Below are 57,671 nucleotides of genomic sequence, written 5' to 3' on the forward strand. Positions count from 1 at the left end.
CAGTTGTCGGTTGCGCTTAGACAATCAAGGTTGGCGAAGCCGGGACAATGGCGGTGGCCATGGCAACAGCCGAGAGAGCAATTGCGAAAGCGGCGGCGAAGAGGCGGTCAATGTTCAGGGTCATGGTGTATTCCTTTCAGTGTGTTCGTTTGCGGGACGATCCCGCTTCGTGCCCAACCTCTGCAGGAGGTGTGCCAGTTTTGAGAAATGGCTGAATTCAGGGGTTTTTGGGATTCGCCCGACCGAGACCCACCTGCGCTAATCCGAAAGGTTGGGGAATTTTCCCGATAGGTGGGATTGACGTTACAGCTTCCAGTTCATCCGCTCCTCGCTGGAAACTTATCAAAGCAGGCGGACCACTCACAGATTGGCTGGTAAAGGCAATCTACTTCCGTAACTGGGGTGGGAAGCGGACAGTCTTGCGATCCCAAAAGAACCGCATACCGGTATAGCCACCTTCGCATTGACCGTTGCCGCGTTCGTCGCATAGAAAAGGCGCGGGGCCTGGGGGATCTAACATGACAATTGAGACGACGTCAGGCGCGCGAACGGCAATCGAGAATACACGTTTCTTCGTAAAAATGGCCGCGATCATGACTGCGGTCGTCGTATTGGGTTTCGTCATCAACTTGTTGATGGGCCGATCTAGCTTTGATGCTCCATGGCAATACCATTTACACGGTGTGCTTTTTATGAGCTGGCTGGGGTTCTATCTTGTGCAACACATCACTGCTGCACGCGGCAATTTCGTTTTACACGCCCAGCTTGGCAAGGCGGCTTATCTCTTCATTCCGGCTATGGTCGGTGCTGGCCTGCTGATAATGGTCACGGTTGCGCGAAGAAATGGAGGTCCGTTTTTCTTCAATGTCAGCGAATTCCTGATAAGCAATTCGGCATTGCTACTGTGCTTTGGGGTGCTGTCCATATGGGCGTTGCGTGTCCAACGAAATATCGGGTGGCACAGAAGGTTGATGCTCTGCGCGATGGCCATCCTGACCGGTCCGGGTCTTGGTCGCCTGATACCTGCACCGATTCTGATCCCTTATGCCTGGTTCATCATAACCGCGGTGACCTGGGTATTTCCCTTGATCGGAATGGTCGTCGACAAGAGGGCGCGCGGGAAGGTCCATCCCGCCTACTACTGGGGATTGGGCCTGTATGTCGGGGCCTTCGCGGTCTCATTAGCAATCGCCTACTCGCCGATTGGCATGGGAATCACCGAGTGGGTTATAGAAGGCAGCAATGGCGCCAATCGCCCTATCGAAGCCTTCTTGCCACCGGGCTTTTCAATGTGATTGTTTTTGAGACAGCAGCCTCTGGGATGCGAAGATCCAAAGTCTTTTTGTCTGTAGTTGGGTCGTTGCCCGTCAGGCCGCTCTTAGCGCTAAGCTACACCTAACAGCCAGTCAGCTGCCAGAACGCGCTACATGGCCTCACAGTGGCTGCTCATGGGGGTGGAAGCGGATGCTTCCATTGAGCGCGTGCTGGCCGCAAACTGAAGCGGCACCCGCACGGCCAAGGGCCATTCAGCCGCGATCAGATGGGCATCGGTCGCGTCTCTTACACAGGTGTTACGACATATCCGTGGTCTAACGCGCCCCATTCACACTCGACTGTCTCAAGCGATCGCCAGAAGCCAAGGGGCAGGAAAAAATCCCTAGGGTCAGTTGCTATCCCATCGACCGTATTCGGCCGGATATCAGGTGGCCCAAACAAACTTTGCAGTAAATCATCCGGTGGTAGATCCGCGGGCGCAAGCCAAGTTGGCTTTCCGTTGTGAAACCAAATGCGCACGTCGTCAGCCTTCTTGTTGACCAGAAGATACCAAAGAGGGGCATTGCCGGGCCCGTCTGACCAGCCCGCGGCTCCTGCAAGCACCTCTATCTCTTTCCATGCTTTCTTGACGTCGGAAGGCGGAGTGGTAGGATTAGGGCTTGAACCGATGGCCAACCCGTTATTGAGCCGGTAGATCTGGTACTTTAGCGGCACAAAGACTTTGAAAAGTCCGACCCGGCATCCGTGAGCAAGAACCTGCGTCAGCAATTCACCCCATTCAGAAGAGTCATTAAGCTTGTTTAACTCTGCTGCACCTGCAGAAAGGCGCTGCTCTGAAGTTAAGAACTTTGTCCTTGCGGCGCTTAGGGTTCGTTCCAGAATTTCGCATCTGTCGTTTATATTTTGTGCGAGTTCTGATTCTGCTGCATCAAACGGTTTCACGCCTGTCCAATTCTCGTCTCCCAATTCTCCGTCGATGGAGAGCTTTACAGTCGATGTGATCAAGTCCAGCCCGCTTTCGACAGAAGCTTTCGTAATTTCGGAAATTGACTCTCCAACTCCGGCAAAGGCAATCGACAGTCCAGCGCTTAAAAAATCAAAGAGAAAATCAAGAAAACCAAACGTTTGTTTCGGCGGGTCTTCTCCCTCAAGCACAACGTTCTTAACTTCAATCAAACTGGCAGTATTATAAGAATGTGCTCCCTTCACTGCACCCTTGGCCATGCCGATAACGCTATGAACGGTATGAACTGAGGCCAATTCCGTTCTTAGCGTGCTGACAACAGCTTTGATGTCTTTCAAGGAAAATTGTGAAGTAAGCTCTTGCCAAGTTGCGCTCGTGGATTGCGTGTTAGCGTTAAGATGACCCGACGCAGAATCGCCAGTTTTACCTTTGATGGTGTAGTACTTGCGAAAATCATAATCCGGAGCATCATAACACTTGCCAACAGCTTTGTTGAGTATGTCGTAGATTTCTTTTTGTGGGCCCACAAAGGGGGTGAACCCTTCTTGTGGGTTTGATACGATCTTCAACCAAATTGAATCGTCTGCTGCCAAAGCCGAAACGCTTCCGGCTGAAGACCGCTCAAGATCAGTTGCGAAGTAACTGGTGCGTCCTTGATAATCCAGCCCGACAATCCCGGTACCAACCAAGGGTGCAGTGTCTATGATCGCTCCAGGCCACGTTTCAGTATTGGGGAGGATCTGCCAGAATTGATTGTCCGATAGATTTACCAACACCTCGCCAGAAGCTGATGTGCCGAATTGCACATTGTCCTTTCCCGTGATGGAGATTTGCTGAAGGTTCCCGTATATCCTTTCCCACTGCGCCTCAGGCTTGGATCGAAACTGGTACATGTTGCCGGATATGTCAGCGCCCATGAGCAAGCTACCGTCCTGATTGCAGCCTATGGTTATGACTGGACCGCCAAGCAAATCGCTCCATTGCTTGCCGTCCCATTTGCGTAAGGTGTTGTTGTTATCAATCGCATAGGCTCCAAAGACACCGCCAAGCAGAAAGGGAGCCAGAGATTTTGCTTCCCCGGGTATAAGAGAATACGTTCCGTTTGCGATGTGGATCTGGTAAATGGCGGATTGATGTATGCCCCAAATTCTCCCGCTGGTTGAATTATAGTATATTTGATCAAGCTTCAGATCGCACAGCTCTGTCCAATCGGCTCCGGTTGATTGTGAGTGATAATAGACCCCGCCATTTTGGTCTGCGCCGTAGACCCAACTACCTACCGCGTCGGCGGTGGTGATCGACACAAATTTCCGTTTTGTATTGATAGGACCAAAACGCTCCCATTGCCCTGGAAGTACAGTGGTTGGGCTTATACTCATGTTCCTGCTCCATTCTGGCCGGCCAAATTTGTCCGGATTTTGCATCAACCTCTCGGCAATCTCACTCTCATTTGTCGGGTCAATATTGTACAATCTGGACAAGTTGACATCGAAATACTCTTTTCCGCACATCGCCTGATGGAAAATCTCGTTCATCGCTTGAGAAAATCAGACATGCCATGATGGTGTATGTCTGCTATCTCCCTTCCTTGAAGACGCTCCGTGTTTGCTGTTCGAATGAGGAGCCGGCATTTTTCATCGTATTGAACTGTTCCTGTTGATGCTTCTCAGCCTGTGTTTGCGGCCGGCATCAAACAATACTGCATCGGAAGGATACGTGATTCTGGCGAACGACACCGCAGTAGGAAAACCCTAACCATAATGGCGGCGTAGTGTAATCGATTGTGAAACGCATTAATTCCAAGTGCAGGATAGCAAGAAGTAGTGGGCATCGCTGCCCGAGTTTTCCGTCCGCAATTGGGTCGTTAGCAGACTGTCTGCAATTGGTAGCGCATCGCTGAAAGCAGACTTTCTGCCAACGACCCAATTACGGACATTCAGTTATTGTCTGGACTTAGTGTGGGTTTGGCCGTGTTCTCCGAGGCCAAAGCAATCAACGCTTAAGACGGTAGATTGCTCATCTATCTCGGGAAATAGATGAGCACTTGAGACCAAAAAAGGCCGTACCTCACAAATGAGGTACGGCCAAGGTTACACCACGGTACTGGGCCGCATTGGTGCGTTCATTTGAGTGCGAGCCAATCGGGCATGTCGCAGGGATCAAGGACAACAGCCTGCACGCCGACAGGCGTTAGACCAACAGTCCGGCCAGCAGACCAAAGATTGACGCTATAATCATGGCGCTCAGAGACATCCATTTGTCCGCTTTTGCGGCATCACGAATGACTAGGAAATAGGCGGCGAGCCACGGCACCAGCGCAGCTGTGACTGCGATTCCAGCGATTTGCCCAACTTGGAAACCCTCATCAAATGGAGAGGCAATCGGCGAGATGTCAATCGAAGCAGCTTGAACAAATGCAACCAGCGCAGCGATCACGCTGCCAGCAGTTGTCATCGCTGCGACCTTTCCGTGTTCCACATGCTCACTAGACTTTGGCACTGTTGGTTCCTCTTATGTGTCAGGATGTTTGAGTTGGACACGGTCTGATCGCCTTGCCTTTCCAGACAATCAGACCGTGCGTAGAGAGTTTCTTGGTCAGAACCCGAATGAGATCGACGCGCGGATACCGGTGCTGCGGAAGTTGTCAGCGCCGATCCCATCGTGGAACGCGCCCAAGCTAGCTCTGAAGCCGCGTCCAGATAGCGCGTCGAGGCCGCCTTCGATTCGAGCTCTTAGCCCGTCATCAAGCACATTGTTGATGTTTGTACCGAAGGTGTAGATGCCTTCGACCTCACCAAAGGGCCGAAGTGTCCATCCACTATCGAGTTCAATAATGTGATGCACACGCGGACGGAAGCTGATGTCGCCTTGGCCCACCGATTGTTCGGGAATGAGGACATTCAGACTATCGGTATAAGCCAGTTGCTTCTCGTCGAGATACCGGATCGTGACCTCTGGCCGGATCTGCGTGTCCCTGCCTAACTCGAACTGCCCAACAAGTGACCCACTATAATAACTGCGGCTTGTATCGAATTCATCGATATAGGTCCCCAATGGCGATACACGGTTGTTGGATTTGCCCCAACCGGCACGCACTTCCGCGAACAACTCGGGTGCTAGACGGACCATGGCATAGGGCCCGACCAGCCAGCCACTACCTTCCGCTTCACCAGCCTCCAGATCATCACGATCATTGAAGTCGTCAAACTCTGCCAGGGCGCCGAGCAAGAGATTGTTGCCAATCCGGTAGTCGGCACCAACGTGGAATATCCGGAAATTGGCGCGCTGATTGCCAAGCCTTGCCTTTGTAAAGAAGGCCTCGCCCCAGATATCGAACGGAGCGCCTGCTCGATCCTGTGCGCCTGTTGCTGCCCTTGCCTGCGATAGGCTGGTCGAGGCACTGGCCTGTCCGCTACTAAGCGACATCGCAAATGGCAAAGCGCCCGAACCGGGGATTGGAACACCATAGGCGGTGGCCGTCCCCGGTTGCGCCTTGGCTCCGTCGAGCCGGTCCAGCCTGCGTTGCAGATCAGGCTGGTGCGACATGATTAGCGCATTACGCCCGGTCAGGAAGTCGGCAATTGCCGTGCTTGCCGCTTCGCGCGAATTGACCGATGTGAACGTGCACACCAAATCTTCGCTGGGCGACAGTTCAAGGGCAATTGACCGCGCAGACAGGTTTGCGACAGAATCGGCATCGTTGCACGAAATGTCAGTCACCGCATAACCTGATGCGGCTAGGTCGTTTACCGAGACCGTATAGGAGCCGGCCGTCACGCTGCTTGCGCTGATTTGGCCTGCGCCATTCGCAGTATTCACAACGCCGTTCAACGCCGGGATTGATGATGTGAATGTGACCGGTGTGTCGCCGCCGATAACGCGCTGTACAATCGTTACCGTCCCCACAGCGCGAACGCTGATGGTAACGGTATCGGCCACCGAGTCTGCCTGACCGTCGCTCACGATGAGGCTAAAGACCAAATCCTCATTGCCATTGACCAGGGGGGCAACAAATGTTGGGGAGGCGCCGCTCCCACCGGTCAATGACACTGGCGTACCTGATATCTGGGTCCAAGTGTAAGTAAGAGTATCGTTTTCAGGATCGCTCGAAGCAGAACCATCCAACGTAACCGTCTGTCCGCTATCAATCGGGCCTTGATCAACGCCAGCATCCGCAATTGGAGGCGAGTTGGCAAGAATGGTGATCTGGACGTCGTCTTGCTGCGGACTGGGCGGCGCAAGTCGACTGCCTGGAGCACCCGATGCATTGTCGTCGACTGTTAGACGGAATGTCAGTATCTGATCGCTCGTGCTTCCGGCGGGCACCAGGAAAGTCGGATTTACGATATTCGAGTTGCTGAGAGTGACCGCAGGCCCGCCCGTCTGCACCCAACTATAGTTGATCGGATCGCCATCGGGATCGCTGGACCCGCTGCCATCAAGGGTAACGGTGGAATTGCCCGTCAATGTCTGATCTGGCCCGGCATCGGCCAGCGGCAGGTTGTTCGGCGGTATCGTGATTTGCACGGTCGCAAAGTCAGATTCGTCGAACACGTCAGTCACGCGAACCTCAAATTCGAGCACCTGCGAACTCGTGCTGCGCGGTGGCGCGGTAAATGTCGGGTTGGTTGTGTTGGCACCTGTCAGCACAACGCTTGGCCCGGAAAGTTGCGTCCAGCCATAGATCAACGCATCGCCTTCAGGATCGCTGGAGCCAGTGGCGTCAAGCGTTACCGTCGAACCGCCAGCAACAGTCTGTGGCTGGCCTGCATCGGCGTTGGGGTCTTGATTGCGGTCAACTTCAATATTGACCGTATCTACAACAGTGACCGTGCCATCATTCACCTGCAGCTCGAAAGTGAGGTTTTGAAGACTGTTTGTCCGTGGTGGAGCCGTAAAGGTCGGAGTGAGAGTCGTATCATTGTTGATCGTGACGCTTGGACCAGCGGTCTGCACCCACTGGAATGTCAACGGATCATTGTCAGCATCGGTTGCTGTGCCGGTAAGCGAGACTGCAGATCCACCTGACACCGTTTGAGCCGGACCAGCATCGACAACAGGCACTGCGTTGGGGGGCGTCAGAGTGATGCGGACCGTATCACTGGCGGTTTCTAGCGCAGCATCAGTCACGTCCACCCGAAATTCGAAAGTGGTCGGACTAGTCAAAGCGGGAAATGCGATCGACGCATTCGCCTGATTGGCACTATTGATCGTAGCTTGAGGGCCAGCGATCTGAGTCCAAGCAAATGTTAGTGCATCGTTGTCTGCATCGCTTGAGCCGCTGGCATCTACTGGCAGAACGATCCCCGTCGAAGTAACCGGGTTGAGCGTCTGATCGGGACCTGCATTTGCAACAGGGGCCGTGTTTTGCGCAATGTCACGACAAGTCCCTCCTGCTGCGATCAGATCTGAACGTGAGATCTGTTCCGAAGCCAGCACCGCGCCAAGGTTGGAAGTGCTAGATAGCTGTGTCGTCTCCCATACTGATGCAAAGTAGTTGTCCCTGCCATTCGATGCAGGAATCCCGAAAGTAAATTGCTGGGTCGTGGCTGTCGCTCCAACCGCTATAGTGTCTGTCGCTAGACTTCCTTGGATTGGTGCGTTGCTGTCGCGCAGTCCAACTACGTAGGCATCAACATTTGAGGCGTCGTTGATCGTACCTGTGACATTTGCGCGAACCCTTACGGCGCAAAGTCCAGTTACGGAGAAAACCGAGTCAATGGTGATCGAACTAGCCGTGGCCGCTTGAGCAGGCGCGCCGGCGATAGACGCTCCAACGACTGCACAGATGGCCATTGCTGATGTACGCAACAGCGGTGTTTTGAACGAATGACGCATTTCGAGACTCCCCGTGTGTGAAACTTCGGGAATCCGATTGCGCGGATTGGGCGGTTCAATCTAACCACAATGCTGGGTTAGTCGTCGCAGATTGCACCACATGTCTGGTGCAACGCCGCAATTGGTTCATCGGGGCGAAAGCTAGAGCTTCAATTGGCCCGTTTTCAGCGCCTCATAAACGGCCTCGCTGCGCGAATGGACCGCCAGCTTGCCGTAGATCGATTTAACGTAATTGTTGATCGTCAACGGGGCGATGCCCATCGCGCTGGCCGCTTCTTTATAAGTTAACCCGCGCGCGAACAGGTTGAGCAGCTCAACCTCGCGCTCCTTTAGCTCTGCATCTTCACCAGTTTCAGCAGCATCAACCAGCACGTCCTCGTTGCGTAGGCGCTCCAAGAGATAGACTGCAGCAGTCGCGCTGACTGGTGAACCACCGGCCAATGTAACGTCCATACCATCAGTAATTTCATCGACGCTGCTGTCTTTCAGCAAATACCCGTCAGCGCCTGCACGGATAGCGTTTACAACAGTTTGCCTGTCGCCGAAGGATGTGATGATCAGCACTTTGGAATCCAGCGCTTCCTTAATTTCGGGCACTAGATCGAGCCCGCTACCGTCCGGCAACCCGATATCGACCAAGAACAGATCAGGCTTGAGTTTGAGCAAGTTGCGCGCGTCAGCCACAGAGGATGCAACTCCAGCAAGATCCAAGTTCACGACATTGGTTACGATCGTGATGAAGTGATCCAGCAGGTTGGGATCATCTTCAACAATCGCTACGCGCCTTGTCGGCTCGACACTATCAGTCATTCTGGTTCATCCAACAGCAATATTCCGAACGTGTCAGACCATCCAGTGCTGTCACGCTAGCCAGAAATGTGGGTCCGAGGTGTAGGGATAGTCTCATTATTGCTCGACCAACGTCAGCACGACGGCGATGCCTGGCCTAGCCGGTTCGATATCAATTTCAGCACCGATTGCAGCCGCGCGAACGCGCATATTTTTCAAACCTCTCCCGGCGCTCTGCGCTTCGCCAGAGTCCATTTCGATGCCCTTACCGTTGTCGGCCACGACAATCCGTGTTGATGCCGGATCTGAAGGTTCCGACTCGATAGTCACAGAGATAGCATCCCCGCCCGAATGTTTGAGCGCATTGGTGAGCGCCTCTTGCAAAATACGGAAAACCTGCAGAACCTCTCGCGGACTATAGTCCGGCAAATGCACCGTCGGTTCCTTGGTCCAGGAAACGCTGAATCCAGCCTCCTGTGCACGAGGAACAATACGCTTCTTGTAGATCGCCAATGCTGAACGAAGCGATTCTCCGACCGAATCCATAGAATCGATCATGAGACGCATTTCATCAATTACTGACTGCAAACCATCAGCGTAGTCTGAATGCTTACCATTGCCGCGCTTGGCCATCATCATCATAGACATCAGGTGGCTACCAAGCCCATCATGCATATCGCGCATGATCCGTTGTCGTTCTTCATCCAATGCTTGCTGGCGAACCAACCGCTTCTCCCTGCCATGCGCGACTGCCAATTCGCCGGTCCGCTCGTCCAGCTGAGATTGCAGCAGCGAATTTATCTGAGAAGAGGATCGGAAGAGGGTTACCCGACGGGCAAAGAAAGCGATTGCTATGCCGATGATCAAGAACGGTGTTGTGCGATTAGTATACCCCATGTTGAGCGCCTGCGTCATTTCGGTAATCGCTTGAAGCGCCAAGAGTGAGACCAGCAGCAATGCAATTGCTGCTTCCCAATAGCGGTCTTCCTTTAAATCCCGAAAGCTCCATACAAGGCGAATGGCCGTGGCGATGGCGAAGGCGATCCCGCAATAAAAAACGATCTCTCCAGCTTGGTCATAACCCGCACCATATGGAAGAAAATACAAGCAATAGAGTGTGCCCGCCAACGCAATGGTGCCAGCTATAGCTGCAGCAGGCAGAGACCATCGATAGTAATCACGCGACCAAGAATCTGCCCATCCGAACCAGGCGAACTGGCTGAACAAACTTATACTGAAGAAATAGGCGATCCTAGCCTGCCCGTCGAAAGGAGGATCGGACCAGATGTAGTAATGTGACGTCGCAACGAAGGAAGTGGCCAAAACAAATAGCCATAGTGCGCCGCCTTCCCGGCCCGAGATCAGAAAGAATATGAGCGAGAATAGGGCCACCATCGCAATCGCAGCGATGAGCAAATAGGAATAACCATTGGAAAGAAACTCAGTCCGCTCCATGTTGCTCTTGATATGGAAATACTCGCCCAAGATCGGTTTGAAATAGTCGAAATAGGGTATCCCATCACGGACCATGATAAAGGTAACCTGATTGCGTCCCCGACTGACAACATCGCTTGGGATATGATATGTCTTGCGAAATAGGCTGTCATAAGTGTGATCAGGCGATTCCATTCGCCCTGAACCGGCAACAAATGTCCCATTTACGTAAATCTGTAAGTTGTCGGCACGGACATGCCCATCAATACCGAGACCGCTTTCTGGCACCGTATCGAGGTCAAACTGGTAGCGAAACGCCCGATATCCACGCTCACAACAATGCCACGCGGGCATTTCCTCAATCGATTCAAATTTGGCTTGCTCAACAGACGCATAGGTTGGCGCTTCGAGACCAGTTTCTTCGTATGAATATCCGTCAATTGTCTCGAATTCAGGGTTTGGCGTGCCGATCACCGCAGGCTTAACCAAAATCCAAAACACCAATTGTACGAGCAAAACAGCAAGCGAGAGCCGCGCAAGATGCGGGATCCTGTACCAGCCACTGAAGAACTTGATCTTGCTCATCGCCCCTCGAACTGCCCGAATCATAAAGCGCCCTTAGCACCGGAATTATGTAGACCACACTTATGGTCCCAACTTGCGCCCGTAACACCACATTTATGGTGCTACCGAGGGAAATCCCGAGGTGTGCGATCAGCCATCACGAACCCATCCGCCCATACTTATGGGATTACCCTGATCGGCATCCCGCGCAAAGAGAGGCTGCGAGAAAAACCTCGCCAGAATTTTTGAGGGAACATTAAAGCAATGCAAAAAATAGCAATTCCATTGGCCGCCTTGATCGGCTTGAGCGCATGCAGCGGAGCACCAGCTGACGATGAAATTCTGCCAGGCAATTGGAAAATGTCAGCCGGCATGACCAATTTTGAGATACCTGGCGCCACCGAAGAGCAAGCTGCAATGTTCAAAGACATGGCCGGCGATATGATGTCACAAGAGCAATGCGTGTCGGCTAACGAGCGCAAATTCGATCCGGCGCAACTGGCTGATGCGTTCAAACAAGGCGGAGATTGCACTATCGGCGAATTCGATCTCGCTGACGGACAAATTCTTGGCAATATGAGTTGCAAAACACCGGATGGTACAAGTTCTGATGTCGCTATCACCGGCACTCTTCAACCTGACAATTTCTCCATGAGCGTAACGACGGAGATGGAGCAGGCTGCACTTCCGGGTGGTAAAGCGAATGTCACTATTGAAGTGAAAGGCGAGCGCCTCGGCGATTGCTAATTCACACTAACACTCATTGCAGGCGGGCAAGACGCGACGCGAACGGTCATTGGCCGGGACGATGCAATTTGCTCGCCTGTTATGCGTTGGCATTACAAGGCTGTGCCGCCCCGGTCCTTGATCGGGTGCCTGTCCGGGTGGGCGGGGAAAAAATTATGACGCCTGCGCCGGCGTCGGCCGGATCACTTCTCTCCTGAATTCTGAGGCCAAGCGCAAAGTCTATGCCAAGCCAAAGCTAAGTGCGGCTATCACTGGTTATGTAGCTCCAGGCGATTTTGTATGGATGTGCGAAATGGCAGGCGATCGTGCATGGGTTGGCATTCTGTATTCGCAACGCATGGATGGCCGCATTCGTTGCGAAGTTTCAAGCCCTATTGCGCTAGCCCAGAATTACAACGGACCCTGCTTCCAAGGGTGGGTGCCTGCGGAGACTGTTGTCCTCTTCGCAGGGTAAAGGAGCGACCCGAAAGGGCTATTTCGGAATATTCTCGCATGCCATGCGCTTCGCCGCGTGAGAGGAGCGCCGCACACTTCCACCATCCTTGATCATCGTGAAATCGTAGAGATAGCACTTCCCAGATGTAGGATCTTCAACAGCGATCGCCGCGTCGCGAACTTGCCCGATCACACGGCCAAACTCGTTGCGTTTAGGTGCCCACCCACTGCGGATATGGATTTTGCGAATGGTGTAGGGGATACCGCTCGTCCCCCACGCACTACGAAACATATCCTCGATCTGACGGCTCTTCTGGATAGCCGCAGGCATTCTAACAGATCGCGCTTTTGCTAACTCCTCGGTATCTTTACGTTTCGTGGCGTTTGCCCGTGATCCACCATATTTGGCCATCACAGCATCAACTTTGGCTTTGGCTGCCGCGTATTGCTGATTCTCAGGAAACAGATTGACCGCGCCATAGAGCATGACTTCGAGAACCAGCAGATCGTTATAGGTACGGTCTCCCGCACCATTTCCGCGATTGCCCTCCGCAAATGTTATTTGACGGTCAATCCAACGTTCTGTTGTCCGATTATCGTAGTGCAGCTTCATAACGTTTTGAAAGCTATCAAGCCGATCTTGTCGCAACGGGTTAAAGCGCCCGTCGATTGCCGCATCAACATAGCTACGGTATTCGGCAGCCGCTTCATCGACTTGCGGATTGTCTGCAGGCGAAGTCCAGTTGAAACTGAAATCATTGAGCAGGACATTCTGCGTCGCATACAATTCTCGTTCTAGCTCCGCATTTGCTTCTCGTTCTTGCCTTGTTTCAGGCACTGTTGAACCAATGGGTGTCGTTCTTTCAGCGGACGGCAGGCGAACTTTAGGCTTCTTGATTTTCGGGAGCTTCGGGAATCCTTGAAGAGCTACAGATCCTACTTTTATGTCAGTGGCGCCAACTTCAGAACTGATTGCGCCAATTGGCAGCACTGCTCCCGATAACGTGGCGAGTGCGATGGCTTTCATTCGCATGGTGAGACTCCTCAAGCGTCAATTGCCAGAGCAGACTAGGTACCGCTCGCCTCATCGCGACCCAGAGATATGGTGCGCTATCGCCAGATCATTGCCGTATTGGCTCCTCTTGTTTGCCTCTTGATAGCCAGCACCCCTAGAAACTTGAATCGGCGCCCGAGAGTTCAAGCCCTCCACACAATCGTGAACGTCTGCTTTCCACCCCAATTGCGGACATTCATTGAACGACGAGACGCAAATAGGGGCCTCCCACTTGCAGATTTGGGGAAAGTCCCACACCGTATGACAGCAAGGGGGAAGCTAATGCGGAAAGTCTTGAAGCGGGTTGGGATAGCGCTTGGCGTGCTTACGATCGGCGCTCTGATGTATTTTTACCCCCTCATGAAGCAGTTCATCCGGTTTAATCCGATGGTCACCGCAGCGGCATCTAGCGAGCCCGCCGACAAGGCCGAAGCGCAACAACAAGATTTCGAATACCTCGCCCAAATCCTCGATTACGACCGGAGCTTCGCGCCGCCTGCTAGGGTGACATTCACCCAAAGACTAGAAACGTTGCGGCAAGAATCGTCTGCTCTTAGTGACGCACAGTTCTTCATGGCGACGCATGAGTTGATGGCCATCGCGGACAATGCCCATACCAGTTCCGACACTGTTTCAGCCTTCCGGCAATTCAACCGTTCTGGCTTGGATTTCTATAACTTCGCGGACGGCATGTACGTTGTCCGTGCTCACCGTTCGCATGAGGGCCTGCTTGGACGGAAACTGGTATCGATCGATGGCAACGATACAGAAAGCGTGCTTGCTAGCCTCGCGAAGTATAGCGGTGGACCTATAGCTCGGCGCAACCTCATTTCGTTGTATTTCGTGCGGTCGCCCGATTTGCTCCACGCTGCCGAATTGGCAAGCTCACCGACCTCGGTGACATATGTACTTGAAGGTCCAAACGGTCAGCAAAGCGAGCACATGCTCGAAGCGCTTCCGTCAGCGGCCGAGACAGAGTTTGCTTATCGACATCCTTATCATACGCTTCGTCCTGATCCGTTGACCGATGAGGATGGTGACTGGGTCCGCGTTCTAGGCGGTGAAGAAACGCCCGTGCCGATCACCTTTAGAGATGACGGCGACCTGGTATTGTCTACTCCGCTTGGAGATGGGCGGTATATCCGTGTGAATTACCTGCAGGAGTATCCGGACCAGCCCGTCGAAACTGAGCTGTTAGAAGCGCTCCAAGAAGTTCCTAATGGCGGATTTCCTTTCATTGTTGTCGATTTGCGCTGGAATCCGGGTGGCGATCTTGGCCACGCAATTCCCTTTGCGAAACGCATTGGCGAAACGGTTGCCGCAAATGGTAAAGTCTATGTGATAACTGGCCCACAAACGTTTTCAGCTGCAATTGTGACTGCGGCGCTGATCAAACAATATGCGCCGCAGCAAACGATGATCATTGGGGAGCCTATGGGTGATCGCCCGCAATTCTGGGCAGAACGCGGCCAGCCATTTATCCTGCCAAATTCCGGCTATTATATCGGTTACGCCACGGGATTTCACGACTGGGAGCGACCATGTGGAAGCGAGATCGAATATTGCTTCCCCCCTGCCCAACGAGAGGCTGCCGAAATTGAGAGCTTGAGTCTGGACCAGCTAATCCAACCAACGTTTGCCGACTATGCGACCGGTAATGACCTAGTGCTGGATTGGGTTTTGGCACGGCATTGATTGGCGTAGCCCCAAACCCAACTACATTAGATTCTCGAACCAAGATTGAGAGGATGTCGACGTCCGCTTCCACCCCCAAATTCCGGTCAAAAGCGTAGGTCAAGAATTGGGCCGTAAGCGGAATGTCCGCTCTCAGCGATTGAACGTCGGCTCCGGCCTTCCGCTAAGGCCAAGTTTCCTGATAACCCGCCGTTTCGGTCGTAGTTCGGTCCGGCGTCGTATCGTCGGTTGCCCATCAGAAGTCGCTTGCGCCCTACCATCCAAATTTTTTTGAGCCGTTTTCGCTTCGCTTTGCGCCTTCTTACTTGAGGGACCGTTTTTCACGGGCCTGCAAGCTGGAGAATGACGGATGCTGGATCGTGCACTTTGGATCAAACAAACGGGGGCTTACCGGAACGCGCTGAAACTTAGCACAGCTGCGGCGGCGCTCGGGACTGCGCTGGTGTTTGGATCAAGCGCGGCGCACGCGCAGCAGGTCGTTCCTGGCAATAGCCCAGAATGCCCTATCGTTGTGATCGATGGCGAGCAGGTTGCTATCTGCGAAGGCGATCTTTCGGACGGCGTGACGGCATCTCCTGGCTCTCCTGATTACGATGAGATCATTATCCGCGATACGACTGTGCCGATTGCCCCTCCGGGATATTTCGGCGTCGGATTGGTTGCCGATGATCGTGATCTCGATATCCGCATCGAGGAAGGCGTCGTCATCAATGTGTTCGACGATCCGAACATTGGCGGTGTTGCGCAGGGTATCATCGCGATTGCGCAGAATGGCTTCAATATTAACCTTGAAACGGCAGCCGATATCACCGCCGATGGGAATGGCTCCTTTGCGCTCGGGATTGAGGCTGTCTCTCAGGACGCGGGCGGAGAAGTCCTGGTTATCAATCGCGGCGACGTCGACGCTTTCACGACAGGCGACAGTGCGATTGCCGTACAAGCGCGTGGTGACACATTCGCCGCAGTTTCCAATCCGGGCGGCAATCTGACCGCACAATCCAATGGCACCGGCGAGCGCAGTACAGTCACGGCAGGCATTCTTGCGGTTGCCAACAATGGCACTTTCAGAATCCTGAACGATCTTGGCGATATCTCGGTCGAAACGGGTGCAGGCACATTCGATACGGATTTCAACGGAATCGCCGGAGCATTGGTCGGAAATGCGTTTAATTCCAGAGGCGGATCTTCCGTCTCGAACACCGGCAATCTCACGGCGGTTGGTCCCCAGACACACGGCATTGTCGGCTTTGTTCAATCGATTGACGCGAGTTTGCCTGCCCAGCTCAATATCACCACTGGTAGCGCCAGCGCTGACGAAACCTCCATTTCGACCAATGGCATCGGCAGCTTCGGCATTTTGGCGCAGGGTGCTGGGGAAAATGTCATCATCGATGTCCTTAGCAACAGCGCCATCGACATGACTGCAGTGGGCGGAACCTCGACAGGTATCTTTGCGCTCAATCAAGCCGAGGAAGGCAGCCTCACTGTCACCAACCGTGGCACAATCACTGGCCGAGGCGACACGATGCGAGGGCTCGGCGCGACGACATTCGGCGCGCCTGTGGACGGCGACTATGTGTTCGACATCACCAATGAGGGCGACATCACGCTCGATACCCCGAACGGCTTTGGCATCACCGCCTTCGCTACGCGCGATGATGATGTTGAGGCGGTGATCAACAATTCGGGCAATATCGACCTCAGCAGCACAACCAATCCCGGCTCCATCGGCATCAGCGCCAGCTTTGGCAACGCAGACCCCAATGCCGACCCAATGGCCGACGGTGACAGCAGCGTGGCAATCACCAATAGCGGCGATATCACCATGGGCGCGGGCGTTGCGATCTTTGCGGCGGCGGACGACGTCATGCTGACGAACACCGGCACGATCACGGTTACACCGGATGGTAGCGACGCGGTCTTAGTTGGCAGCACCGGAAGCGCGCAGACCGTTGATCTTGCGTTTAGCGGTGGAGACATACTTTCAGAAAGTACCATGCCAATTGTTGGTGGCTATGCTGTGCGTATCGCGGATGCAACCGAAGGATCCGATTACTCCGTGAGCCTCGACGACATGACGGTTCTTGGCTCGCTTGGGGTGGTCTCTTTTGGCGATTTGCAGGACAATACGGACATCTCGCTTACGGCAACCAATCTAATCTCGCGCGTTGCGGGCGACGGAACTCCCGCCATTCTCGTCTCGCAATTCGGTGATCAAAGTGTGGCCGAATTCAGTTTCGACCGCGTTTCAATTGAAGACGGTGGAGGCGCATTTAATGCTAACATTGATCTCGCCGAAATTGGCGAAGGAAGCGCACTGGCCTTCAACATAAGTAATTCGGCGCTCTTTAGCGGCGGCGGAGACGATGTTGCTTCTTTGATGATTGGTGGGCTTGGAGGCGCGAATTCGGCGTTAAACGTCAATATCCTGAATACGGGTTTCGGGTTTAGCGACGGGACATCACTGGAGATCGCCAAGTTTGCACAGGAAAGCTCTACAGCAGTCCTGACCATTGGCGGGGATTCGCTCTTCGACACCCGGCGCGATGATTCCAGCGGCATTGCGGTCGGAACCGCTGATTTGGGCCCAATCGACAACTTCTCAACAACGATATCGATAAAGGACTCTCGGGTTTTCGCGATTGGCGAACGAACCACTGGCATCTTTGTCGACAGCAAGATGAATGGAGTCTCAAATTCGGACTTCGGCATCCTCATCAGTGGGGTCGAGATCAACACTGGCCCGCTCGCCTTAGATGGGGACGGCGAAAGCTCCCACGGAATCGAGATCATCGGGGCGCAGAATGTCACGTTGGGTGATCGTGACAATTTCGCGGCAGGCGGGGCGTTTTCGACCGTTGTCATAGATGCGACCAAAGACATTATCGCCGCTGGCCTAAATTCCGATGCTATCCGCATAACCAATCAGGACCAAACTGCCGTCCGCGTTGCCGAGGGCGCAACCGTCTCCAGCGGCACAGGCGCTGGCGTGGCGATTAACCTGCTCGAAGCGTCCAACAATGCCGGACTGCTCGACGCGATCACCGATGAGGCGACAGTCACCAAGGCGCGGCTGGCGGACCGGGCAATGAACCTTATCACAACCTACATCAACAGCTCTGGCACGCAGACCACGTCAGCGGTTGGTGGCGGTCAGGCGGGTGCCGATCCGTTCGCTGTCGACGCGTTCGATTTCACGCCTTTCAACCAATTGATGGAAATCGACAACGCGACCGTGGAATCCGTGAACGGGGCCGGCGCGATTGTCAGCGCTTCGCCGCTAGCGCTTGGCACCTCCAATGGAGCTATTGTGCGCACAGGCAGCGATGGTGCAGCGGTGATTTCAGCAGGCGAAGCCATCGCGCTGGTCGGCAGCGACACGAGCTTCAGCAGCATGGGCAACAATGCCCCGCTATTCAGCGTGACCGAAGTGAACGCAGGCGATGGCACCGGGTTCTATGCCGATTTGACCGATATCATCGCGATGACCAGCGGCACGGGCAGTGATGCGATTGCGATGGGTGGCGGTGTCGCGAACAGCGTCGGCGTGCTGTTCTTGCGCGCAACCGATCTCGCCAATCCGAGCGTCGTTTCAACCACCGGCGACGGATCGAGCGCGGTCAGCTTCGATGCTCCAGGCGCCTCGACATTCGCGGGCGCGATCAGCCGCAGCGAGATTTCGACCACAGGTGCGGCTGCGGCGGCGATCCTGCTGAATATGGACAGTACCAGCTCAACAAGTCTGGAGCTGCTCGACACGTTGGTCAGTACCACAGGCAATGGTAGCGATGTGGTGCGGCTAAACGTGGGTGGCACCAGCGACTACACTTTCATCGTCGCTGACTCCGAATTGACCAGCGAAGGCGATGACAGCGTGCTTTTCCGCATAAACGGACGAGACGACACCATGGTTGGTACTGTTGTGATGATCGGAGGCACGCTGGCTAGCCAGGGTGACAGTTCAGGAGGGATTCTGATCGAGAATGATCAGGCCACCGGTCAATCGGCAAACACCTTCTTCTTCGGCGAGAGCAGCATCACAACCGAGGGCGACAACGCTGGCGGCTTCGTCTTCGAACGGATTGCAGGCAGCGCAGACGGAGGCGGATTTAGTCTCGGGTCATTTACGCTGGACGCCGTTGCTATTGCGACAGGCGGCGCGAACAGCGATGCTTTTTTCGGCGGTTCGCTGCTGAGTGGCAGCGTCATAACTACAAATATTACGAACAGCAGTTTTGCGACGGGCGGAGATAACAGCCGCGCCTATTTCGCCGAAGCGCTGGGTGGCGGAAACGCAACTTCGCTGGTGATCTCTTCGAGTGATTTCAGCACCGAGGGCGCAAACAGCACGGCGGTCACCTTTAACGAAGGCAGCGTTTTCAGCGACATCGGTCCGGCGGCATCATCGGTTTCCGCCTTCGATATCGATGGGAGCACGATCAGTACGCTAGGCGACAACAGCCGTGGGATCGATGTTGCGACGCTGGCTGGCGATCGTTCGACGACCGTCATTTCGATGAGCGAGAACACGGTCACAACAGCTGGCGCGAATAGCGATGCCATCAGCATCGGAACGCAGGCAGCTATTGGCCGCGATGGCGCATCGCACACGGTTTCGATGGATTTCCTGACCCTGGAAACAGCAGGCGATGACAGTCGCGGTATCTATTTCGGTTCGCTTGTGAACGGCCTTATCGGTGTCGATGCGTTCAATGGCGGTGTGACCGATGCAACGATCTTTACTGCTGACAATGTGATTGCGACCTCTGGCGCGCGTTCGCACGGGATGGAATATGCCACCATTGCCGGCGATCTCGAGGACGGTATCGTCGACATCGTGGCCGGCAACAGCACAATCCAAACGCGGGGCGATAATGCTATCGGGATGTTGTTTGGCGGTGTTGAGGGCAGTTTTATCGACAATGATGCGACCGCAGGGCGCCCTCAGCTCAGCATCACTTGGGCGCCGCTCTCGCTCGGCACCGAAGGTACTGGATCGCACGGTATTCAGATCGGCGATCTGCCCGCTTTCGATGTCGCGGATAACGCCTCTATCACTCTCACACTGCTCACCCGCAGCATCACCACCACAGGCGATGGCGCACACGGAATTGTGATCGGCAGCGGCTGGGGCGATGCGGACTCAGATACCAACTTTCTTGATCCGGGCTCGAACCGTTTCACCTCCGTGTCTGTCGATGGCGCGATCGACGTTTCTGGCGCTGGATCTCACGGCATTGTTTCGGACAGCCTGATAAACGATTTCAGCATTGCCGAAACCGGCAGCATCACATCCGCTGATGGCTTTGCGATGAACTTCGCGGAAGTCGATGACGGGCAAACCGCCGTCAACCTTGGCGAGATCGACGGCGATGTGATCTTTGGCGGCGGCGACGACGTGTTCGATAGCTCCGGCACTTTCACCGGCAATATCGACATGGGCGCTGGCGCGAACAGTATCTTCATCCGCACAGGAGGTCTGTTCAACTCGCTGGACACAATCCTGCTCGGCGCGGGCAATGCGATCACTATAGAGGGCGATCTGGCACCGGGCGAGGTCGGGCCGTTCCAAACCACCGCAATCGGCAGTGACCTGTTCTTCGAGTCGGATTCACGCTTCCTGATCGATATCGACGGGATGACTGCCGATATGGGCGCACCGGGCTTCTTCGTCTCTGACCGAGTGACGGTTGATGGCAATATCACGATTGACGATGCGACTTTGGTGATCTCTTCGCTGACCGCTGAAGGCGATTTCGACCGTTCGGCGCAGTTCCTGATCCTCGATGCGGCAGGCACGCTGACCGGCGAATTCGGCACTATTGATGCAGACTTGCCGTTCCTTGATCTGTCCGTGACCTATGAAGGCAGCCGCGCGATCCTCAATGCCGGGCGCCAAGGCCCGGTCGTACCGTTCGCCTCGCTTGGCCTCACGCCGAACCAGCGTGCTGTTGGCGCAAGTTTTGACGCGTTGGAGATGACCGCGACGGGTGATCTGGACGATGTGATCGAGCAACTGATTTTCGCCAGCATCGATCAGGCATTGACCGCTTTCGACACGGCTTCCGGCGAAATCTACGCCTCGCTACTCGCACAGGCTGGGAATGACGGTCTGCGCCGCTCGCGCGAAACGCTTGCACGCGCTCGCAGCGCCGCCAATAGCGGCTGGGGCATCTGGGGCGGGCTCGCTGTCTCCGATGGTTCAACCGATGGCGACGGTAACGGTGCGGCGGTAAGTCAGGACGATTTCGGGTTCGACTTCGGAATTGACTATGTCGGAGAGGATAACACATGGGCTGCCGGCCTTTCGACCGGCTGGCGCGATGGCAATCTGGATGTACCGGACCGGCTTAGCATGGCGGAATATAGCACGTGGTACCTAGCAGGCCACGCCCGTTACGGCAGCGGAGGGCAGGGTGTTACCGTCACCGCAGGCTTCGATTTCGCTGAAACCGATGCGGACGTGATCCGCACTCTGACTGTCAATGCGCTCACCCGCACTGTGCTAGGCAATGCTGATATCGACACGTTCTCGCTCGCAGGGGAAGCGCGCTATGGCGTTGCGGTGAGCGATGATTGGGCTGTCGGTCCAATTGCGTCGGTAATTCACGCAAATAGCGATCTTGCTTTGGACAACGAGACCAATGCAGGCAGCGTGGCTTTGACTTCTGCGCAAGCTTCCGATGGACAGACGCGTTTCGGTGCCGGCCTGTTTGCCAATTTCCAAAGCGATAAAGCAGTGTTCGACCTGTCTGGCCAGTATGTTGAAGCCTCTTCAAACTCGGTCGGTGCAAGGCTTGCTTTTGCCGATGGCGGAAATGCACCTTTCACCGTCCTCGCCCCCGTGACTGACGGATCGGGTGTGCTGACATCCGCATCCGCGCAGATTGATCTTGGGTCTGGACTAACGCTGGGTGCACAGGCTGATGCGCTGTTCGGCGGCGATGTTGAGGAAGTGAATGGTTCGGTAGTCCTAGGCTGGCGCTTCTGAAGTCGCGGCATTCCATACGGAGCGCTAGATGAAAGACCCTCTGAAACCGTACGCCGAACGCGAGGTGCTACAAATTCTCGAGGAAGCATTGGAGCAACCTGAAGCCGACCGTGCACGTTGGCTCACGCAGAAGCTAAAGGAACGTGAGCTGATCGGGCAACGGGTCGAGGATTTGCTCAGCTTTGCCGAGCAGAAGTTGCTTTAGGCATTTCCAACTCTTTCGTCGTGCTTGGAGAAACAACCAGGCTGTGGCTATTCTGTGGGCAGCAATCGATTCGGGGGGCATTTGGATTACAGCGCGCTCATGGCTGAATGGCAGTCCGGCAATGCCACTGCCGGGGATTCAGTAATTCGTGATATTCATCGCGAATTGGTAGCCATTGCCGCTGCCAAATTGTCGCAGGAATCGCGCTCTTCACTGTCCACGGGTGATCTGATTAACGAAGCGATGATCAGGCTGTCCCGCCTCAAGCAGATGGAATTCAACAGCCGCGCACACATACTGGCGCTTGCATCGCGCATTATGCGGCAAATCCTGGTTGACCAAGCCCGCCGCCGCAATGCTGACAAACGCTATCACACGCAAGTCACGTTGCAGACCAATATTGCCGAATGGCAGATGCCGGTCGAATTGCTTGCGCTGGATATGCATCTAGAGGAGCTGCGAGCAATCGATCCGCAGCGTGCCGATATTGTCGAAATGCGGTTCTTTGGTGGAATGTCGCTAACCGATATCTCGACCGTGCTGGATATCTCTGTGGCTACGGTAAAACGGCGCTGGCAGGCCTCGCGTATTTGGCTGCATGACAGGCTAAGCAACTGACATGGATCGGCCTGATCCTGATATTGAACGCGAGGCATTGGCGGTGGTAGAGGACGCATTGGACCACCCGCCCGCCGAACGCGGCGACTATGTGCGTCAACACCAAACACTAAGCGCTTCTGTAAAAGAACGCGCTATCCAACTATTGGCTAAAGAATCTTCAGGCGTTGGCGGTTTGATGACCGGTGGTGCTGGGCAGTGCGAGGACGAGGATGACGACCCCGATCGTATTGGCGGTTACCGTGTGCTGCGCCTGATAGGCCGGGGCGGTATGGGCAATGTCTATCTCGCCGAACGTGCAACGGACGATTTCGATCTTGTCGTTGCGATAAAGCTGATCAAACGGCGATTGATTACCGACGAGATGCTTGAGCGTTTCCGGCGCGAACGACAGATATTGGCCGATCTCAACCATCCCAACATCGCGCGGCTTTTTGATGGCGGTGAGACCGAGGATGGTGTCCCCTACTTCGTGATGGAGTTTGTCGACGGAGCACCGCTTGATGGCTGGCTCAAATATACGAGCCCGTCTCTAGAAGACAGATTATCGGTATTTGAGCGCATTTGCAGGGCAGTTGAAGCGGCGCATCAGCGCTTGGTAATTCACCGCGATTTGACTCCGCCCAATATCCTTATTGCTGATGGCAGGACCGTAAAATTGATCGACTTCGGTATTGCGCGGCCGGACGATGGCGTTGAAATTTCATCGACGGGATCGGCGTGGACTCCGGGTTTCGCAGCTCCCGAGCAGAAGGATGGTGGAGAAGCGACAACTCTGTCCGATGTTTACGGGTTAGGTAAGCTCCTCAGCCTGCTGATCGGCGAGGACGCTCCTGATGAGTTGACTGCCATCGCGCAAAAGGCCGCCTCGAACGACGTCCAGGCGCGCTATTCTTCTGTTTCGGCGCTGGTCGAAGATATGCGAAACTACAAAGACTTGCGTCCAATATCGGCGGTCGCGGCTGGTCCGACTTATGTCGCACGGAAGTTTGTTCAACGACAACGGTTGGCCACAGCGGCGGCCACGGTAGTGGTCACTGCGACTCTCGCAACGCTAGTCTTCGTAACGCAAGCCTATCGGCAGACCGAGCTCGCACGCGCCGACGCCGAGGCAAATCTGGCGGATACACGCGCGCTCGCTGGCACAATGATGTTTGATGTCTTTGACGAAGTTAGCAATCGGCCCGGCAATTCGCAGGCCCGATTGATGCTGGCCAAAAATGCACAAAGCCATCTCGAAGCACTGGCTGCCGATCCCGATGCATCATATGAGTCACGCCTAGCCGCAGGCCAGGGCTTCTATCGGCTTGCGGCCGCAACCGGTACGCTTGGAACCAGCAATCTCGGCGAAATGACCGAGGGCTTAGCGCTGTATGAGCAATCCGCAGAGATACTAGAAGGCCTTTATCGTGAGCAACCAGTTGATCAAGTAAGGCTCTCTCTGGCGCGCACCCATGTCAGTCTCGCGAGGGACAAGCTGCTCGGTTACATTGAATTCAAAGAGTCGCGGGCGCATGCCCAACGTGCACGCTCGCTATTAGAAGAGATCGAAACGCCCTCTTCAGAAGCGCTCGCGGAACTTGCACGCGCTTATCGCTATCTGGGTGACGTGCTGGCTTGCTGCTTGGGCCAAATCGAACAGGGGTATGAGGCCGCTTTAGAAGGTGTTGCCAAGGTCGAAGCCGCGACGATAGCGCAACGGAACGCCCCGGCTGTCCGCAGGGCACTCAATGACCTGCGTAATATCGGTGCCGGGTTCGCCATCGTTTTCGACGGGGATGCCGCGGCGATTACCCCCTTCAGGGATGTGCTTCGCGCTCAGCGCGAATTGGCGAATGAAACAAATCTACCCGAAGATCACCGGCTTGAAGCGACCATTGCAATGAATCTGGCTCGAACGCTCCTCAGGATGGGAAGGTCGAGAGAGGCGGAAGAGGTAATTGTGCCAACATATCGGCATGCTGTTTCAGCCTATCGAACCGATCCTGACGATAACGATCTCCAACGCCGTTTGGCCGCGATCAGTATCGCGAGGGGGCAAACGATCGCTCATAGTGGTCGGCGCGAACAAGCGGAGGCATATATCGAGGAAGGCCTGAGGTTGGTGCGAGCAAGCGAACAAATTACAAGCCCGCGTACCCGGCCATCACTCTACTTCGCGAATCGCCTGCAGGAAGCCTCGGAAGCCTACTGGGCAAACGACCAAATTGGTGAGGCATGCGCGTTGATAGACCAGTCCATTGCCCTCCTCCGCCGATATGCCGATCAATACGAGCTGCCAATGACCTCGCTGCGCTATCGTGTCGCGCCGATGGAAGATCGGCTCAGGAACTGTAACTGAAATGTTCAAACGGCTGCTTCTCAGCAGCCGATTTGAAGACTTTAACGTCCAATATTGGGGCGCAAAGCAGACACCAGTGGAAAGGCACGTCCTAGTTTCGACCGCAGTTTAATGGGTGCTGCTTTGGCATGGGAAATATACCGTTCGAACAGGAGCGATTATTCACCTAGAAGCTCTAAGAAGCTCCCGGATCGCAGATTGCCAGCCAGGTAGATGTGGTAAGCGATGAACCTTGGGGTCGCGGCGCTTGATAAGTTCTGTCCTTCTAAGCTTGGTCAATTCTTCCCAGTTCTCTTCGAACAGATACATGGCATTACCGTATTCCAAATTCTCCAAGACCAGCAATTTATCGCCGAATCTAGCTCCAAAATATCGAGCAAACTTTCCGTGGCCGACGATGAAGCCGTTGTGACTGAGCCTTTCTAATACTCGGAGCCTCTCGGAAGCTACTTCGAGCTGCTCTGCTGTCGTCGCCTTACTTTCCGCTAGTTGGGCTATAACGCGGTCGGCGGAACCGGGTGGGATTAACTCCCAGTCCACGCTTTGCAGGTTGGCGAATTCTTCGTCGCTCATATCCGCACAGTAAACTTGAGACCGGCCAACAATTTCACGCAACAGTCGTAGATTGAACTGAAGGTTCTCTGCAAAGTCGACGTCTGTTCGATCTAGCGGTTGGTCGATCCGGAAACGGACGATCGCTCCATCTTTAAGCGGCTCAAGAATTGTGGCTGAAAGCGTAAGCATGCGTGCAGGATGATGATCGACTTGCCATGCTTCAACGGAGCGGGTGACGAGATGATGCCCGCTTCCATTCCAGTTTGGTGCCCAAGATGAGACATCACGCATCTCTTTGGGAAGGTCTTTTCGCTTCTCTTGCCAACCATCCAGATTGCGCTTCGCCCAAATTCCACATGCATGCGGCGGCGGAGCTGGCTCGGCTACTGCGAGCTTTCCGGAGTCTAATGTTAGCCCAGCTAGCTCGTATTTGGCAGCCTGGTCCTTTGTAATGGTTAGCACGGCGGCCACGACAATGCGGGTTCCATCGATGCGTTCCAGATCGCGCTGAATTGCTTTCGAAAGCTGTGCTCTTTTACGTGTCATTTGTCTGCCTTTTCGCAGGGGGTAACGAGAATGCTGGGGTCAAATCTGTCATCTAACGGGCGGCGGTACCTGATAGGCAGTGGCTCATTGAGCTCATCATACCAATCGGTTGTGCGTTTCCAGTCTTCTGCCAGCGTTGAAGCAATTGGAATTGGAGGCTTAGCCCCCTTCAGACGTTTGTATCCGCTAGCCAGCAACGATACTTCGGCTTGCAATTCCGCGCGGTATTCGAGCATTCGATCCCAACGAGCTTTCTCTTCGTGAGTGATCGGTCCCGCATAAGTGACCGTCGCGCTAGCAAGATTAACTATGACGTCAGCCGGGTGGGGAAGGGGTGTGGGCTCAGGTCGGCCGTTCTTGCGGGCGTCTTCTATTGCTCGCTCCCAGCCAAATTTATACTCGCAGGCGGTATCAAACAGGCTCGTTCTTACGGCTCGCTCCTCCTCTTCGATCTCTCGAACGAGTTCAGCCATCGTAGCCTGAGCGAGACGATTGCCCTTCATAGCCGAAACGCCAAGCGAACGAAAAACTGCTTTGATTACGGGTAGCTCAACAAGTTCTTCGCCTTCCCGCACGGTAATCGTCCGGTAGGCTTCTTCGAGCAGCATCTGGTTGGCGGGTTGCGCAGAGGCATCTAGGCCAAAGCCGCGAGGTATCCTATTGCGTGCTCCCTTCGGACGGCCATTCGGGTTACCCGAGCTCCCTTTCTTGAATCTGGTTTTAGTCGGCGGCTTGCCATAACCGACAGAATACTGGTCCTTCACATCGCTCATCAAGCGGCTGCCTCACCCAGTTCGATCTGTAAGCGTTGATCGGCAACGTCAGTAAATTTGTCATCAGAGCCGGTAAGCAATGCGTGCTTGCCGGTGTATCCTTGCCAACGGCGAATAATCGTGTCGCAGTAAAGCGGGTCGTATTCAATCATGCGGGCACGGCGGCCCGTTTTCTCAGCTGCGATGAGCGTGCTGCCGGAGCCGCCAAAGCCATCGAGCACAATCTCTCCACGCCGAGAGCAGTCGCGGATCGCGTCGGCGATCAGCGCTACAGGCTTTACAGTTGGATGCATTGCCAGATCTTCGGATCGGTTTGCGCCGATCAAACTGATCCCCGCGTAGTCCCAGACATTGGTTCGGTAGCGGCCAGTCTCGCCAAGGCCGAAGCTGTTAGTATGCGGCGCGGTCCCTTGCTTGAACACAAATACGAGCTCGTGTTTGGAGCGGTAAAACGCACCCATGCCGCCATTGGTTTTGTTCCAGACGACAAGGTTTTTGAGTTCGGTGAAACTAGCTTCTCCGGCCTCGACCATTTCAGACATATGGCGCCAGTCCATACAGACATAGGCAATGGCACCGTCGCGCATTACCCGTGCAATGTTACCGAGAGTATCGTTTAGGAATGTTACGAATTGGGGGCGGCTCATTTCGCCACTGGCAAATGCAAACTCACGGTGCTTGACCGAGCCAAGTCCGCAGACATTGCCGTCGATGGCGACGTTGTAGGGCGGATCGGTGAACACTAGATCCGCCTTCTCGTCACCCATAAGCAGATCCAAGGTGGCCGCATTACGAGTGTCCCCGCACAGTAAGCGGTGGCGTCCAAGTTGCCAGAGATCTCCCATGCGCGCGACAGGCTCGCCGGACGGCTCCGGAATTTCATCCTCGGCGGCATCCGTACCATCGGGACTGGCCTCGCTGGCCTCATCAAGCGTGAAGTCGATTTCGGCCAGACTGAACCCGGTGATCTCCAAATCGAAATCTAAGTCTATCAATCCCTGAAACTCAATTGCGAGGATATCGCGGTCCCAGCCAGCATTTAGAGCAAGCTTGTTGTCAGCGAGCACATAAGCGCGGCGTTCGACTTCGCTTAGGTGGGACAGCGCCAACGTTGGCACTGTTTTCATGCCGATCAGTTTTGCCGCTTCGACCCGGCCATGACCTGCGATAATTCCACCGGAGTCAGAAACGAGAACAGGATTGGTAAACCCAAACCGCTCAATTGACGACGCGATCTGTTTGATCTGCTTCTTTGAATGGGTCCGCGCGTTTCGCGAACAGGGTTTGAGAGCAGTGACTTCCTGCTCGACCAGTTGTTGTGAAGACATGTTGCGCCCCGTATCATTGACCGAAGTCGTATAACTAGAGTGAACGCTTGCAAAAATCAACCCAACCTATATGATGGCGTAATTCCACAGTGAACGGACCTATCATGAGCTTTGCAAAACGCCTCGCCCAATTGCGAATGGCAAAGGGCCTGTCCCTCCAGCAAGTTGCTGACAAAGTCGGCATTTCGAAAGCGCACGTTTGGAATCTAGAAAAAGGCCAGGCTGACAATCCATCGATGGAGCTGGTTCTTAAATTTGCTGAGTTGTTCCGCGTCCCTATTGCCGATCTCGTCGGCGAAAACCCGGATGCCGAAGATCATGAGCCGGAGATGGTTGCCATGTTCCGTGATCTGAAAAAGCTTGAGCCGCGTGACCGTGATATTATTCGCGGATTGATGGAGCAACTCAATCAGAAGAGTAAGAAGGACCCAGATTGACGATAAGTCGCCTCGATCTTGACTGCATTGGATCGCCCAATGCCTTGGCGGCCAGAATTCACGAGCTGGTTCTAGATATGCCTGATGTGGTTCCGCTCGAAAGGCTGTGCAACAGGTTCGACATCGAAGCGATCACTGAAATTGATACGGGCGGCTTTGAAGCAGCGCTTATCATGGACGAGCTGAAGGCTAGTGGCAGTATCGTACTAGCCAAAGGCCGGCGTCCGGAACGGCGCAGGTTTTCAATTGCACACGAGCTTGGTCATTTTCTCATACCTAGTCACCGGCCGCATCCCGATCACCCGTTTGAATGCTCGCTTAGCGATTTCCATCTTTTAGATGCGAAGGATCAAAACCGGCGGCGGCGTATCGAGGCTGAAGCGAACCGATTTGCGGCGAAATTGCTTATGCCGCCAAGCCGTGTGCGAAAAGTGATTGGCCAGTCTGGTTCATCACTTGAAAGCCTAGTTTCGACTGCGAAGGACCTTGGTGTGAGCAAAGAAGCTATGGCTCGGGCATGGGTTGATGCGCACCGTGAACCGGTTGCTGTGGTGATTTCGCGCAATAGCGAAGTCCAGCGCTTTTACAGAAGTGAAGATTTTCCTTGGATCAACGTCCGCAAAGGTCAGTCCCTTCCTAGCGGGTCGATAGCGGAGGAGCACAACGAAGCGCCGGGCGTCTATTCAGCCATTGAGGAAATAGAACCGGATATCTGGTTCGATGAACGTAACGCTTCACAGGTTCTCGTATTGAGTGAGCAGGTTTTCGGTCAGCAGAACGGTTACGCAATGACCTTGCTCCAGGCAGAGTTAGACGAGGACTGATTTGCCCGTTTAATTTCTTGCGTAAAGCTTCCCTGAAAGCGAGTTGGCGTTCCCTGTTAAGCTCAATTCCATTCCCTGTTCGATGACGCCAAATTCCCTGTTATTTCGGCAGGGAAATTGAGTGCAAACCCGCGCATTTCTGCGGCTTACAGGGGTTGGTTTAGTGGTCAGCAACGCCGAAAAACACCAATTTCCCTGTAAATTCCCTGTTAAACAGGGAAATTGACCGGGAGACTGGTTAGGTCGCGACTGCGCCATTCACCACCTTTTCAATGACTTAGCGATAAAGACTGGTGCACGTCGCGGGTGCAGCTAGAAAATAGGTATCGCGGCCCTTTGATTCGAAAGGGTAACACCTTTTTCAGCCAAGCTTTCCCTAGATTATCTGATCACCAGATTTCTCGACAATGTGCAGAAAGCCGCAGGTTGCCTCTTCGCTCTTGAATCGAAGCTGCTTTGGCCGTGCTTGTTTGATGAACGGCCTGACGAAAGCCGTCCAATTGTCGTTGCCCTCTAGTGAGCTTGCTAGTGCCCATGAAGCTTCGCCACGACCTTCGCCGTCAATCGTCCTGAAAACCTCTCTGAACTCATTGGCCAATTGGCCTCGCCGCGCGGGATAGCGAGCCACGGGCTACGGAGTGCGTCAAACACTTCTGCTGAAAGCGGACTGCGATTATATACCAAGCCATGCCATGCGGCCTCTGAGCCTAGGGCTAAGATCGAATTTCGGCAGAATGAAATCGCGCGACCAATTTTTGTAACGATTATTCGATCCAGCGTATGTGCATGGTGGTCCTCCGAAGAGCAGAGAAGCTCGCATAAGATCGATGGGCTATTTTTTGTTCCGATGAAGTGTTCGATTGGCGTTGCTGCGCGAGCCGAATGTTTCGCGGCGCTCGGTCAGCAAGGTTCTGCGACATGCCGATGATGCCGGGGCCGATCATGTGGGCGCCCTTTGCCTTTGCCATTGGAGAATGGTGCCCCAGCAAACACCGCTTCACCAGTATGAATCGGTGCGGCCTGCACAGCTGCTATCTATAGGCACGTTTGGGATACATATCGAAACACGTGACAAACCTATCGCTTCCAGTGCAGGAGGCGCGGATGATGCGTTTGGGAACATGCTATTATCCGGAACACTGGCCGCGGGATATGTGGCCAGATGACGCGCGCCGCATGGTCGAGGCTGGTCTGTCGCGGGTTCGGATTGGCGAATTTGCGTGGAGCCGGATCGAGCCTGAACCGGGCCGCTTTGAATGGGGTTGGTTGGACGATGCGATAGAGGTTCTGCATGCAGCAGGTCTCGGTGTTATCCTTGGCACACCGACTGCGACACCGCCCAAATGGCTGTGCGACCGGATGCCCGATATGTTTGCGGTTGATGCAGAGGGGAAGGTGCGCGGTTTCGGATCACGGCGGCACTATTGTTTCAGCCACTCGGGATATCGCGCAGAAGCTGCGCGTATTACCCAGGCCATGGCAGAGCGCTATGGCGAGCATCCCGCAATAGTCATGTGGCAAACCGATAATGAGTATGGATGCCACGATAGTGTCCATAGCTTCTCGGATAGCGCGCGTGACGCATTTCAGGTGTGGCTGGCGGATCGCTACGGATCGGTGGAGGCACTCAACGCAGCGTGGGGCAATGTTTTTTGGAGCATGGAGTATCGCAGCTTCGACGCAATCGAGCTACCGAACTTGACCGTGACCGAAGCCAACCCTTCGCATTGGCTGGCGTTCCGCAGATTCTCCTCAGATCAGGTCATCAGCTTCGACAAAGCCCAAGTCGAGATTATCCGCGAACTCTCTCCGGGCCGCGATGTAATGCACAACGCGATGGGTTTCTATCCCGACTATGATCATCACGATCTGGGCGAGCAGCTCGATGTGGTGATGTGGGATAGCTACCCACTCGGGTTCCTTGAGACATTCAAGTTTAGCGAGGCGGACAAGCTGGCTTACGTCCGACAGGGGCATCCCGACATCGCGGCGTTCCACCACGATCTCTATCGCGGTTGCGGCAAGGATGGCCGCTGGGCTGTGATCGAGCAGCAGCCCGGACCGGTAAACTGGGCGCGCAACAATCCCGCGCCGCTACCCGGTATGGTCCGCTTGTGGACGCTGGAAGCGATGGCGCACGGGGCTGAACTGGTCAGCTATTTCCGCTGGCGGCAAGCGCCGTTTGCTCAGGAGCAAATGCATGCTGGATTGCTGCGGCCCGATAGCGAGGCCGCGCCCGGATTAGAGGAAGCGCAGCAGGTTGCGCCCGAGATTGAACAGCTTGGCGATATCGGCTCGCCGGTCAAAGAAGTCGCGCTGGTGCTCAGCTACACCTCTGAATGGGTGACCGCTACGCAGCCACAGGGCGAAGGTCTGTCCGCGCTATGGGCGGCGTTTCATACTTATACTGCACTGCGAGCGCAGGGGCTGAATGTCGACATCGTCCCGCCGGCGGCATCGCTCGACGGCTATGCGCTGGTGGTGCTGCCTTGCGAGCCGATTGTGTCAGATGAGCTGGTTGAGAAATTGAAAGCATTCGATGACCAGATCATCATCGGCCCGCGCAGTGGTAGCAAGACTGACGATCTCACGATCCCGCCCAACCTTGCTCCGGGTAAACTGCAGGCACTGTTCGAGGGAAAGGTAACCCGCAGCGAAAGTCTGCGCGCGGGCACCGAACACCAAGGCGATGGTTGGGCTGTGCGCCGTTGGCTTGATCATCTCGAAACCGATGCCGAGGCTGAGTTAGTCGCGGCGGATGGAACTGTCGCATGCTGGAAGCAAGGCAACGTCCGCTACTGTGCGACGTGGCCCGAAGGCGATGTGATCGGCGAAATCACTGCTCGGGCAGCGGACGATGCTGGCTTGGCAAGGATCGCGCTTCCAGAGGGTACGCGGATGCGAAAATCGGGTAAGTTCACCTTCGTGTTCAACTATCGCAATGAAGCGCGCTCAGTGCCCAACACATTGAGCGGCGAGCCAGTGATTGGCGAGCGAAGCCTATCGCCTGCCGAACTTGCGGTCTTCGCCCGGGACTAGGCCTCTTCGCGGTCGAGCCAACGCGCAAATTGTACGAAGCCGGTGATCAGGAATGGAACCAGCACCAGCGACAACACTACTTTCGCCAACATTTGGCCGATCAGAAGATCCTTGATCTCGAACTCGCCGTAGAATGCGAGCGTAATGAAGATCACCGAGTCGATCGCTTGGCTCAGTGCGGATGCAATCGCCCCGCGGATCATCAGGCTGATTGTGCCGTTCTGGCCATTGCCTCTCAGTTTGGAGAATATCCAGATGTTAAGCAGCAACGAGACCAGATAGGCCGCCGGTCCGGCAAGCCAGACGCGCCACAACTGCGAGTGCACCTGTTCGAACGCAGACAGGTCTTCCGGTCTGAACTGGACCATCTCGGGCGACGCGGGCAGCGCCAGTACCAGTGTCATAAGGGCCGATGAAACGCCCAGCGGAATAAAGCCCCACCACACGATCCGGTTGGCCAGTTTGTCTCCGTAGAGCTGCGCAACAGTGCTTGAGATCACCACCAGAATCAGGAACGCGAAGATTCCTGCCTCAACCGCCAGGTCGCTGGGCCAGAGCTGGACCTGCTTATAGGCCAATACGCCCGCAACCACGGTCATGCCGCCGTAAAGCAGCAGCATAAACAATAGCGCACGAGTGATAGGCGAAGTGCTGGTCGAAGTGCTGGTCGAAGTTCTGGGCGGGGTCGTGGCTGTATCAGTCATGATCGGTGATTATTGGCTGCAGCGTAAAAAGGGAAGCCACCTGTGACGGATCGCCTGTGGGTAGATGGTTTGACTGACGCGTCGCAAAAGGCGAAGGCTTCACCCGAAGATTCGGGCGAGGGGTCCCGATGAAATAGCGAAAGAGACTATGCACCCGATCCTGACTAGCCTGCTAGGCATCGCCGCAATCCTTGGCATCGCGTTCCTGCTGTCGACCGGTAAGCGGCGTATCAAATTGCGCGTTGTCGGTGCCGCATTCGCATTGCAGGCGCTGATGGCATTGCTCGTATTGCGCACTCCGTGGGGCGTGCAGGCTATCTCGTTCCTTTCGGACGGTGTGATTGCTTTGCTCGACTATTCCAAAGTCGGCATCGAGGCGGTGTTCGGCAGCATGGATGACAACCCGTTCACTAACACTTTTGTTATCGCAGCGCTGCCGGTGATTGTGTTCTTCGCGGCGATTGTGTCGATCCTTTATCACTGGGGCATCATGCAGCGGCTGGTCCGCTGGGTTGGCGGCGCGATTGGCTGGATCACCGGGATCAGCAAGGTCGAGGCACTGGGTAGCGCAGCCAATATCTTTGTTGGGCAGTCGGAAAGCCCGCTCGTCGTGCGTCCCTATCTAGCCGCTTTGACGCCTAGCAAGTTGTTCACGCTGATGGCTGTAGGCATGGCCGGTGTCGCGGGGACGATTCTGGCAGCTTATGCCAGCTTCATCGGATCGGATGCAGTGCCGTTCCTGCTCGCTGCGGCCTTTATGTCGGCGCCGGGCGGCATCCTGATGGCAAAGATCATTATGCCTGATGATGAGAGCGAACTCGCGCGTGACGCGGCTGAGTTGGCCGGTGTGGAGCCGGAGAAAATTGAATTGCCCGATGCGCGGATCAGCGCAGAAGGACCAGGCGCATTGGTCGAGGGCGGCAAGCCACATGAAGTCGAAGTGGCCGAAACATTCGAGGAGGGGCACCGTCCCGCCAATGTGATCGAGGCTGCGGCGCAAGGCACGCAGACCGGCGTTAAGCTCGCAGTCGCCGTTGGTGCGATGGTGATGGTGTTTGTGGCGCTGGTTGCGCTGGCAAACGGCATTCTCGGCGGTGTCGGTGGATGGTTCGGTTACCCCGATGTCAGCTTCCAGCAATTGATCGGCTATGTCTTTGCTCCGGTGATGTTCCTGCTGGGCGTTCCTTGGGAGCAAAGCCAGATCGCAGGCGGATTGTTCGGCACAAAAATCGTGCTCAACGAGTTCGTTGCGTTCATCAATCTTGGCGCAATGGGGCCGGAAGTGCTTGGGGATCGCAGCCGTGCGATTGTCACTTTTGCGCTGTGCGGCTTTGCCAATTTCAGCTCGATTGCGATCCAGATGGCGGTGACGGGCGGTCTCGCGCCCAACCAACGTCCGGTCATTGCCAAGCTGGGTCTGCGCGCTTTGGCGGCAGGCTCGCTGGCCAATCTCATGAGTGCCGCTCTGGCGGGGCTATTTCTTCCGCTTTGAGGAGATCGTCCAGTGTCTGCTTTGGTGATGGCTCTGTCTCTTGCTACCGCTCCGGCACCATGTGAGCCGCTGCCGGCCTGGGAAGACGTCGCGAACGAGGCGCACGGCAAATATCTGATTTTTGGTGAAGCGCACGGTTCTGCCGAAGCGCCGGACGCGGTGGCAGAATATGTGTGTGCGGTCGCCGAACAGGGTCCAGTGCTTCTTGCCATCGAGTTTTCTGCTGCAACCGATGATGGCTTCCAGCGCGCTTGGGCGGCGTCGCCCGGTGAGTTTCGTGAAGCCCTATTCGCGGAAATCCCTGAATGGGGTCAGAGGCAAGATGGTGTCGCAAGCGGCGCTATGCTGTCTATGCTTGAGAGACTGCACGTTCTCAAATCGTCAGGTCGCGCAATCGATATCGTTGCATTTAACGGCGCCAAGAATGATGCTCAGCGTGCTGCCTTTGCAGAGCTGCCAGGTCAGGAATCGCATGAGGCCGCGCAGGCCGCGAATATCCGCGAAGCGGCCCAAATGCGCGCCTATCGGCACGTTGTCGTGCTCGTCGGCGGTCTGCATGCGCAAAAGTCTCCGACTACGGTTGGATCTCATGCGATCCGGCCCATGGCCATGCTGCTTGATCGAAAAGAGCAGGTGATCAGCTTGCGGATGAATACCGCGGGAGGCGAGAGTTGGAGCTGCCAATTGCGCGAAGGGCTGGAAATCGATCCGAGCAAGCCCGTCACCGACGAGATGATTGATTGCAGAGCATATAGTGAAGTCGCATCGCGGGAAGTGCTCGAGCGCGGCCTCTATCTTGATGATCGTCTCTACCCCGGAAGATATGACGGTGCCTTCGCACTAGGGCCAATCACGGCCTCTGCGCCGGCTGCGATTGACTAACCCAAAAGCGGGTTTATTGCGCGGCGCGGCCATATCGCGCTAGAAAGACAACATGACTGACATTGCATCCGTTTCGATTGCTCGCCCGCTGTCCGAAGTTGCAGAGGAGCTACGTTCCAGCTTTGCCGAGTATGGTTTCGCGGTGATCCGCGACCACGGTATCTCCGCCGATCTGATCGCACGCGCCGAGAAGATGTCCAAGGTGTTCTTCGCTCTACCCGAAGATGTGAAGCGGGCGTACATCCTGAAAGATGGCGGCGGTGCGCGCGGTTACACGCCGTTCGGGACGGAGAAAGCCAAGGACGCGAAGGTCCATGATCTGAAAGAATTCTGGCATGTCGGGCGCGATTTGCCCGAGGGACATGAACTGTCCGAATTCATGGCGCCCAATATCTGGCCCAGCGAAGTCGATGGCTTTCGAGAGACGTTCGAAACGCTCTATGCCGCTTTTGAAGAAGCTGGCGGGCGCGTGCTGCGCGCAGTTGCTCTGGGCCTCGGGCTTGAAGAGGGGTTCTTCGACGCAACGGTTAAAGATGGCAACTCGGTGATGCGCTTGTTGCGGTATCCTCCATTGGAGGGCGCAGAGGCCGAAGGCGCAATTCGCGCGGCCGCACATGGTGACATCAACACTATAACTCTGCTGCTGGGTGCAGAGGAAGCCGGGCTGGAACTGCTCAAGGCTGATGGCGAATGGCTGGCGATTGATCCGCCAGAGGGAGCGCTGGTCGTCAATATCGGCGATATGCTCGACCGGCTAACCAATGGCCGGCTGGTGTCGACAACGCACCGTGTGGTGAATCCGAAAGGCGATGCAGCCTATCGCGCACGCTATTCGATGCCGTTCTTTCTGCATTTCCGGCCCGATTATGTGATCGAAACGCTACCGTCATGCGCAGACGACGACTCGCCTGAACCAATTTCGAGTCACGACTTCCTGTTGCAGCGACTCCGAGAGATCAATCTCGCCTGATTCGGTCTAAAATTGCCACTGGTTACAAATGGAATCAGATTAGTTGACTCGTGTTGCAATGCAGCAACATGATAAATACTCATAAAAACAATGATTTAACGTACAGCTAACAGCCTGTGCATAAGAATCTGTGCACCCGTCATGATCCGGTCATAAAAACTCTTTTGCGCGTAATGTATCGCTTCTAACGGGCGCATATTGAATACGTTACTGCCGCTTTTCGTCACGTTCAGATCGTCAAATAGGGACTGTCTCTCATGAAACTCAAATATCTCTTGGCTGCCAGTGTTGTCAGCCTCTCCGCAACGGCCATGGTGGCCGCTCCGGCTTCGGCTCAGCAGATTACTTCGGGCGTTGAAGGCCAAGTAACCGACGCTGACGGTGTTCCGCTTTCAGGTGCAACAGTTGTTGTTACCGACACGCGTACCGGCCAGACCCGTACGCTATCTTCGGACACAAACGGTACTTTCCGCGTATCGTCGCTGGTCCCTGGTGGTCCATACACCATCACGGCAACCGCGGCTGGCTACGAAGGCCAAAGCGTTGAGGGTCAGTTCGTCACCGTTTCGGGTAACAGCGATTACACCTTCCAACTTTCGCCATCGACTGGTGATGACAGTGTCATCGTGGTTACTGGTGAGCGCGCCAATGTGCAGCAGCTCGCAGTTGGCCCGGGTTCGGCATTCAGCACCGAAACACTCGAGACCTTCCCAAGCCTTAGCCGTGACGTTCGTGACGTTATCCGACTTGACCCGCGCGTGAGCCTTGACCGCGCCAACGAAGTTGACCGGATTTCGTGCCTTGGCGGTAACGACCGTTCGAACACTTTCACCGTTGACGGTATCGTCCAAGCCGACGTTTTCGGCCTGAATGGCACTCCGTTCGCAGCGCGTAACGCTCTGCCACTGCCATTCGATGTAGTTCGCGAGACTTCGGTTGAATTCGCACCATTCGACGTCGAATATTCGGACTTCACTGGCTGTTTGGTCAACGTTGTTACCAAGTCGGGTACTAACAAGTTCCACGGTAGCGCTTTCTATACGTTCCGTAGCGACGACCTTCGCGGCGATTCGCTGGACGGTGTTGCAGATGTTGTATCGCCATTCGAAGAAAAGCGTTGGGGTGCTACCCTTGGCGGACCGATCATTCCTGATCGCTTGTTCTTCCAGCTTGGTTACGAAGAAACCGATCTTGGCAATGCCAACGAGTTCGGCCCATTCGGCGGCGGTTTCGCCAACGAAGCGAACTTCGTGACCCAAGCTCAGTTCGATCGTTTTGCTGACATTGCCAACCGCGTTTACGGTCAGGATGTTGGCGGTTACCCGATCACACTGCCTGAATCTTCGGTTCGCTACTTCGGTCGTCTCGATGCGTACATCAATGACGATCACCGTTTGGAAGCGACGTATCAGCGTCTTGAAGAAACCAATGTCGAGAGCGACACTGGCGGCCAGGAACTGACTGGTCTGAACAGCTTCGAAGACGAAGGTACCGTGTCAGACTATTACTCGGTTCGTTTGTATTCGAACTGGAGCGACAAGGTTTCGACCGAACTGCGCCTCAGCCGTGCTGACGTTTCTGACGTTCAGGGCCCAGTTGGCTTCGGCGAAGCGCAATCGGGTGCTCCGACTGTTCGCTTGACTGTTGGTCTCGACAACGAAACGAACGGCCTGATCCCTAACGGTCAGAACGGCCGCCTCAGCACTGGCCCTGGCATCTTCCGTTCGGCCAACGCGCTGATCAGCCAAGTTGACCAAGCCAAGTTCCAAATGAACTATGACGGCGGTGCTCACCAACTGAAGATTGGCGCAGAGATCAACTCGCTCGACGTGTTCAACCTGTTTGCGATCAACGCAACCGGCACAATCTTCTTCCGTAACCTCGATGATTTCGAGAACGGCATTGTTGCATCGGGCGGCTTCTCCAGCGTCTTCGCTGGTGCTGACGATCTGGTAAATGGCGGTCTGGGTGGTGCTACTATCCGTGCCACACCAACGGGCGACATCAACGAAGCATCGGCTACCTTCAAGCGTCAGATCTATTCGGTTTACGCTCAGGACGAATGGCAGGCGACGGATCAACTGGGTATTACCGCAGGCCTTCGTGTCCAGTGGTTCGCCGGTGACGCACCGCGCGCTAACCCGACCTTCTTTAGCCGTTACGGTTTCACCAATCGCAACGGTTTCGGTCGCCTCGACCCAATTCTGCTGCCACGTCTGTCGGCAACCTATGAGTTTGATAACTCCGGTTTCCTCAGCAACTCGCGCCTAACTGGTGGTGTTGGCATCTTCTCTGGTGGTGATCCGGTCGTGTATTTCTCGAACGCGTTTTCCAACAACGGTTTCTCGACCGGTGAAGGCGATACGTTCGACGGACCATGTGCTGGTCTTCAGGATGCAAACGGTAACTTCAGTGTTCTGAACGGTGGCCAGTTCACCGGCATTCCAGCCTGTGCGATTACTGCTGCTTCGGGTCAGGCCGCTGCTGGTCTGGCTGATACACAGTCAACCGATCCGAACTTCAAAGTTCCAACGGTTACTCGTGCAAACCTTGGCTTTGCATCGAATCTGGGCACTGATACCGGCTTCTTCAGCGACTGGCGTTTGAACCTCGATTATATCTATAGCCGCTTCAACAACACGCTGAACTTCGTCGATCTGTCGCAAACTCCGGACATTCGCACCAATAACGGTTTCACCGTTGACGGTCGTCCGATCTATGCCGCAATCGATCCGACAGCGAACGGCTGTAATGCAACACTGGCAGGTACTGGCGGCACACCGCCGACATACACCAACGTCACTGCGGCATGTTTCAGCACACGTCGTGATGATGAAATCCAGCTGACCAATGGCCCAAGCTATGACAGTCACGTTGCTTCGTTCTTGCTGTCGAAGAACTTCGATGGTGGTATCTTCACTGACGGCGGTAGCGTGTTCATGCGCTTCGGTTATGCGTTCACCAACTCGAACAACAACCGGAACAATGGTTCGTCGACGGCTACATCAAGCTTCGATGTGACTGCAGCGTTTGATCGTCAGAATCCTGCGATTTCGACATCGAATAACGAAACCCGTCACAACATCACAGCGGCTGTTAGCTTCCGTGAAGAGTTCTTCGACGACTACTCCACCAACCTCGGTATCTTCTTCCGGGCCAGCGAAGGTCGGCCTTACAGCTTCACCTTCGACGGTGGTGGCGTCTTCAACGACAGCTCTTCGGGTAACGACAACGCTCTGGTCTATGTCCCAACGGGTCCGGGCGATGCAAACCTGACTGACTTCAGCGGTCAAGGCTTCTCGGCCACGCAAATCGCGGCACTGCAAGCCGCTCAGGACGCAGCGGTTAACTCGCTGACAAGCTATGTCGCTGCATCGGGTTGTGAATTCACGGCTGGTGCTTCGATTACGCGGAACACATGCCGTAATCCTTGGACATACGATTTGGATCTGCGCTTCAGCCAAGAACTGCCGTTCATCGGTAAGCTGACTGGCGTAGCTGACGATCGGATCGAACTGTTCGCGGACTTCGACAACTTCCTGAACTTCATCGATGACGGCGCCAACATTCGCCGTACTCGCGGTGACTTCGTCGATCTGGTTGATACCGGCGTTCGCGTGGACGATCCTGACAATCCAGGCAGCACGATTTCGGTTGGCGGCGTTGATAGCCAGGGTCGCTATGCGATCAGCGGTTTCAACCCTGATGATCAATTCAACATCGGCACGACTTCGTCGATCTGGCGTATTCAGGTTGGTGTTCGTTACGAATTCTAATTCGTAGATCACTACCGAAACAGAAGCGGCGGCTCCTTAATGGGAGCCGCCGTTTTCGTTTGTGCGGCCTACGCTGCTTCGAGCAGATCCTGCGCCAAGCGTTTTCGCTCCTCCATTGGGACGGCGGATTTGAGGCCGCGCTCTAACGCGCCAGCCTTCTTGCCCAAACCGTCTTCGCCAAACATACCGGCGGTCCCCGCCAGTTTGTGGACTGTTCGCGCGAGTTGCTCTGCGGTTTCACCCTCGAGCGCGTTTTCACGAAGAGCTTTGGATACTGCATCGACCGCTTCGGCACGGCGTTGCTGCCACCTTTCCTCGAGCGAGGGCGATGTGGCTTCAGAGGGCGTTTGGGTCGCAGTAGGCTTTTGAACGGCCTTTGCTGGCCCCGTGGTCGGGAGCCATTCCTGCAGCTTTCCGACTAGCTCCGAGAACTGCAACGGCTTGGACAGATGGCCCTGCATCCCGGCATTCTTCGCCGCGCGAACATCATCCTCAAAGGCGTTGGCGGTAAGCGCAATGATTGGCAGTTCTTCGGCATCAATACCCAAACTGCGCAGAGTGCCGGTCGCGGTATAGCCATCGCATTCGGGCATCTGCACATCCATCAACACCAGGTCGAACGGTGTACCGCCAGCCTTGGCCGCCATCACTGCGGCAACTGCTTGCTGTCCGTCTCCGGCTATCTCGACCGCTTGGCCGCAGCGTTCCAGCATCGTTGTGACGAGGATCCGGTTGATGTCATGATCTTCGGCCAGCAATATCCGCGCGCCGGCTATCAGATTGGATGGGTCAGCAACTCTCTCCGCTGCCGCTGGGTTGGTTTCGGGGTTATCGGGTAGGATCAGCGGGATACTCAGTGTAAAGCATGAACCTACCCCCGGTTTGCTTTGCGCTGTCAATGCGCCGCCCAGCAGTTCGGCCAAACGCCTGCTGATCGATAGGCCAAGACCTGTCCCCCCGAATTTGCGCGACGTTGCGTTGTCGGCCTGCTCGAATGGATTAAAAATCGCTTCCAACCGATCTTGCTCGATCCCGATGCCGCTGTCGGCGACTCTGATCAAAACCATATCGCCTTGCACTTTCGCGCTGAGTTTGATCGTGCCTTCGCGCGTAAATTTCACTGCATTGCCAAGCAGATTCAGAACGATCTGCCGCAGGCGCAGATTATCGCTGATCAGTGCAGGGGGAACGTCCGGGTCAATCTCCTCGATCATTTTTATACGCTTCTGCTCTGCATTGGCTGAATGCAGCGTCAGGCAATTGCTCATGAGCGGCTGCAGTTCGACTTGTTCTTCGGTCACCGCAACTTGCCCGGCTTCGATTTTCGAGATGTCGAGAATGTCATTGAGCAACCGCATCATGCTGTTGCCCGATTCCTGTACCAATTCCGCATGGCGGCGTTGTTCGTCGGGTAGATCGGATTGGAGCAGCAATTCCACAAACCCCAAGACACCATTCATCGGCGTGCGGATCTCGTGGCTCATATTGGCGAGGAATTGTGACTTGGCGACAGCGGCATTCTCTGCGTGTCGCCGCGCGCGGACCAGTTTCTTCTCAAGTTGCACTCTCTCGCTTACATCGCGGCAGGAGACGATGATCGTGTCAGGCGCGCCGGTTTGGCCATCACGCACCAGGACGCAATCAGCTTCGATATAGACGGGCGCGCCGGTTGGGTCGTTGAGAACCCGGCGATAGGTCAGCCTCTCTTTATCCGACAAGCCCGAGACTAACCGTGTCTGAACTGCGGCGATATCGTCCTGCGCTTCCGGGTGGACATCGATTGTCGCACCTTTGCCAAGGAACGCTGCCGGACCCTGTCCCAGAACTTCGCGCACAGATGCCGACGCGTATGTGCAAACGCCGCTCAGATTGTAGCGCATGACGGCATCGGACATATTATCGGCGAGGATTGCGAGTTGTTCTTCCCGTAGCTCCAATTGCTGGTAGGTTTTCTTCTCCTGTGCGACGGCTGCAGCCACTGGCAGGCCAATTGCAAAGCCGGTCGCAAGAAATGCCTCAAGCACAAGCAATTGCGCGTCGAGTGAGCCAGTATGCAAGGTCACGGGGCCGCTTCCCATCGCGGTGAACCAGGTCGCCGTCACAGTGATCTGAACAAAGGCCAGAGCGGTGCCGAGACTGCCGAGGCGGAATGCCTGAATTACCAAGACAGGCGCGATCATGAACAGCAGCGGAAACTGACTCTGCCAAAACACACCAACGGTTACGAGAAACCCGCCAAAGGTAAGCCCGATCCATTCGAGCCGATGACGCGGGACCGGTGTCAGGTCACCGCGCAAATAATCGATCAGGATCAAAGTGGTTGGAGCGATGATCATCATCCCCATGGCGTCAGCAAGGTACCAGTCCAGCATCGGGCGCAGCGTGTCGACACCCATCAGCAGCAAAGTGACCGATGCGATTGTCGAGGACAGCAGCGGTGCAATCCCGGCTGCCACGGCGACAAACCGCATCAGGTCGCGCATATTCTCCATATCCAACCGCCCGCCGCCGGTTTTGCGTAACATCCAAAGAATGAGGTAAATCTCAGCACAATTGGCCAGCGAGAAGCCGATCGCAGGGATGTTGGTTGCTCCTGCCAGATAGTTTCCCAGCAGGCTGCCCGCGAACAACGCGCCGATAAAGACCGGTTCGTAAGGTGGGCGAAGTCGGAGCAGGGCAGCAACGGCCAAGGCATTGGGTAGCCAGACGGCCGCGAACCGCCCTTCGCCTTTGGTCAGCGTGACGCCGCCATAAGCCAATGCCGCATACGTCAGAACGGTCAGTACCAATGCCAGGATTAACCATGGCGCTGTTAAGGCTGCGACGCCGTGTGTCGGCTGCGTATCCGCTGTTTCTGCCTAATTTACCGTGAACATTGGTTTCCCCCTTTGCGGGGGCTATAGTCATCAGAGCATCAAACCATGCGTAACCGGCGCATAAGGGTTTTTACGAACGGGACTTGGAATGGCGCAAGGCGGCAAATATTCGACCATCCGGCGCAAGCCGAAGGTGAGCACGATTGTCATTATCGTGCTGCTGCATATCATCGCTATCTATGGTCTGGCGCGGGCATTCGCCCCGGGTGCGGTTCAGAACGTCGAGCGTGAAATTGTCTCCGCATTTACTGTCACGGTGACCGCACCAGAGGAGGATATTCCGCCGGAGAACGAGCAAGCCCCTGATGAAGGCGCCGCTGGTGATCCGGGTAAGAAGGCTACGCCCAAACCCGATAGCCAGCCGGAAACGATTATAAAACGGGACAAACCGACCCCTAAGGCGTCATCGACCGGCACTGCGAACACATCCGGTGCCAAGGAGAGTGGCGATGGAACCGGCGCTGCTGGACAGGGTGTCGGTACGGGCAGCGGACGCGATGGAAGCGGGCAGGGCGGTGTCGCGGTCAGTAAACCAATCCACATTTCTGGCGCAATCAACAGTGCGCGCGACTATCCAGTGCCCGAAGGTGGCCGGCAAGCGCGCAATGGCACGCGTGTGGTCGTGAAAGTCACAGTCGGTACCGATGGAAGAGCACGCAATTGCAGCATTTTCCGCCGGAGCCCCGATGCGGAAGCTGATAGTATCACCTGCCGCTTGGTAGTGGATCGCTTGCGCTTCAAACCGGCGATGGATGCCAATGGAACACCGGTTGCGGCTCCGTTTTATTGGCAACAGAAGTGGTTTATCGCGCAGTAACGGTAACGCGATGGCAAGGCGTTGCGACTAAGGAAAGGCACGACAGCTTAGAAAGGCGGTAGAGCAGTGATCCATCCGGTAATCCTATGTGGCGGCAGCGGCACACGCTTGTGGCCGCTCAGCCGCGTGGACAAGCCGAAGCCATTTCTGCCGTTGGTTGGAAAACGCAGCCTGTTTGAGCAAACGCTCGATCGTTGCGTCAACGAGGTGATTTTTGCCGCACCGACGATTGTGACTGTTGAGAAGCATCTTGATCACGTTGAGGGACAGCTTGGCGAAGCAGCTGGCGCGTCGATCATTGTTGAGCCGATGGGCAAGAACACAGCGCCTGCGATTGCGCTTGCGGCGCTGCGCCTGCCCGAGGACGCGATTATGCTGGTGTGCCCCAGCGATCACTACATCAAAGACACAGCGGCATTTGTGAGTGCCGCCGAGACAGCTTCCGCCTTGGCTGATCAGGGTTTCTTGGTTTCCTTCGGGATCAAAGCGACCTCTCCTGAAACGGGGTATGGCTATATCAAACGCGGCGAGGAACTCGGTGTTGGCTTTGCCGTGGAACGCTTTGTTGAGAAGCCTGATCTTGCCACGGCCCAGAGCTTCCTCGCGGATGGTTCATACAGTTGGAATGGTGGTATTTTCGCATTCAAGGCAGAAGTGTTTCTGACAGAGCTTGCCAATCACTGTCCGCAGATGATGGACGCTCTGCGCGCGAGCGTCGAAGCGGGCAGCAAAGACGGACAGCGTTTTCACCCTGATGCCAGCAGCTTCGCGCAGATCGAGAGTGATTCCATTGACTATGCCGTGATGGAAACGACCGAGCGTGCCGCGATGGTGCCGGTCAGCATGGGTTGGTCCGATATCGGCAATTGGGATGCACTGCGTGAGGCGCAGAACGGTGACGCATTAGGCAATAGTATCAAGGGGCAGGCGGAACTGGTCGATTGCACCAATGTCATGATCCATAGCGATGGTCCGCGTGTTTCGGTGGTTGGGCTCGACGATGTGATCATCGTTGTCGATGGTAACGATGTGCTGGTGACAACCGCTGCCGGCACACAGAAAGTCGGTACCCTCAAAGGCGCAAAGTCGCAGTGAGTTCAGGCGGCCTCCTGCCGACCACTATGGTCGAGAAGGTCTGGGGCCGCACCAGCCTGCCTGCACCATTCGCAGCGCCGGATGGTAAGCGGATTGGCGAGATATGGTTCGATCCCGCGCCGCCATGCGAGGGCTTGCTCGCCAAATATTTGTTCACCAGTGAAAAGCTGTCAGTGCAGGTCCATCCCTCCGACGCCGACGCTCCGGCAGGGATGCGCGGTAAGGAAGAGTGCTGGCTGGTGCTCGATGCTGACGAAGATGCGCGGCTCGCCATTGGTTTCAAGGAACCGATTGATACGGAAACCATGCGCGTCGCTGCGCTAGATGGTTCGATTGAGCATATGCTTGATTGGCATTCGGCAAAGCGCGGCGATTTCTTCTATCTGCCGGCTGGTACAGTCCACGCGATTGGTCCGGGATTGAGCTTGGTCGAGATCCAGCAGAACAGCGACATTACGTACCGTCTGTTCGACTATGGCCGCCCGCGCGACCTTCATTTGGATCGGGCGTTGGCGGTTGCTGAAGGTGCGCCGCATGATCCAGCTTTACGGCGTGTAATTAATCTAGAGCAGACAGCCGAGCTGGTTGATGGCCCGCATTTCCAGCTCGACTATATTGTCGGCGTACCGACTGACGATCTGCTCGCCAGATATGACGGTGCATCGCTTGTGATGCCGCTCGAAGGTGCGGTGAAAGCGGAGGGCACGGAAATCGCAGCGGGTGAATGCGGGATCGTATGCACGCTTGCGGAGGCAGTATTTTCGGACCAAGGGGCAACGCTGATCGCTCAATCCCTAAACCTACCTCCGGAATAGCCCGCATGATCGTCGAAACCATCCAGCTCTCGTTGACGCCCGTCTTTGCGCTCGTCGCGATTGCCAGTATCCTGAATTTTCTGACAACGCGTTTGGGCAGAGTCGTTGACCGTTCCCGACTGCTACAAGAATTACATGGCAAGACGAGCGGCGCAGAGCATGACATCGTCGTCTGTGAAATCCGTGCCACAGCAAAGCGTATCGAGCTGACCAACCGTGCAATATTGTTCTTGGTGCTAAGCGGCTTATCCATCGGCGCAACAGTCGTGGTGTTGTTCGTCGCGGGGCTAACCGGATTGGATTTGGACTATCTCGCGGCGGGTGCGTTCATTCTGGCGATTGGATTGCTTGTGGCAGGACTGATTCTGTTCCTGCTCGAAACACGCGAAGCCTCTGCGGCGCTGCGAATTCCCGAAACCTATCTCGAACTCGACCGGAAGATTTAGTCTTCCGAAGGGGCCTCTAGCATTTTTTGACCCTGCTGGCGGATCGCGCCGGCGATGATCGGTTCGACAAAGCTGAGCGCTATCGGCAGTGCGATTTCGAACACGACCTGATTGTCTTCGATATTGACCATTCCGGCCAAATCGTTGCCCATCGCGTTTACATTGATGCTCATCCGGTCATCAGCAGGCCAACCGGTGGTTACCGTCGCCATGCCGCCGGGAATGTGATCGGCGATCTCATGGCTACGCTCTTTCAGACGACGCGTAACCTCTGCCTGAGGCAGATCGTGTGGAATGGCGACGCGCATCAGTTTTTCTCCGTACCGGAATCTGGGGAGGTATCGGCGTCTTCGCCATATTTATATTCGAGATAGCGGGTCTTGATCGCCAGATCATCGAGCGAACCTTCGGCCAATTGCCGGGTTACGCTGTCGATTTCCTTGCTGATCTTGCCAAGGCTTTCGGTCACCTGCTCGTCCGGTGTAGCGCCAGCGCGTTTTTCGCCGCGGAGGTGGCTTGGAATCTTGCGATAGGAGTCGACCGTCTCAGGCAAAATATCGCCGACGAGCTTGCGGACTTGCTCCGCCGCCGGGTGCTTCTGGTCAATCGTCTCGAGCTGCAAGCCCAACGAGTCGAGTTGCACACCCATATCTTCGACGATCTTGACCGCTGGCGGAGGCAGAGCTGGACGCTGATGCTCCAACCACAGCTCGGTCTTGCCGACCATATCGCGCACGTCGCCTTTGGTCAGATCTGCACGTTCCGGCACCTTGACCTTCTGCACTGAAACCACGCCGATTACCGCCGCGATAGTGAGAATAGTGAGCATTACACCCCAGAACCCAATCCCGTTGAGAATGGCTCCAGCGACGCCCGCAGCGATGAACACACCAACCACACCGATAGCGATCTGGATGAGCTTCTTGACCATCAGGCTCGATTTGATGTCGGCAGACCGTTGCCCGATCGACTCAAGCCGGTGCCTGCCGCCAGCGCGATTGTCGTCGCGCACTCGGCGGGCCTCTTCGATCAGCCGGTCACTGTCATTCGTCAGATCGCTCATTAGTCTTCGACAGTCAGCAAATTGGACTCGGACACTTGCTGAGACGCTTTGTTCTGCCCTTCAGCGCGAGCGATATAGCCTTTCGACTTTTCGACTTCGCTAGAGAGCGTTTCGACCGTTTGCTTCATCGAATCCAACGCGCGGACTTTGAACGTGTCGACTTCGTCCATCGTGTCATAGATATTCTGGAAGGCGCGCTGCAGTGTTTCCAGCGGGATGGTGCTAGCGGCTGCTTGCTCGTGGATTTGGCCGGTTTGCTCGCGCAGCAGCGTCGATGTGCTGTCGATAATGCCAGCTGTGGTTTCGTTAAGCGCAGTGATCTGCCCCAGAACCAACCGTTGATTGGTCATCGCTTCGGACACGGTCACCGCTGTACGTAGCGCGCCAACGGTAGTGGTGCTTGCGCGATCAACGCCTTTGACCAGTTCGACATTGTTCTTTTTGACCAGATCAAGCGCAAGATAGCCCTGTACCGAAACCGCCATCTGCGTGAGTAGGTCTTGCGTCCGTTGGCGGACATAGAACAGCGCCGTTTCGCGCACTGCCTTGGCTTTTGCCGGATCGGTTGAATCGAGCTCGACCGCTTTCTCTTCCAGCTTTCCGTCGAGGGTCTTGGAGATATGAATCATCTGCTCCAGATCACCCATTGCTTCCCACAATTTCTGCCGTTCGACATCAATTGCGGCATTATCCATCAGCAACTCATCCTTGCCGTTGCCAAGCTTGGAGAGGATTTCCTGAATGTGGGTCTGCGCGCTTTGATAGCTGCGGAAGTAGTTGGTGAGCTTGTTACCCCACGGGATAATCCCGAAAATCTTGCGCGTTCCGGTCAGCTTGCCGCGTTTGCCCGGATCGAGGTCTTCGACGACATTGCGCAATTCCTGCAGGTTCGCGCCCACACCCTCATCCTTGTCCATCGCGCGGATCGGACGGTCTAGGAACCGGTTGGACATACCCGCCGCTGCGGCGATTTCCTTGCGACCCATATTGGTCAGTTGATCGACCTTCTTGCCGAATTCGGGCGAATTGGCGTCTTCGTTGATCAAATCCATCACGAAGGAATCGACCTTGGTCGCGAGCTTCGATTGCACTTCGTCGGATACCGGGACCAGACCTGCCGCATTGGCCGGTTTTACCTCTGGCACCGGATCGGGCGCAGTTAGTTCAAGATCGAGGTCTGTAGCGGTTTTAGTCTCGGTTGCGCTCATGGTTTGCGTCCGGCTCCTGAATTGTCCGCCCTCTATGGTTGTCGGGACGGCGATGAACTTACTACTGTATTAAGGTCATAAGACACGAAGTTCAAGATTTGTGCCTGAAACACCTCGGTACGTCTACGCTTTCGTTCGTGCGGCGTCCGGTCTAAGCTGCAATTACTCAAACATTTGAAGGAATGCCCGCATATGGCGAGCCAGCCACCGGTCCCAAGTACCAAGACCAACGATTTGCAATTCGCGCGCGTCATTTTGAGCTTCCGCAAATGGTGGCGCGACGATGTGGTGGGCACGGTCGACCAGCATGCAGTGATCGAAAAGCGCCGCGCGGAATGCGTGATGTCCGCGCGCTATATGTTTATGACCGCGATGTCGGGCGGGATCGCGATCCTTGGTCTGCTGTTGTCCTCTCCGGCGGTTGTGATCGGCGCGATGCTTCTGTCCCCACTCATGGACCCGATTATGGGTCTAGGTTTCGCGCTGGCTATCGGTGACTACAAGTGGCTCCGCCGATCTGCCAAGTCGCTCGCTTGGGGTTCGATATTGGCGATCGGCCTATGTGCGTTGGTCGTATTCTTATCTCCGATCCAAGACATCACCTCAGAAATCGCTTCGCGCACACGGCCTAACCTGTTCGATCTGCTGGTCGCGGTGTTCTCGGCTTTGGCGGGCGCATATGCGATGATCCGCGGCCGTGAAGGTACGATTGTCGGCGTGGCGATTGCGACGGCTTTGATGCCGCCATTGGCGGTAGTCGGCTTCGGTCTGGCGACCGGCAACTGGACTGTCTTTTCTGGGGCGCTGCTGCTCTATGTGACCAACCTGATGGCGATTGCCCTGATCGCAGCTCTCATGGCGCGTATTTACGGATTCCGCACAAGGCTGTCGGACAAGCAAACGCTGTTTCAGAATTTCGCGATCGTTGCAGTCTTCGTTGCTTTGGCGGTGCCTCTCGGACTGTCCTTGCGGCAAATTGCCTGGGAGGCGAATTCGGAGCGGCAAATCCGTAACGAACTATCGGCCAATTTTGGTTCTGCAGCGCGTCTGTCACAGCCTGAGGTGAGCTTCAGTGGGGATGCGATCAACGTCACTGCAGATGTGTGGACGCCGCAATTCAAAGCGGATGCCGAGACCAAAGCTGAGGAGCACCTGACCCAAGCGCTTGGCAGACCAGTCGATGTTGAGTTGAAGCAGCTGCTGGTTCGCGACGAGAAGGGTGCAGAACAAGCGCAGCTCGCCTCGGCGCAAGAAGAAGAGGAAGCTGCCGCGTCTGAGCGTGCCGAAGAGCTAGCATCGCGCTTGGCCTTGATGGCCGGCGTCGAAGAAAGCGAAGTTATGGTCGACCGCCAGCGCCGCCGCGCGATGGTAAAAGCGACCGAGCTCGATGGCGCGCCGCTCGCGACCTATTTCGATTTGGAAAAGCGTATCGCGGCAACCGAGCCTGAATGGCGTGTTGAATTGATCCCGCCGGCGAAAGCACTGCCGGCAATCGCATTCGAGGATGGTGAACCAACCGAAGCTGGCAGCAGAGCGCTTGCACTGATCGCATGGTCATCGGGCAGAGTGGGAGCACCAGTGGTGCTGTCAGGCCCGCCTGCCGCTGTCGAACGGGCGCAGAAAGAGCTCGTCGCTGCCGGTGTTCCTCTGGTCGCGACCGAAATCGCCCGCGGCCCGAATGTCACCGCAAAATGGGGCAGTGTGGAGCGTTAAGCTCCCAATTCTCAGAGTCTTAAGCTGCTTCCAAAATCTCGAATGGTTGGATTTCGCCGCTGAGGTAAAGTTTCTTTGCCTTGGCGCGGGATAGTTTGCCCGAGCTGGTACGTGGCAATGTGCGTGGCGGGACCAATTCGACTACGCAATTCATGCCGGTGATCGAGCGGACTTTGTCGCGGATCGTCTCGTGCAATTTGGCACGTTCTTCGGGGTCGATCACGCGGCAATGGACCAGTACAGCGGGGGCTTCCTCACCGCCTTCGGTTTCTACGCTAAACGCGGCGATGTCGCCATGGTTGAAGCCGGGTAATTGCTCGACCGCCCATTCGATATCTTGCGGCCAGTGGTTCTTGCCGTTGATGATAATCATGTCCTTGGCGCGGCCGACAATGAACAGATACTCATCGGCCATGTAGCCCATGTCACCTGTGTCGAGCCAACCATCGACGAGGCACTCATTGGTGGCCTCTTCATTGCGGAAGTAAGAGTGCATCACGCTGGTGCCACGACACCAAACTTTGCCTATCTGGTGGTCGCCTTTGGAATTTCCATCTTCGCCGCGAATTTCCATTTCCATACCAGGGATGGCTTTGCCGCAATTGACGATGGCGCGGTAGCGGGCAGGGCGCGACAAATCGCCGCGTGTGCCCGACAGGCGCTCTTCTTCGACCAATTCGACACGGATACCTTCGCGTGGCGGCATAACGGTGACCGCCAGCGTTGCTTCGGCCAGGCCGTAGCTTGGAGTGAAGGCGTTGGCCTTGAACCCGGCATCCGCGAAAGCGTTGACGAAATTTTGCATCACATCTGGCCGGATCATATCCGCGCCATTGCCGGCGGTGCGCCAGCGCGAAAGGTCAAAGCGGTCTGCTACATTGCTCTGGCTCGAAATGCGGCGCGCGCAGATATCGTAGCCGAATGTCGGGGAATAGCTGAGCGTATTGCCTCCGTTGCGGCTGATCAGTGTCAGCCATGCCAGCGGACGCCGGGCGAAATGCTCGGTCTTGATGTAATCGATCGACGCTTGGTTCGCGATGACCGACAGGAAGCAACCGACCAGCCCCATGTCATGGTACCACGGAAGCCAGCTGACGACGCGGTCATTCTCGCGGAAATCCATCGAGATTGCGTGACCTGCCAGATTGTCGAGCAATGCGCGGTGCGTGACCGCCACGCCGGTCGGGAAGCGGGTCGAGCCGCTGGAATATTGAAGGTAGCAAATGTCATCCGGATCAATCACCGGCATTTCTGCTTCGGGAGCATCGCGGGTTGCGAAATCTTCCCACGCGATTCCTTCACAGCCTTGGCGATCAGCGGCGGCAGCACCCATTTCGGCTATTTCGCCGGGAAAGATAAGTGCCTTTGGATCGCTACTGGCGAGTTGGACTGCCAATTGGTCGACATAGCTTTCCTTGCCGCCAAACCCTGTCGGCAGGGGCAGCGGAACAGGCCATGCGCCGATATACACCGCGCCGCAGAACAACGCCGCAAACTCTGGGCAAGTCTCGGCGATCAGCGCGATCCGGTCGCCCTTGCCTAAGCCCGATGCAAGCAGACGGCGCGCAGCCATCAACGCATCGTCGCGCATTTCGGCATAGGTATACACGCGGTCCAGTTCGGCGCGCATATCGTGGAAGTTCAGCCCTTTTTCGCTGCGTGCAGCGTAGTCTACCGCTTCGGTGAAGGTCGAGAAGTCAGACCTCCGGCGCGGTAGTGGACAATCATTCGGTGTAGGCGCTTTGGGCGCCGCTCCTGCGTCGGTCATATAGTTTGCTAAAACCCGTCCGTTACGCGCTGATCAAGCGCTTCCATGCAGTCCTGTGTGTGCGTTATTACCTGTCGCACAGCTGTAATCTTTCCCATTTGAGGCCAACTGTGGCACGAATAAGGCCAATGCGCGACAATAGGCAGCCAAGAAAGCGGGAAAAGCGACCGCCTAAACCGCTCGATTCCGCGCGTTTGCAGGAATTGGCGCTGGCTTATGTAGCGCGATATTCCACCAGCACGTCAAAGCTCGAGGCGTATTTGAACCGCAAATTGCGCGAAAAGGGCTGGGATGATGAGGGCGAACCCGACGTCAAAGCGATCAGCGCGCGCTATGTTGAGCTCGGTTACATCGACGATGCTGCCTATGCGAAGATGAAAGTGGGTGGGCTGCTCAATCGTGGATATGGCGCACGGCGTGTGTCGCAAGCGCTGTATGCCGCCGGGATAGACGAGCATATTCGCGAGGATGTCGCGCCGGACGAGTTTAAGAAGCGCGAAGCACTGCAAACTATGGCGCGCAAGCGGCGCTTCGGCCCGTATTTCGTGCCGAAATTTAACGGTGACGAGCTGGAGCGCGATCGGCGTGAGAAACAGATCGCCGCATTACTGCGCGCAGGCCATGGATTTGATTTGGTTCGTGCGGTAATGAACGCGAAAGATGCTGACGCCGTCGAGGAATGGGTGGCCGAAGCCCGTGAAGAGGAATTTTAGGATGTTGCTACGAACTCTGGTGATTGTCGCTGCACTCGGCCTTGCCGCTTGCACACCGCAAAACGCGACGGCACCTGCCGCGGTTGAGCCGGTTGCTCAATATCATTCGGCTTCGGGTCTGGATGTCGTTCCGCTGACCGTGATGAGCGGTGACAAAACACACAAATTCCAAGTCGAGGTCGCACGGACCGGAAATGACCAAGCGCTGGGCCTGATGCATCGCACAGAGCTGGGTCCGAACGAAGGGATGATCTTCCCTCGCAGTCCCGCTCGCCCGGCAAGTTTCTGGATGAAGAACACGGTGATCTCGCTCGATATCATTTTTGTCGGCGCTGACGGTCGGATACTGAATATTGGTGCAAACGCGGTGCCGCTTTCGCTTGATCCAGTGGCATCGATTGGTCCGACTGCGTTGGTCTTCGAAATACCCGGTGGCCGCGCAGCGGAGCTGGGGATTAAAGCCGGCGATTTGGTCGAATGGGAACAATAGCCGGACAATCCGGCAAGTGAATGGTTTCGCGCTTGGCCGCACAGCACGAATCGGCTAACCGCGCGGCAGCGAATTTGTGCCGGGGATTTACGCCGGTTTCGGCAAGAGGTTTTGTGATGGCTTTTCTCGGTAAGATTTTCACTTGGTGGAATGGTGCGACAATCGGCACGCTGCTGAACAGCTGGCGTACCGGTGAGAAGGTCGGCACTGACGCGCAGGGCAACACCTACTACCGCGCCAAAAAGACCAAGGAAGGCGCGCGTGAACGCCGCTGGGTCATCTATGAAGGTGCCAACGATGCCAGCCGGATTCCGGTTGAGTGGCACGGTTGGATGCATGGATCGTTCGACGACGTGCCCGAAAGCAACCTTCCTCCGGCAAAAATTTGGGAAGTGGATTACACACCCAACGCGACCGGTACTGCGGATGCTTATCGCCCAGCAGGTGCATTGGAACGCGGCGGCAAGCGCGCGAAGGCAACCGGCGATTATGAAGCGTGGGCGCCGGATAGCTGAACATGATTAGGCCGGTTCTCGCTTTGATTTCGGCGTTTGCGCTGGTGTCGTGTGGCGACAATGCGCAAATTGCGCCAGCAGCCGAAGAGACCGAAATTCCTGAGGAGTTGCAGGGCGGTGCCGTTGGTGCACCCGCCGATGGTGTGGAGCAGATTGGCACACCGATGGCTGAGCGCGTTGCGACTATTGGCGTACTCAACAAGCGCAACAATGTCTCGCAAGATCTGGAAATGAAGCCCGGTGAAGCGCGGCGGTTGGGGGACGTGATTATCCGTTTATCCGCCTGCGAGCGCACGCCGCCTTGGGAAATGCCGCGCCAGACCGGCGCCTTTGTGCAGGTTTTGGTAGAGAATAAAGAAGAAGAGGATAGCTGGCTGCGGATATTCTCCGGTTGGTTGTTCAAAGAGTCGCCGTCACTCAATGTGGTAGAACACCCGATCTATGACGTTTGGGTCAAAGATTGCGCAATGAGCTTCCCGGGCGGCAATGCGCCAGCACCTTCTGCATCCGAACCAACATCGGAGCCTGAAGCCAACGAAGCATAGGCTTCTGGCAGCGTCATCGCGGCATCGCCGCGTGCGTCCTCGATCATTTTGACATAATCCGCTTGTGCCATTGCCACTGCGCCAAGCGAGGCAAGGTGGTCGGTCATGAATTGGCAATCGAGCACTTTAAAACCCGCATGACGCAGCATTGCGACCAGCCATACCAGCGCGACTTTGGATGCATTGTCGGCGCGGCTGAACATGCTTTCGCCGCAAAAGACCTGATCAAAGCTCACGCCGTAAAGCCCGCCTACCAACTTGCCATCTAGCCAGCATTCGACCGATTGGGCGTGACCTAGATCGTTTAGCGCAGCGTAACTTGCGGCGATGCGGTGGCTGATCCAGCTTTCGGGATGATCGGGCCGCGGCTGCGCGCACGCCTCCACCACTTCAGCAAAGGCGGTGTCGCAGGTCACGCGGAACCGGTCCTGCCGAACTGCTTTGCGCAGTGATTTGCTCATAGTGAATGCTTCGAGCGGAAACACTGCTCTCTCTCGCGGTTCGACCCAGAAAATCTCCGGATCATCGCGGCTATCGGCCATCGGGAAAATCCCGCTGCGATAGGCCAGCAGTAGCATCTCTGACGGGATCAAGGGTGGGGCAGGCGCGTGCATTGCGGCGAACTCTAACGCGGGTGGGGCTGAGCGGCCAGCGCTACGTGCGCTCTCAATGTGGGCCAAGATTCAGCATTGCTTTGGAACCGACATCGCATTAGAGGCGCTGCTTGCCTGCAGGGGCGTAGCTCAGTTGGTAGAGCGTCGGTCTCCAAAACCGAAGGTCCAGAGTTCGAGTCTCTGTGCCCCTGCCAGGTCCGTTAGGGCCGAAATCCAAGAAGCCAGACCATTTGGGTCTACTTCAAGGCATCAGGCGATTTTCCCGCAATTCCATATCTGATTGCCGCCTATGCGTGCGTGCCCATCGCGACAGCGCGTTCACCCATATGGCGAGTTTTCTGAACATTTGGCAACATCTGCGTTCAGCGAACGCCAAGTCAGGCCGTGCTTAAGCAACGATAGAACGACACGCAGATGAAGGAGAATCATCATGTCCGCACTGTCATATCGTAGCAGTCGCCCCGACCAATGGGCCCAGCCGCGTCCGTATAGCGATGCCTCGCACCGTTACATGAAGCACGGCGCAGTCCTGCCAATGGATCAACCCGGCTTTCTAGCGCGACTACTCGGCCTGCGCTGATATCACCCCTTCGTCACGAAAAAGGGCCAGTCTCGCGACCGGCCCTTTTTTGTTGGGTGGTTTCGAAACCTCAATACTCGTTGGGTTCTTCCGGTGTGTCAGCGAGATGGTCTTCACCAGCGTCCTTCTGGCCTTGTGCCAGCTTGAACACCACGCCCGAGAGTAACGCCAGCGCCAGCAAGTTTGGCAGTGCCATCGCGGCGTTCGAAATATCGCCAAGACGCCACACCAATGTCAGGTCCTGATAGCTACCGATATAGATCGCCACGCACCACAGAACCCGCCACGCCATATGCAGAATCTTTTCACCGCCGCGTGTCGAGCCGGGAATACGGTCATAAATGAACGTAATCGCGCGCTCGCCGTAATAGGACCACGTCAGCAGGGTCGTGAAGACGAACAGGATCAGCGCGATACTAGCGATCAGCGTCCCGATCGGGATTGAGCCGATCTCGACCGGGAATGCTGCACCGAACGCACCCGATGTCATGGCAAAGCCCTGCAAGTCCGAATTCCATGCATGAGCGACCGATTCACCGCCGCCGGTGAAATCACCTTGCACAGTCAGGATCACCAACGCAGTCATTGTACAGATTACAATAGTGTCGATGAAGGTACCCAGCATGGCCATGCGGCCCTGTTGCTCAGGATCATTGGTTTGAGCCACAGCGTGGGCAATAGCAGTCGAGCCCTGACCCGCCTCGTTGGAGAACAAGCCGCGGGCAACACCTGCACGGATCGCGAGGATAATCGCCGCACCGATAAAGCCGCCGGTTGCGGCTTGCGGATTGAATGCACCATGGAAGATCAGACCGAATGTTGCGGGCAGATCACCGAAGTTCAGGATCAGTGCGATAATCGCCATCACGATATAGGCGGCCGCCATAAACGGAACGACCTTCTCGGCGACTTTACCGATCGATTTGATCCCGCCGATGATCACGATGAAGACGAGTACAGCGACGATCAGGCCGCCGATATATTCTTCAATACCGAACAGTTCGTTCAGGCCGTCTGCGACCGCGTTCGCCTGGATCGAGTTGCCCGTGACCAGCGCGGAGAACAGCGTGCCGAGGCAGAACAGAATTGCGAGCCATGTCCATTTCGGACCAAGGCCCATCATGATGTAGGTCATCGGGCCGCCGCGATACACACCATCGCTGGTCTTCTCACGATAGCGGATCGCCAGAGAACCTTCGGCAAAGGCGAGCGCCATACCGAATAGAGCGGTGATCCACATCCAGAAAATCGCACCCGGGCCGCCGAGCGCAATCGCGGTTGCGACACCGGCTAGGTTACCTGTACCGACCTGTCCCGAAAGGGCAGTTGATAGAGCGGCAAATGGCGAAATCTCACCATCACCAGAGCCTTTGCGGCTGGCAAACAGGCCTTTGAAAGCGCTGCCAAGTTTGCGGATCGGATAGAATTTCAGACCGACCATGATCCACAGGCCAATGCCCAGCAGGATTATGGTCATGGGCGGGAAGGGTAGAACCTCCGCCCCGTTCCATGTGCCGACCCAAATAAAGTCGGATATGTTGGTGACGCGGTCAATCAGACTCATCGACCCGGTTTCAGTAGCGGCCATTATCTGGCTCCCCCTCATGCAAATTTGCAGTAATATCCCTCAAGGCTTTAGCCCTAAGCGGCGCACGCTAGTGCGGTCTGCGCAGCATGGCTAGAGCAAAAACCGCGTGAAATAGCGCCCATATCTCTGGCCGCATCTCTATCTTGCTTTTGCAACCACTCGCGCCTAGACGAATCGCGTCTTCCGACATTTGTTGGTGTTACAGCCCCTCCCAGACTTGAACTGGGGCGGCGATATCCCCATTCCGGAAGAGACTAGATTTTAGATTGAGTAGCGAAAGCAGGCATCATGGCCGAAAAAGAGAAGAAGACCTCACCAGCGGAATTTTTCCGTCAGGTGCAGACGGAAACCAGCAAGGTTGTCTGGCCCACGCGGCAGGAAACCATCACAACCGCGATCTTCGTTGGTATTATGATGGTGATTCTCTCGCTGTTCTTCCTTGGCATCGACACCGTGTTCGGTTCGGTGGTGACGTGGCTGCTTAGCCTCGCTTGATTTGAGCGCTTAATTTTGGGTCGGTACGCCGGCTGCACACATAATTTTCTGACA

The 57,671-nt window shown here is 55.7% G+C and carries 43 protein-coding genes and 1 tRNA gene; 26 read left to right on the top strand and 18 right to left on the bottom strand.

Annotated elements, in window-relative coordinates; all coding sequences use genetic code 11:
* Positions 1 to 16 precede the first annotated feature (16 nt).
* A complete protein-coding gene (locus J9777_RS00005) occupies positions 17 to 124 on the bottom strand; it encodes an enoyl-CoA hydratase (protein WP_209346776.1) in 108 nt (35 codons plus the stop codon).
* Positions 125 to 518: 394 nt separating this feature from the next.
* Here J9777_RS00005 and J9777_RS00010 point away from each other — a divergent pair, with 394 nt between their 5' ends.
* On the top strand, positions 519 to 1,295 hold the full coding sequence (locus J9777_RS00010; protein ID WP_245228449.1) for a hypothetical protein: 777 nt from the start codon (positions 519 to 521) through the stop codon (positions 1,293 to 1,295).
* 265 nt (positions 1,296 to 1,560) lie between these two features.
* Here the strand turns inward: J9777_RS00010 and J9777_RS00015 are convergent, their stop codons facing one another.
* From J9777_RS00015 to J9777_RS00035, 5 genes are all read right to left on the bottom strand, one after another.
* The gene (locus J9777_RS00015) at positions 1,561 to 3,774 is read right to left on the bottom strand and encodes a hypothetical protein (protein WP_209346777.1); all 2,214 of its coding nucleotides are present in this window, start codon (positions 3,772 to 3,774) and stop codon (positions 1,561 to 1,563) included.
* Between the two features lie 655 nt (positions 3,775 to 4,429).
* Positions 4,430 to 4,738, bottom strand: a complete 309-nt coding sequence (locus tag J9777_RS00020; RefSeq protein WP_209346778.1) for a hypothetical protein — start codon at positions 4,736 to 4,738, stop codon at positions 4,430 to 4,432.
* A 96-nt stretch (positions 4,739 to 4,834) separates the two neighbouring features.
* Positions 4,835 to 8,077 carry a PKD domain-containing protein gene (locus J9777_RS00025; protein WP_209346779.1) on the bottom strand — a complete coding sequence of 1,081 codons (3,243 nt, stop codon included), beginning with the start codon at positions 8,075 to 8,077 and terminating at the stop codon, positions 4,835 to 4,837.
* A gap of 141 nt (positions 8,078 to 8,218) precedes the next feature.
* Positions 8,219 to 8,887 carry a response regulator transcription factor gene (locus J9777_RS00030; protein WP_209346780.1) on the bottom strand — a complete coding sequence of 223 codons (669 nt, stop codon included), beginning with the start codon at positions 8,885 to 8,887 and terminating at the stop codon, positions 8,219 to 8,221.
* A gap of 96 nt (positions 8,888 to 8,983) precedes the next feature.
* Complete coding sequence (locus tag J9777_RS00035) at positions 8,984 to 10,885, bottom strand: ATP-binding protein (RefSeq protein WP_209346781.1); 1,902 nt, start codon at positions 10,883 to 10,885, stop codon at positions 8,984 to 8,986.
* Positions 10,886 to 11,128: 243 nt separating this feature from the next.
* Here J9777_RS00035 and J9777_RS00040 point away from each other — a divergent pair, with 243 nt between their 5' ends.
* Positions 11,129 to 11,611, top strand: coding sequence for a DUF3617 domain-containing protein (locus J9777_RS00040; protein WP_209346782.1), 483 nt, complete (start codon positions 11,129 to 11,131; stop codon positions 11,609 to 11,611).
* A 472-nt stretch (positions 11,612 to 12,083) separates the two neighbouring features.
* Here J9777_RS00040 and J9777_RS00045 read toward each other — a convergent pair whose 3' ends face one another.
* Positions 12,084 to 13,073: a hypothetical protein gene (locus J9777_RS00045; RefSeq protein ID WP_209346783.1), complete on the bottom strand. Its 990-nt coding sequence runs from the start codon at positions 13,071 to 13,073 to the stop codon at positions 12,084 to 12,086.
* A gap of 309 nt (positions 13,074 to 13,382) precedes the next feature.
* Here J9777_RS00045 and J9777_RS00050 point away from each other — a divergent pair, with 309 nt between their 5' ends.
* The 5 genes from J9777_RS00050 to J9777_RS00070 all read left to right on the top strand — a co-directional run bounded on the left by J9777_RS00050 (position 13,383) and on the right by J9777_RS00070 (position 24,950).
* Positions 13,383 to 14,795, top strand: a complete 1,413-nt coding sequence (locus tag J9777_RS00050) for a hypothetical protein (protein ID WP_209346784.1) — start codon at positions 13,383 to 13,385, stop codon at positions 14,793 to 14,795.
* A 349-nt stretch (positions 14,796 to 15,144) separates the two neighbouring features.
* Entirely contained in the window at positions 15,145 to 21,786 is a 6,642-nt protein-coding gene (locus tag J9777_RS00055) for an autotransporter outer membrane beta-barrel domain-containing protein (protein WP_209346785.1), read from the top strand.
* A gap of 28 nt (positions 21,787 to 21,814) precedes the next feature.
* The gene (locus J9777_RS00060; RefSeq protein ID WP_209346786.1) at positions 21,815 to 21,991 is read left to right on the top strand and encodes a hypothetical protein; all 177 of its coding nucleotides are present in this window, start codon (positions 21,815 to 21,817) and stop codon (positions 21,989 to 21,991) included.
* 99 nt (positions 21,992 to 22,090) lie between these two features.
* Positions 22,091 to 22,609, top strand: coding sequence for an ECF-type sigma factor (locus J9777_RS00065; protein WP_209346787.1), 519 nt, complete (start codon positions 22,091 to 22,093; stop codon positions 22,607 to 22,609).
* A gap of 1 nt (position 22,610) precedes the next feature.
* Positions 22,611 to 24,950 (top strand): serine/threonine-protein kinase, encoded by a 2,340-nt coding sequence (locus tag J9777_RS00070; protein ID WP_209346788.1) that lies wholly within the window; start codon positions 22,611 to 22,613, stop codon positions 24,948 to 24,950.
* A 162-nt stretch (positions 24,951 to 25,112) separates the two neighbouring features.
* Here the strand turns inward: J9777_RS00070 and J9777_RS00075 are convergent, their stop codons facing one another.
* From J9777_RS00075 to J9777_RS00085, 3 genes are read right to left on the bottom strand one after another with little or no spacing between them, the layout of a single operon-like run.
* Positions 25,113 to 26,051, bottom strand: coding sequence for a hypothetical protein (locus J9777_RS00075; protein ID WP_209346789.1), 939 nt, complete (start codon positions 26,049 to 26,051; stop codon positions 25,113 to 25,115).
* Complete coding sequence (locus tag J9777_RS00080) at positions 26,048 to 26,824, bottom strand: DUF5681 domain-containing protein (RefSeq protein ID WP_209346790.1); 777 nt, start codon at positions 26,822 to 26,824, stop codon at positions 26,048 to 26,050. Before J9777_RS00080 ends, J9777_RS00075 begins: the two co-directional genes overlap by 4 nt.
* Positions 26,824 to 28,152: a DNA methyltransferase gene (locus tag J9777_RS00085; RefSeq protein ID WP_209346791.1), complete on the bottom strand. Its 1,329-nt coding sequence runs from the start codon at positions 28,150 to 28,152 to the stop codon at positions 26,824 to 26,826. The genes J9777_RS00080 and J9777_RS00085 overlap by 1 nt, the downstream gene beginning before the upstream one ends.
* A gap of 104 nt (positions 28,153 to 28,256) precedes the next feature.
* On the opposite strand from J9777_RS00085, the gene J9777_RS00090 reads away from it, so the two are divergent.
* From J9777_RS00090 to J9777_RS00100, 3 genes are all read left to right on the top strand, one after another.
* On the top strand, positions 28,257 to 28,589 hold the full coding sequence (locus J9777_RS00090; RefSeq protein WP_209346792.1) for a helix-turn-helix transcriptional regulator: 333 nt from the start codon (positions 28,257 to 28,259) through the stop codon (positions 28,587 to 28,589).
* Positions 28,586 to 29,413: an ImmA/IrrE family metallo-endopeptidase gene (locus J9777_RS00095; protein WP_209346793.1), complete on the top strand. Its 828-nt coding sequence runs from the start codon at positions 28,586 to 28,588 to the stop codon at positions 29,411 to 29,413. The genes J9777_RS00090 and J9777_RS00095 overlap by 4 nt, the downstream gene beginning before the upstream one ends.
* Positions 29,414 to 30,517: 1,104 nt before the next feature.
* Positions 30,518 to 32,452, top strand: a complete 1,935-nt coding sequence (locus J9777_RS00100; protein ID WP_245228450.1) for a beta-galactosidase — start codon at positions 30,518 to 30,520, stop codon at positions 32,450 to 32,452.
* Here J9777_RS00100 and J9777_RS00105 read toward each other — a convergent pair.
* Complete coding sequence (locus tag J9777_RS00105) at positions 32,449 to 33,072, bottom strand: queuosine precursor transporter (RefSeq protein ID WP_245228568.1); 624 nt, start codon at positions 33,070 to 33,072, stop codon at positions 32,449 to 32,451. The genes J9777_RS00100 and J9777_RS00105 overlap by 4 nt on opposite strands.
* Positions 33,073 to 33,304: 232 nt before the next feature.
* Between J9777_RS00105 and J9777_RS00110 the strand changes: the two genes are divergently transcribed.
* From J9777_RS00110 to J9777_RS00125, 4 genes are all read left to right on the top strand, one after another.
* On the top strand, positions 33,305 to 34,648 hold the full coding sequence (locus tag J9777_RS00110; RefSeq protein WP_209346795.1) for a nucleoside transporter C-terminal domain-containing protein: 1,344 nt from the start codon (positions 33,305 to 33,307) through the stop codon (positions 34,646 to 34,648).
* A 12-nt stretch (positions 34,649 to 34,660) separates the two neighbouring features.
* Positions 34,661 to 35,530, top strand: coding sequence for a hypothetical protein (locus tag J9777_RS00115; RefSeq protein WP_209346796.1), 870 nt, complete (start codon positions 34,661 to 34,663; stop codon positions 35,528 to 35,530).
* A gap of 52 nt (positions 35,531 to 35,582) precedes the next feature.
* Positions 35,583 to 36,500, top strand: a complete 918-nt coding sequence (locus tag J9777_RS00120; RefSeq protein ID WP_209346797.1) for an isopenicillin N synthase family oxygenase — start codon at positions 35,583 to 35,585, stop codon at positions 36,498 to 36,500.
* A 257-nt stretch (positions 36,501 to 36,757) separates the two neighbouring features.
* The gene (locus J9777_RS00125; protein ID WP_209346798.1) at positions 36,758 to 40,276 is read left to right on the top strand and encodes a TonB-dependent receptor; all 3,519 of its coding nucleotides are present in this window, start codon (positions 36,758 to 36,760) and stop codon (positions 40,274 to 40,276) included.
* A 68-nt stretch (positions 40,277 to 40,344) separates the two neighbouring features.
* Here J9777_RS00125 and J9777_RS00130 read toward each other — a convergent pair whose 3' ends face one another.
* On the bottom strand, positions 40,345 to 43,065 hold the full coding sequence (locus tag J9777_RS00130) for an MASE1 domain-containing protein (RefSeq protein ID WP_209346799.1): 2,721 nt from the start codon (positions 43,063 to 43,065) through the stop codon (positions 40,345 to 40,347).
* A 175-nt stretch (positions 43,066 to 43,240) separates the two neighbouring features.
* Between J9777_RS00130 and J9777_RS00135 the strand changes: the two genes are divergently transcribed.
* The 4 genes from J9777_RS00135 (at position 43,241) to J9777_RS00150 (ending at position 46,325) form a co-directional block, all read left to right on the top strand.
* A complete protein-coding gene (locus J9777_RS00135) occupies positions 43,241 to 43,969 on the top strand; it encodes a TonB family protein (protein ID WP_209346800.1) in 729 nt (242 codons plus the stop codon).
* Positions 43,970 to 44,035: 66 nt separating this feature from the next.
* Positions 44,036 to 45,064: a mannose-1-phosphate guanylyltransferase gene (locus J9777_RS00140; protein ID WP_209346801.1), complete on the top strand. Its 1,029-nt coding sequence runs from the start codon at positions 44,036 to 44,038 to the stop codon at positions 45,062 to 45,064.
* Positions 45,061 to 45,879, top strand: a complete 819-nt coding sequence (locus J9777_RS00145; protein WP_348631895.1) for a class I mannose-6-phosphate isomerase — start codon at positions 45,061 to 45,063, stop codon at positions 45,877 to 45,879. Before J9777_RS00140 ends, J9777_RS00145 begins: the two co-directional genes overlap by 4 nt.
* A 5-nt stretch (positions 45,880 to 45,884) precedes the next feature.
* On the top strand, positions 45,885 to 46,325 hold the full coding sequence (locus tag J9777_RS00150; RefSeq protein ID WP_209346802.1) for a DUF2721 domain-containing protein: 441 nt from the start codon (positions 45,885 to 45,887) through the stop codon (positions 46,323 to 46,325).
* Here J9777_RS00150 and J9777_RS00155 read toward each other — a convergent pair.
* The 3 genes from J9777_RS00155 to J9777_RS00165 are packed head-to-tail and all read right to left on the bottom strand — an operon-like array spanning position 46,322 to position 48,596.
* Positions 46,322 to 46,633: a polyhydroxyalkanoic acid system family protein gene (locus J9777_RS00155; RefSeq protein WP_209346803.1), complete on the bottom strand. Its 312-nt coding sequence runs from the start codon at positions 46,631 to 46,633 to the stop codon at positions 46,322 to 46,324. The two genes, J9777_RS00150 and J9777_RS00155, sit on opposite strands and share 4 nt — an antisense overlap.
* Complete coding sequence (locus tag J9777_RS00160; RefSeq protein ID WP_209346804.1) at positions 46,633 to 47,388, bottom strand: hypothetical protein; 756 nt, start codon at positions 47,386 to 47,388, stop codon at positions 46,633 to 46,635. Before J9777_RS00160 ends, J9777_RS00155 begins: the two co-directional genes overlap by 1 nt.
* Positions 47,388 to 48,596 (bottom strand): toxic anion resistance protein, encoded by a 1,209-nt coding sequence (locus J9777_RS00165; RefSeq protein WP_209346805.1) that lies wholly within the window; start codon positions 48,594 to 48,596, stop codon positions 47,388 to 47,390. The genes J9777_RS00160 and J9777_RS00165 overlap by 1 nt, the downstream gene beginning before the upstream one ends.
* Positions 48,597 to 48,788: 192 nt before the next feature.
* On the opposite strand from J9777_RS00165, the gene J9777_RS00170 reads away from it, so the two are divergent.
* Positions 48,789 to 50,309, top strand: a complete 1,521-nt coding sequence (locus J9777_RS00170) for a TIGR00341 family protein (RefSeq protein ID WP_209346806.1) — start codon at positions 48,789 to 48,791, stop codon at positions 50,307 to 50,309.
* 19 nt (positions 50,310 to 50,328) lie between these two features.
* Here the strand turns inward: J9777_RS00170 and J9777_RS00175 are convergent, their stop codons facing one another.
* Positions 50,329 to 52,077 carry a fatty acyl-AMP ligase gene (locus J9777_RS00175; RefSeq protein WP_209346807.1) on the bottom strand — a complete coding sequence of 583 codons (1,749 nt, stop codon included), beginning with the start codon at positions 52,075 to 52,077 and terminating at the stop codon, positions 50,329 to 50,331.
* 128 nt (positions 52,078 to 52,205) lie between these two features.
* Here J9777_RS00175 and J9777_RS00180 point away from each other — a divergent pair, with 128 nt between their 5' ends.
* From J9777_RS00180 to J9777_RS00195, 4 genes are all read left to right on the top strand, one after another.
* Entirely contained in the window at positions 52,206 to 52,790 is a 585-nt protein-coding gene (locus J9777_RS00180) for a regulatory protein RecX (RefSeq protein WP_209346808.1), read from the top strand.
* A 1-nt stretch (position 52,791) separates the two neighbouring features.
* Positions 52,792 to 53,280: a DUF192 domain-containing protein gene (locus J9777_RS00185; RefSeq protein ID WP_209346809.1), complete on the top strand. Its 489-nt coding sequence runs from the start codon at positions 52,792 to 52,794 to the stop codon at positions 53,278 to 53,280.
* A gap of 116 nt (positions 53,281 to 53,396) precedes the next feature.
* The gene (locus tag J9777_RS00190) at positions 53,397 to 53,795 is read left to right on the top strand and encodes an NADH:ubiquinone oxidoreductase subunit NDUFA12 (RefSeq protein WP_209346810.1); all 399 of its coding nucleotides are present in this window, start codon (positions 53,397 to 53,399) and stop codon (positions 53,793 to 53,795) included.
* Between the two features lie 2 nt (positions 53,796 to 53,797).
* Positions 53,798 to 54,340, top strand: a complete 543-nt coding sequence (locus J9777_RS00195) for a DUF2155 domain-containing protein (RefSeq protein WP_209346811.1) — start codon at positions 53,798 to 53,800, stop codon at positions 54,338 to 54,340.
* Here the strand turns inward: J9777_RS00195 and aat are convergent.
* Positions 54,235 to 54,954, bottom strand: coding sequence for a leucyl/phenylalanyl-tRNA--protein transferase (gene aat, locus J9777_RS00200; RefSeq protein ID WP_209346812.1), 720 nt, complete (start codon positions 54,952 to 54,954; stop codon positions 54,235 to 54,237). The genes J9777_RS00195 and aat overlap by 106 nt on opposite strands.
* A 118-nt stretch (positions 54,955 to 55,072) precedes the next feature.
* On the opposite strand from aat, the gene J9777_RS00205 reads away from it, so the two are divergent.
* Both J9777_RS00205 and J9777_RS00210 read left to right on the top strand, forming a co-directional pair.
* A tRNA-Trp gene (locus tag J9777_RS00205) sits at positions 55,073 to 55,148 on the top strand.
* Positions 55,149 to 55,384: 236 nt separating this feature from the next.
* Complete coding sequence (locus J9777_RS00210; RefSeq protein ID WP_209346813.1) at positions 55,385 to 55,534, top strand: hypothetical protein; 150 nt, start codon at positions 55,385 to 55,387, stop codon at positions 55,532 to 55,534.
* 70 nt (positions 55,535 to 55,604) lie between these two features.
* Here J9777_RS00210 and J9777_RS00215 read toward each other — a convergent pair whose 3' ends face one another.
* Entirely contained in the window at positions 55,605 to 57,122 is a 1,518-nt protein-coding gene (locus J9777_RS00215) for an alanine/glycine:cation symporter family protein (protein WP_209346814.1), read from the bottom strand.
* Positions 57,123 to 57,410: 288 nt separating this feature from the next.
* Here J9777_RS00215 and secE point away from each other — a divergent pair, with 288 nt between their 5' ends.
* On the top strand, positions 57,411 to 57,617 hold the full coding sequence (secE, locus tag J9777_RS00220; protein ID WP_209346815.1) for a preprotein translocase subunit SecE: 207 nt from the start codon (positions 57,411 to 57,413) through the stop codon (positions 57,615 to 57,617).
* Positions 57,618 to 57,671 lie beyond the last annotated feature (54 nt).

It is taken from the genome of Pontixanthobacter sp. CEM42, assembly GCF_017812015.1.
In the GTDB taxonomy this organism is placed as follows: domain Bacteria; phylum Pseudomonadota; class Alphaproteobacteria; order Sphingomonadales; family Sphingomonadaceae; genus Pontixanthobacter.

What these genes read in the sequence shown, in the direction of transcription:
- J9777_RS00040 (WP_209346782.1), top strand. Translation starts at nt 11,129, where the DNA reads ATGCAAAAAATAGCAATTCCATTGGCCGCCTTGATCGGCTTGAGCGCA.
- J9777_RS00105 (WP_245228568.1), bottom strand. Translation starts at nt 33,072, where the DNA reads ATGCTGCTGCTTTACGGCGGCATGACCGTGGTTGCGGGCGTATTGGCC.
- J9777_RS00195 (WP_209346811.1), top strand. Translation starts at nt 53,798, where the DNA reads ATGATTAGGCCGGTTCTCGCTTTGATTTCGGCGTTTGCGCTGGTGTCG.
- J9777_RS00185 (WP_209346809.1), top strand. Translation starts at nt 52,792, where the DNA reads ATGTTGCTACGAACTCTGGTGATTGTCGCTGCACTCGGCCTTGCCGCT.
- J9777_RS00100 (WP_245228450.1), top strand. Translation starts at nt 30,518, where the DNA reads ATGATGCGTTTGGGAACATGCTATTATCCGGAACACTGGCCGCGGGAT.
- J9777_RS00165 (WP_209346805.1), bottom strand. Translation starts at nt 48,596, where the DNA reads ATGAGCGCAACCGAGACTAAAACCGCTACAGACCTCGATCTTGAACTA.
- J9777_RS00010 (WP_245228449.1), top strand. Translation starts at nt 519, where the DNA reads ATGACAATTGAGACGACGTCAGGCGCGCGAACGGCAATCGAGAATACA.
- J9777_RS00060 (WP_209346786.1), top strand. Translation starts at nt 21,815, where the DNA reads ATGAAAGACCCTCTGAAACCGTACGCCGAACGCGAGGTGCTACAAATT.
- J9777_RS00055 (WP_209346785.1), top strand. Translation starts at nt 15,145, where the DNA reads ATGCTGGATCGTGCACTTTGGATCAAACAAACGGGGGCTTACCGGAAC.
- J9777_RS00135 (WP_209346800.1), top strand. Translation starts at nt 43,241, where the DNA reads ATGGCGCAAGGCGGCAAATATTCGACCATCCGGCGCAAGCCGAAGGTG.
- J9777_RS00150 (WP_209346802.1), top strand. Translation starts at nt 45,885, where the DNA reads ATGATCGTCGAAACCATCCAGCTCTCGTTGACGCCCGTCTTTGCGCTC.
- J9777_RS00080 (WP_209346790.1), bottom strand. Translation starts at nt 26,824, where the DNA reads ATGAGCGATGTGAAGGACCAGTATTCTGTCGGTTATGGCAAGCCGCCG.
- J9777_RS00210 (WP_209346813.1), top strand. Translation starts at nt 55,385, where the DNA reads ATGTCCGCACTGTCATATCGTAGCAGTCGCCCCGACCAATGGGCCCAG.
- J9777_RS00110 (WP_209346795.1), top strand. Translation starts at nt 33,305, where the DNA reads ATGCACCCGATCCTGACTAGCCTGCTAGGCATCGCCGCAATCCTTGGC.
- J9777_RS00120 (WP_209346797.1), top strand. Translation starts at nt 35,583, where the DNA reads ATGACTGACATTGCATCCGTTTCGATTGCTCGCCCGCTGTCCGAAGTT.
- J9777_RS00160 (WP_209346804.1), bottom strand. Translation starts at nt 47,388, where the DNA reads ATGAGCGATCTGACGAATGACAGTGACCGGCTGATCGAAGAGGCCCGC.
- J9777_RS00180 (WP_209346808.1), top strand. Translation starts at nt 52,206, where the DNA reads ATGCGCGACAATAGGCAGCCAAGAAAGCGGGAAAAGCGACCGCCTAAA.
- J9777_RS00045 (WP_209346783.1), bottom strand. Translation starts at nt 13,073, where the DNA reads ATGAAAGCCATCGCACTCGCCACGTTATCGGGAGCAGTGCTGCCAATT.
- secE (WP_209346815.1), top strand. Translation starts at nt 57,411, where the DNA reads ATGGCCGAAAAAGAGAAGAAGACCTCACCAGCGGAATTTTTCCGTCAG.
- J9777_RS00215 (WP_209346814.1), bottom strand. Translation starts at nt 57,122, where the DNA reads ATGGCCGCTACTGAAACCGGGTCGATGAGTCTGATTGACCGCGTCACC.
- J9777_RS00155 (WP_209346803.1), bottom strand. Translation starts at nt 46,633, where the DNA reads ATGCGCGTCGCCATTCCACACGATCTGCCTCAGGCAGAGGTTACGCGT.
- J9777_RS00085 (WP_209346791.1), bottom strand. Translation starts at nt 28,152, where the DNA reads ATGTCTTCACAACAACTGGTCGAGCAGGAAGTCACTGCTCTCAAACCC.
- J9777_RS00065 (WP_209346787.1), top strand. Translation starts at nt 22,091, where the DNA reads ATGGCTGAATGGCAGTCCGGCAATGCCACTGCCGGGGATTCAGTAATT.
- J9777_RS00125 (WP_209346798.1), top strand. Translation starts at nt 36,758, where the DNA reads ATGAAACTCAAATATCTCTTGGCTGCCAGTGTTGTCAGCCTCTCCGCA.
- aat (WP_209346812.1), bottom strand. Translation starts at nt 54,954, where the DNA reads ATGCACGCGCCTGCCCCACCCTTGATCCCGTCAGAGATGCTACTGCTG.
- J9777_RS00175 (WP_209346807.1), bottom strand. Translation starts at nt 52,077, where the DNA reads ATGACCGACGCAGGAGCGGCGCCCAAAGCGCCTACACCGAATGATTGT.
- J9777_RS00190 (WP_209346810.1), top strand. Translation starts at nt 53,397, where the DNA reads ATGGCTTTTCTCGGTAAGATTTTCACTTGGTGGAATGGTGCGACAATC.
- J9777_RS00050 (WP_209346784.1), top strand. Translation starts at nt 13,383, where the DNA reads ATGCGGAAAGTCTTGAAGCGGGTTGGGATAGCGCTTGGCGTGCTTACG.
- J9777_RS00025 (WP_209346779.1), bottom strand. Translation starts at nt 8,077, where the DNA reads ATGCGTCATTCGTTCAAAACACCGCTGTTGCGTACATCAGCAATGGCC.
- J9777_RS00090 (WP_209346792.1), top strand. Translation starts at nt 28,257, where the DNA reads ATGAGCTTTGCAAAACGCCTCGCCCAATTGCGAATGGCAAAGGGCCTG.
- J9777_RS00035 (WP_209346781.1), bottom strand. Translation starts at nt 10,885, where the DNA reads ATGAGCAAGATCAAGTTCTTCAGTGGCTGGTACAGGATCCCGCATCTT.
- J9777_RS00170 (WP_209346806.1), top strand. Translation starts at nt 48,789, where the DNA reads ATGGCGAGCCAGCCACCGGTCCCAAGTACCAAGACCAACGATTTGCAA.
- J9777_RS00070 (WP_209346788.1), top strand. Translation starts at nt 22,611, where the DNA reads ATGGATCGGCCTGATCCTGATATTGAACGCGAGGCATTGGCGGTGGTA.
- J9777_RS00030 (WP_209346780.1), bottom strand. Translation starts at nt 8,887, where the DNA reads ATGACTGATAGTGTCGAGCCGACAAGGCGCGTAGCGATTGTTGAAGAT.
- J9777_RS00005 (WP_209346776.1), bottom strand. Translation starts at nt 124, where the DNA reads ATGACCCTGAACATTGACCGCCTCTTCGCCGCCGCTTTCGCAATTGCT.
- J9777_RS00015 (WP_209346777.1), bottom strand. Translation starts at nt 3,774, where the DNA reads ATGAACGAGATTTTCCATCAGGCGATGTGCGGAAAAGAGTATTTCGAT.
- J9777_RS00075 (WP_209346789.1), bottom strand. Translation starts at nt 26,051, where the DNA reads ATGACACGTAAAAGAGCACAGCTTTCGAAAGCAATTCAGCGCGATCTG.